53 protein-coding genes and 1 pseudogene (2 of these 54 only partly in view) are annotated in these 56,473 nt (G+C 72.2%); 39 read left to right on the top strand and 15 right to left on the bottom strand.

What is annotated here, in order from left to right:
• Both ABZ321_RS39265 and ABZ321_RS39270 read left to right on the top strand, forming a co-directional pair.
• Positions 1-476: the final stretch of an STM4012 family radical SAM protein gene (locus ABZ321_RS39265; RefSeq protein WP_354900630.1), read on the top strand. Its footprint begins 835 nt before the window's first position; only the last 476 of its 1,311 coding nucleotides appear in the window; its start codon lies beyond the left edge, outside the window; it ends in the stop codon at positions 474-476.
• Entirely contained in the window at positions 473-1,348 is an 876-nt protein-coding gene (locus ABZ321_RS39270; protein ID WP_354900631.1) for an STM4011 family radical SAM protein, read from the top strand. Before ABZ321_RS39265 ends, ABZ321_RS39270 begins: the two co-directional genes overlap by 4 nt.
• Before the next feature lie 154 nt (positions 1,349-1,502).
• On the opposite strand, the gene typA is transcribed toward ABZ321_RS39270, so the two are convergent.
• A complete protein-coding gene (typA, locus tag ABZ321_RS39275) occupies positions 1,503-3,368 on the bottom strand; it encodes a translational GTPase TypA (protein WP_344503483.1) in 1,866 nt (621 codons plus the stop codon).
• A 156-nt stretch (positions 3,369-3,524) separates the two neighbouring features.
• Here typA and ABZ321_RS39280 point away from each other — a divergent pair, with 156 nt between their 5' ends.
• Positions 3,525-4,427 carry a lytic transglycosylase domain-containing protein gene (locus tag ABZ321_RS39280; protein ID WP_354900633.1) on the top strand — a complete coding sequence of 301 codons (903 nt, stop codon included), beginning with the start codon at positions 3,525-3,527 and terminating at the stop codon, positions 4,425-4,427.
• An 11-nt stretch (positions 4,428-4,438) separates the two neighbouring features.
• Positions 4,439-6,088: a CocE/NonD family hydrolase gene (locus tag ABZ321_RS39285; protein ID WP_354900635.1), complete on the top strand. Its 1,650-nt coding sequence runs from the start codon at positions 4,439-4,441 to the stop codon at positions 6,086-6,088.
• On the opposite strand, the gene ABZ321_RS39290 is transcribed toward ABZ321_RS39285, so the two are convergent.
• Positions 6,079-6,408 (bottom strand): hypothetical protein, encoded by a 330-nt coding sequence (locus tag ABZ321_RS39290; protein WP_344503486.1) that lies wholly within the window; start codon positions 6,406-6,408, stop codon positions 6,079-6,081. The two genes, ABZ321_RS39285 and ABZ321_RS39290, sit on opposite strands and share 10 nt — an antisense overlap.
• A gap of 4 nt (positions 6,409-6,412) precedes the next feature.
• Complete coding sequence (locus tag ABZ321_RS39295; protein WP_354900637.1) at positions 6,413-7,510, bottom strand: winged helix DNA-binding domain-containing protein; 1,098 nt, start codon at positions 7,508-7,510, stop codon at positions 6,413-6,415.
• 110 nt (positions 7,511-7,620) lie between these two features.
• Here ABZ321_RS39295 and ABZ321_RS39300 point away from each other — a divergent pair, with 110 nt between their 5' ends.
• Positions 7,621-7,830, top strand: coding sequence for a hypothetical protein (locus tag ABZ321_RS39300; protein WP_344503488.1), 210 nt, complete (start codon positions 7,621-7,623; stop codon positions 7,828-7,830).
• Positions 7,831-7,848: 18 nt separating this feature from the next.
• Here the strand turns inward: ABZ321_RS39300 and ABZ321_RS39305 are convergent, their stop codons facing one another.
• Positions 7,849-9,594 carry a DUF6745 domain-containing protein gene (locus ABZ321_RS39305; protein ID WP_354900639.1) on the bottom strand — a complete coding sequence of 582 codons (1,746 nt, stop codon included), beginning with the start codon at positions 9,592-9,594 and terminating at the stop codon, positions 7,849-7,851.
• Positions 9,594-9,914, bottom strand: a complete 321-nt coding sequence (locus tag ABZ321_RS39310) for a hypothetical protein (RefSeq protein ID WP_344503490.1) — start codon at positions 9,912-9,914, stop codon at positions 9,594-9,596. The genes ABZ321_RS39305 and ABZ321_RS39310 overlap by 1 nt, the downstream gene beginning before the upstream one ends.
• Before the next feature lie 251 nt (positions 9,915-10,165).
• Here ABZ321_RS39310 and ABZ321_RS39315 point away from each other — a divergent pair, with 251 nt between their 5' ends.
• Both ABZ321_RS39315 and ABZ321_RS39320 read left to right on the top strand, forming a co-directional pair.
• Complete coding sequence (locus ABZ321_RS39315) at positions 10,166-11,143, top strand: hypothetical protein (RefSeq protein ID WP_344503491.1); 978 nt, start codon at positions 10,166-10,168, stop codon at positions 11,141-11,143.
• A 189-nt stretch (positions 11,144-11,332) separates the two neighbouring features.
• Positions 11,333-12,079 carry a methyltransferase domain-containing protein gene (locus ABZ321_RS39320; RefSeq protein WP_354900642.1) on the top strand — a complete coding sequence of 249 codons (747 nt, stop codon included), beginning with the start codon at positions 11,333-11,335 and terminating at the stop codon, positions 12,077-12,079.
• 216 nt (positions 12,080-12,295) lie between these two features.
• Here ABZ321_RS39320 and ABZ321_RS39325 read toward each other — a convergent pair.
• Positions 12,296-12,739 (bottom strand): annotated as a pseudogene (locus ABZ321_RS39325) (SRPBCC family protein); the annotation flags it as partial.
• Positions 12,740-12,850: 111 nt separating this feature from the next.
• Between ABZ321_RS39325 and ABZ321_RS39330 the strand changes: the two are divergent.
• A complete protein-coding gene (locus ABZ321_RS39330) occupies positions 12,851-13,693 on the top strand; it encodes an MHYT domain-containing protein (protein ID WP_344503493.1) in 843 nt (280 codons plus the stop codon).
• A 9-nt stretch (positions 13,694-13,702) separates the two neighbouring features.
• Here the strand turns inward: ABZ321_RS39330 and ABZ321_RS39335 are convergent, their stop codons facing one another.
• On the bottom strand, positions 13,703-14,827 hold the full coding sequence (locus ABZ321_RS39335) for a sigma-E factor regulatory protein RseB domain-containing protein (protein WP_344503494.1): 1,125 nt from the start codon (positions 14,825-14,827) through the stop codon (positions 13,703-13,705).
• A gap of 98 nt (positions 14,828-14,925) precedes the next feature.
• On the opposite strand from ABZ321_RS39335, the gene ABZ321_RS39340 reads away from it, so the two are divergent.
• The 7 genes from ABZ321_RS39340 to ABZ321_RS39370 all read left to right on the top strand — a co-directional run bounded on the left by ABZ321_RS39340 (position 14,926) and on the right by ABZ321_RS39370 (position 24,532).
• Positions 14,926-15,585 carry a response regulator transcription factor gene (locus ABZ321_RS39340; protein WP_203849905.1) on the top strand — a complete coding sequence of 220 codons (660 nt, stop codon included), beginning with the start codon at positions 14,926-14,928 and terminating at the stop codon, positions 15,583-15,585.
• A gap of 35 nt (positions 15,586-15,620) precedes the next feature.
• Positions 15,621-16,925: an ATP-binding protein gene (locus ABZ321_RS39345; RefSeq protein WP_354900644.1), complete on the top strand. Its 1,305-nt coding sequence runs from the start codon at positions 15,621-15,623 to the stop codon at positions 16,923-16,925.
• A gap of 18 nt (positions 16,926-16,943) precedes the next feature.
• On the top strand, positions 16,944-17,516 hold the full coding sequence (locus tag ABZ321_RS39350) for a MerR family transcriptional regulator (protein WP_344503496.1): 573 nt from the start codon (positions 16,944-16,946) through the stop codon (positions 17,514-17,516).
• An 11-nt stretch (positions 17,517-17,527) separates the two neighbouring features.
• Positions 17,528-19,999, top strand: coding sequence for a VIT domain-containing protein (locus ABZ321_RS39355; protein WP_354900646.1), 2,472 nt, complete (start codon positions 17,528-17,530; stop codon positions 19,997-19,999).
• Between the two features lie 1,384 nt (positions 20,000-21,383).
• Positions 21,384-21,965, top strand: coding sequence for a phosphoesterase PA-phosphatase (locus tag ABZ321_RS39360; RefSeq protein WP_354900648.1), 582 nt, complete (start codon positions 21,384-21,386; stop codon positions 21,963-21,965).
• Positions 21,966-22,028: 63 nt separating this feature from the next.
• Entirely contained in the window at positions 22,029-24,020 is a 1,992-nt protein-coding gene (thrS, locus tag ABZ321_RS39365; RefSeq protein ID WP_344503499.1) for a threonine--tRNA ligase, read from the top strand.
• On the top strand, positions 24,017-24,532 hold the full coding sequence (locus ABZ321_RS39370; RefSeq protein ID WP_344503500.1) for an HIT domain-containing protein: 516 nt from the start codon (positions 24,017-24,019) through the stop codon (positions 24,530-24,532). Before thrS ends, ABZ321_RS39370 begins: the two co-directional genes overlap by 4 nt.
• A 3-nt stretch (positions 24,533-24,535) precedes the next feature.
• Here ABZ321_RS39370 and ABZ321_RS39375 read toward each other — a convergent pair whose 3' ends face one another.
• Entirely contained in the window at positions 24,536-25,549 is a 1,014-nt protein-coding gene (locus ABZ321_RS39375) for a hypothetical protein (RefSeq protein WP_344503501.1), read from the bottom strand.
• 38 nt (positions 25,550-25,587) lie between these two features.
• On the opposite strand from ABZ321_RS39375, the gene ABZ321_RS39380 reads away from it, so the two are divergent.
• Positions 25,588-26,043 (top strand): GNAT family N-acetyltransferase, encoded by a 456-nt coding sequence (locus ABZ321_RS39380; RefSeq protein WP_354900651.1) that lies wholly within the window; start codon positions 25,588-25,590, stop codon positions 26,041-26,043.
• 6 nt (positions 26,044-26,049) lie between these two features.
• On the opposite strand, the gene ABZ321_RS39385 is transcribed toward ABZ321_RS39380, so the two are convergent.
• Positions 26,050-28,212 carry an elongation factor G-like protein EF-G2 gene (locus tag ABZ321_RS39385; RefSeq protein ID WP_354900653.1) on the bottom strand — a complete coding sequence of 721 codons (2,163 nt, stop codon included), beginning with the start codon at positions 28,210-28,212 and terminating at the stop codon, positions 26,050-26,052.
• A gap of 189 nt (positions 28,213-28,401) precedes the next feature.
• On the opposite strand from ABZ321_RS39385, the gene pgsA reads away from it, so the two are divergent.
• The 9 genes from pgsA to ABZ321_RS39430 all read left to right on the top strand — a co-directional run bounded on the left by pgsA (position 28,402) and on the right by ABZ321_RS39430 (position 35,040).
• On the top strand, positions 28,402-29,049 hold the full coding sequence (gene pgsA, locus ABZ321_RS39390) for a phosphatidylinositol phosphate synthase (RefSeq protein ID WP_344503504.1): 648 nt from the start codon (positions 28,402-28,404) through the stop codon (positions 29,047-29,049).
• Positions 29,046-29,960, top strand: coding sequence for a phosphatidylinositol mannoside acyltransferase (locus ABZ321_RS39395; protein ID WP_354900655.1), 915 nt, complete (start codon positions 29,046-29,048; stop codon positions 29,958-29,960). Before pgsA ends, ABZ321_RS39395 begins: the two co-directional genes overlap by 4 nt.
• A gap of 17 nt (positions 29,961-29,977) precedes the next feature.
• Positions 29,978-31,117, top strand: coding sequence for a glycosyltransferase family 4 protein (locus tag ABZ321_RS39400; RefSeq protein ID WP_354900693.1), 1,140 nt, complete (start codon positions 29,978-29,980; stop codon positions 31,115-31,117).
• 29 nt (positions 31,118-31,146) lie between these two features.
• A complete protein-coding gene (locus ABZ321_RS39405) occupies positions 31,147-31,614 on the top strand; it encodes a hypothetical protein (protein ID WP_344503507.1) in 468 nt (155 codons plus the stop codon).
• A gap of 221 nt (positions 31,615-31,835) precedes the next feature.
• The gene (gene pdxS / locus ABZ321_RS39410) at positions 31,836-32,744 is read left to right on the top strand and encodes a pyridoxal 5'-phosphate synthase lyase subunit PdxS (RefSeq protein ID WP_344503508.1); all 909 of its coding nucleotides are present in this window, start codon (positions 31,836-31,838) and stop codon (positions 32,742-32,744) included.
• 8 nt (positions 32,745-32,752) lie between these two features.
• Positions 32,753-33,409: a pyridoxal 5'-phosphate synthase glutaminase subunit PdxT gene (pdxT, locus tag ABZ321_RS39415; protein ID WP_354900658.1), complete on the top strand. Its 657-nt coding sequence runs from the start codon at positions 32,753-32,755 to the stop codon at positions 33,407-33,409.
• A gap of 3 nt (positions 33,410-33,412) precedes the next feature.
• Complete coding sequence (locus ABZ321_RS39420) at positions 33,413-34,168, top strand: YebC/PmpR family DNA-binding transcriptional regulator (protein WP_344503509.1); 756 nt, start codon at positions 33,413-33,415, stop codon at positions 34,166-34,168.
• A gap of 219 nt (positions 34,169-34,387) precedes the next feature.
• Positions 34,388-34,636: a type II toxin-antitoxin system VapB family antitoxin gene (locus ABZ321_RS39425; protein WP_344503510.1), complete on the top strand. Its 249-nt coding sequence runs from the start codon at positions 34,388-34,390 to the stop codon at positions 34,634-34,636.
• Positions 34,633-35,040 (top strand): PIN domain-containing protein, encoded by a 408-nt coding sequence (locus ABZ321_RS39430; protein ID WP_354900660.1) that lies wholly within the window; start codon positions 34,633-34,635, stop codon positions 35,038-35,040. The genes ABZ321_RS39425 and ABZ321_RS39430 overlap by 4 nt, the downstream gene beginning before the upstream one ends.
• Before the next feature lie 6 nt (positions 35,041-35,046).
• On the opposite strand, the gene ABZ321_RS39435 is transcribed toward ABZ321_RS39430, so the two are convergent.
• Positions 35,047-35,724, bottom strand: a complete 678-nt coding sequence (locus ABZ321_RS39435; RefSeq protein ID WP_344503512.1) for a response regulator transcription factor — start codon at positions 35,722-35,724, stop codon at positions 35,047-35,049.
• Entirely contained in the window at positions 35,721-36,851 is a 1,131-nt protein-coding gene (locus ABZ321_RS39440) for a sensor histidine kinase (protein ID WP_344503650.1), read from the bottom strand. The genes ABZ321_RS39435 and ABZ321_RS39440 overlap by 4 nt, the downstream gene beginning before the upstream one ends.
• A gap of 166 nt (positions 36,852-37,017) precedes the next feature.
• Between ABZ321_RS39440 and ABZ321_RS39445 the strand changes: the two genes are divergently transcribed.
• Entirely contained in the window at positions 37,018-38,295 is a 1,278-nt protein-coding gene (locus ABZ321_RS39445; RefSeq protein ID WP_354900663.1) for a hypothetical protein, read from the top strand.
• A gap of 157 nt (positions 38,296-38,452) precedes the next feature.
• Here the strand turns inward: ABZ321_RS39445 and ABZ321_RS39450 are convergent, their stop codons facing one another.
• Genes ABZ321_RS39450 through ABZ321_RS39465 form a run of 4 tightly spaced genes read right to left on the bottom strand, consistent with a single transcriptional unit; the run spans position 38,453 to position 42,944 of the window.
• A complete protein-coding gene (locus ABZ321_RS39450) occupies positions 38,453-39,604 on the bottom strand; it encodes a cytochrome P450 (RefSeq protein ID WP_354900664.1) in 1,152 nt (383 codons plus the stop codon).
• Entirely contained in the window at positions 39,601-41,250 is a 1,650-nt protein-coding gene (locus ABZ321_RS39455) for an FAD-dependent oxidoreductase (RefSeq protein WP_344503515.1), read from the bottom strand. The genes ABZ321_RS39450 and ABZ321_RS39455 overlap by 4 nt, the downstream gene beginning before the upstream one ends.
• 34 nt (positions 41,251-41,284) lie before the next feature.
• The gene (locus ABZ321_RS39460) at positions 41,285-42,289 is read right to left on the bottom strand and encodes a sensor histidine kinase (protein ID WP_354900666.1); all 1,005 of its coding nucleotides are present in this window, start codon (positions 42,287-42,289) and stop codon (positions 41,285-41,287) included.
• Positions 42,290-42,296: 7 nt separating this feature from the next.
• Entirely contained in the window at positions 42,297-42,944 is a 648-nt protein-coding gene (locus ABZ321_RS39465; RefSeq protein ID WP_344503517.1) for a response regulator transcription factor, read from the bottom strand.
• A 146-nt stretch (positions 42,945-43,090) separates the two neighbouring features.
• Between ABZ321_RS39465 and ABZ321_RS39470 the strand changes: the two genes are divergently transcribed.
• From ABZ321_RS39470 to ABZ321_RS39530, 13 genes are all read left to right on the top strand, one after another.
• Positions 43,091-43,702, top strand: a complete 612-nt coding sequence (locus ABZ321_RS39470; RefSeq protein WP_344503518.1) for a GtrA family protein — start codon at positions 43,091-43,093, stop codon at positions 43,700-43,702.
• A complete protein-coding gene (locus ABZ321_RS39475; protein ID WP_344503519.1) occupies positions 43,596-44,768 on the top strand; it encodes a glycosyltransferase in 1,173 nt (390 codons plus the stop codon). The genes ABZ321_RS39470 and ABZ321_RS39475 overlap by 107 nt, the downstream gene beginning before the upstream one ends.
• Positions 44,758-46,362, top strand: coding sequence for a glycosyltransferase family 39 protein (locus tag ABZ321_RS39480; RefSeq protein WP_354900668.1), 1,605 nt, complete (start codon positions 44,758-44,760; stop codon positions 46,360-46,362). The genes ABZ321_RS39475 and ABZ321_RS39480 overlap by 11 nt, the downstream gene beginning before the upstream one ends.
• 16 nt (positions 46,363-46,378) lie before the next feature.
• Positions 46,379-47,866 (top strand): hypothetical protein, encoded by a 1,488-nt coding sequence (locus tag ABZ321_RS39485; protein WP_344503521.1) that lies wholly within the window; start codon positions 46,379-46,381, stop codon positions 47,864-47,866.
• A 5-nt stretch (positions 47,867-47,871) separates the two neighbouring features.
• Entirely contained in the window at positions 47,872-48,921 is a 1,050-nt protein-coding gene (locus ABZ321_RS39490) for an ATP-binding protein (protein WP_344503522.1), read from the top strand.
• A complete protein-coding gene (locus ABZ321_RS39495) occupies positions 48,921-49,580 on the top strand; it encodes a response regulator transcription factor (protein ID WP_344503523.1) in 660 nt (219 codons plus the stop codon). The genes ABZ321_RS39490 and ABZ321_RS39495 overlap by 1 nt, the downstream gene beginning before the upstream one ends.
• A gap of 112 nt (positions 49,581-49,692) precedes the next feature.
• A complete protein-coding gene (locus ABZ321_RS39500) occupies positions 49,693-50,901 on the top strand; it encodes a glycoside hydrolase family 5 protein (RefSeq protein ID WP_344503524.1) in 1,209 nt (402 codons plus the stop codon).
• Positions 50,902-50,954: 53 nt separating this feature from the next.
• Positions 50,955-51,827: an alpha/beta hydrolase gene (locus tag ABZ321_RS39505; protein WP_344503525.1), complete on the top strand. Its 873-nt coding sequence runs from the start codon at positions 50,955-50,957 to the stop codon at positions 51,825-51,827.
• A 130-nt stretch (positions 51,828-51,957) separates the two neighbouring features.
• Positions 51,958-53,169: a substrate-binding domain-containing protein gene (locus ABZ321_RS39510; RefSeq protein WP_344503526.1), complete on the top strand. Its 1,212-nt coding sequence runs from the start codon at positions 51,958-51,960 to the stop codon at positions 53,167-53,169.
• A gap of 60 nt (positions 53,170-53,229) precedes the next feature.
• The gene (locus tag ABZ321_RS39515) at positions 53,230-53,973 is read left to right on the top strand and encodes an ABC transporter ATP-binding protein (RefSeq protein WP_344503651.1); all 744 of its coding nucleotides are present in this window, start codon (positions 53,230-53,232) and stop codon (positions 53,971-53,973) included.
• 148 nt (positions 53,974-54,121) lie between these two features.
• A complete protein-coding gene (locus tag ABZ321_RS39520; protein WP_344503527.1) occupies positions 54,122-54,844 on the top strand; it encodes an ATP-binding cassette domain-containing protein in 723 nt (240 codons plus the stop codon).
• The gene (locus ABZ321_RS39525) at positions 54,841-55,728 is read left to right on the top strand and encodes a branched-chain amino acid ABC transporter permease (RefSeq protein WP_344503528.1); all 888 of its coding nucleotides are present in this window, start codon (positions 54,841-54,843) and stop codon (positions 55,726-55,728) included. Before ABZ321_RS39520 ends, ABZ321_RS39525 begins: the two co-directional genes overlap by 4 nt.
• A protein-coding gene (locus ABZ321_RS39530; protein WP_344503529.1) for a branched-chain amino acid ABC transporter permease crosses the window boundary here: on the top strand, positions 55,725-56,473 show its 5' portion. Its footprint extends 346 nt past the window's final position; only the first 749 of its 1,095 coding nucleotides appear in the window; the start codon lies at positions 55,725-55,727; its stop codon lies off the right edge, out of view. The genes ABZ321_RS39525 and ABZ321_RS39530 overlap by 4 nt, the downstream gene beginning before the upstream one ends.

Consider the following 56,473-nt stretch of genomic DNA (forward strand, 5'->3'; position numbering starts at 1 on the left):
GGCGGCGTGACGCCGCGCCGATCGGCGATTCCGCCGGTCCCGGGTACTGCTGCCAGGACGACGGCATGGTCGGACTGGGGTGCGGGGCCAGGTCGTACACGACGGGACTGCACTATTCGTTCGACTATGCGGTGAGTGTCCGGCAGGTCCGGGGCATTCTGGACGACTACCTGGCGCGGCCGGCGGAGGACTTCGACGTGGCCGAGGTCGGGTTCGTGCTCGACGGCACCGAGCAGCGCCGCCGCTGGCTGCTCAAGTCGCTGCTGCGGGCGTCGGGGGTGGAGCCGGCGGCGTACTGGGCGCGGTTCGGCACCGGCGTCGACGACGACTTCCCGGCGCTGAGCCTGCTCCGCGGCAGCGGCCACCTCGACGGGCACCGTCTCACGGCCGAGGGGCTCGCGCACTCCGACGCGATCGGGCCCTGGCTCATCTCCGCAGGCGTCCGCGCCGCCATGGCCGGGCACGTGCCGCGATGAAGATCCTGTACCGCGGCCCGCTCGCGAGCTGCAACTACGACTGCCCGTACTGCCCGTTCGCGAAGCGGCGCGACCCACCCGAACTGCTGCGCGAGGACCGGGCCGCGCTCGACCGGTTCGTCGGCTGGGTCGAGTCGCACCCCGCCGAGCCGACCGAGGTGCTGTTCACGCCGTGGGGCGAGGGGCTGACGCGGTCCTGGTACCGGGCCGCGCTCGTCCGGCTGTCGCACCTGCCGCACGTCGGGCGGGCCGCGATCCAGACCAACCTCGCGGGGCGGCTCGGCTGGGTCGCCGACGCCGACCGGGACACGCTCGCGCTGTGGTGCACGTACCACCCCGGGCAGACGAGCCTGGAGCGCTTCCTGCTGCAGGTGGCGACGCTGCGCCGGCACGGCATCCGGCACTCCGTCGGCGTCGTCGGCCTGCCCGCGCACCTTCCCGACGCGAAGGCGCTGCGTGCGTCGCTGCCTCCCGAGGTGTACCTGTGGGTCAACGCCGCCGACGGCCACACGTACACGCCGGCGGAGGAGGCCGCGTGGACCGCGATCGACCCGCTGTTCGGCTACAGCGTCAGGCCGCACCGGTCCCGCGGGCGCGCGTGCCGCACCGGCGACGAGGTGATCTCCGTGCTCGGCGACGGCACGGTCCGCCGGTGCCACTTCGTGCCCGAGCCGCTCGGCAACCTGTACGACGACACCTGGCGCCGCACCGCAGCGCCCTGCCCGAAGGAGGAGTGCGACTGCCATATCGGCTACGTGCACCTGCGGAGCCTGCCCCTGTACACCGTGTTCGCCGGCGGGGTGCTGGAGCGCATCCCCCACGAGCAGCCACTCTGGTCCGTCCCGCACGCCGCCGCCACGGGCAGCGCCTGAGACGCCGGGTGATGGCTGAGGGACGTCGAAGCAGCGGCCAGTCGGTGGTCGATGTCTGCGGACGAGAAGGTGCTGGTCGCCGAGAGGCGGCCTAGGGTCGCCCAAGCGCCGGAGACGCTGAAGGGCCGCCGGAGCGGCCCCTCGAGCGGACAGATCAGGCGTGGGAGCGCTTGCGGGCGACGCGCTCGCGGTCCTTCTGGTCGAGCATGACCTTGCGGATGCGGACGGCGGTCGGGGTGACCTCGACGCACTCGTCCTCGCGGCAGAACTCGAGGGCCTGCTCCAGGGTGAGCTTGCGCGGCGGGATGAGCTTCTCCGTCTCGTCCGAGGCGGACGAGCGCATGTTGGTGAGCTTCTTCTCCTTGGTGATGTTGACGTCCATGTCGTCGGCGCGGGAGTTCTCGCCGACGATCATGCCCTCGTACACCTCGGTGGTGGGCTCGATGAACATGGAGCCGCGCTCCTGGAGGTTCATCATCGCGAAGGGGGTGGCGACGCCGGCCCGGTCGGCGACGAGGGAGCCGGTGGCGCGCATGCGCAGCTCGCCGAACCACGGCTCGTACTTCTCGAAGACGTGGTGCAGGATGCCGGTGCCGCGGGTGTCGGTGAGGAACTCGGTCCGGAAGCCGATGAGGCCGCGGGCCGGGACCAGCCACTCCATGCGGATCCAGCCGGTGCCGTGGTTGACCATCTGCTCCATGCGGCCCTTGCGGGTGGCGAGGAGCTGGGTGATGGCGCCCAGGTATTCGTCGGGGGCGTCGATCGTGAGGCGCTCGACCGGCTCGTGCACCTTGCCGTCGACCTCGCGGGTGACGACCTGCGGCTTGCCGACGGTCAGCTCATAGCCCTCGCGGCGCATCTGTTCGACGAGGATGGCGAGGGCGAGCTCGCCGCGGCCCTGGACCTCCCACGTGTCGGGGCGCTCGGTCGGGAGGATGCGCAGCGACACGTTGCCGACCATCTCGCGGTCGAGGCGGTCCTTGACCAGGCGGGCGGTGACCTTGGTGCCCTTGACCTTGCCGGCGAGGGGTGACTGGTTGGTGCCGATGGTCATCGAGATCGCCGGCTCGTCGACGGTGATGAGGGGCAGCGCGACCGGGTTCTCCGCGTCGGCGAGGGTCTCGCCGATCATGATGTCGGGGATGCCGGCGAGCGCGATGATGTCACCCTGCCCGGCCTCCTCGGCGGGCTTGCGCTCCAGGCCCTGGGTCATCAGCAGCTCGGAGATGCGGACGTTCTGCACGGTGCCGTCGGTGCGGATCCAGGCCACGGTCTGACCCTTGCGGATCTTGCCCTCGCGGACCCGGCAGAGCGCGAGGCGGCCGAGGAACGGCGACGCGTCGAGGTTGGTGACGTGCGCCTGCAGCGGCGCGCCCTCCGTGTAGGACGGGGCCGGGATGGTGTTGAGCAGGGTCTGGAAGAGCGGCTGCAGGTCGTCGCTGTCGGCGGGCACCGTGCCGTCCTCGGGCTGGCTCAGCGAGGCGATGCCGTCGCGGGCGCAGGCATAGACGATCGGGAACTCGATCTGGTGCTCGTCGGCGTCGAGGTCGAGGAAGAGCTCATACGTCTCGTCGATGACCTCCTTGATCCGGGCGTCGGGGCGGTCCACCTTGTTGATCACCAGGATGATCGGCAGGCGGGCCTTCAGCGCCTTGCGCAGCACGAACCGGGTCTGCGGCAGCGGGCCCTCGGAGGCGTCGACGAGCAGGACCACGCCGTCGACCATCGTCAGGCCGCGCTCGACCTCACCGCCGAAGTCGGCGTGGCCGGGGGTGTCGATGATGTTGATCGTGGTCGGGGCTCCGCCGTCGGCAGGGACGTAGCGCACGGCGGTGTTCTTCGCGAGAATGGTGATGCCCTTCTCGCGCTCCAGGTCCATCGAGTCCATCACCCGGTCGACCTGCTCCGCGCGCGCGTGGAACGCGCCGCTCTGCCGCAGCATCGCGTCGACAAGGGTGGTCTTGCCGTGGTCGACGTGAGCGACGATGGCGACGTTGCGGAGGTCTGCGCGGGTCTGCATGGCATCCATTGTTCCAGGCGGCCCGAGGGTGCCGTCACGCACAGTGCGCGATGTGATGTACCGCGCCCGGACTCATCGAAACCGGCCTCCTCCGACGTCATAGGGGACAGCGGGCCGGCGCGGTCCGCGATAGCGTGCCAGGACGGGGAGGCATCGATGAGCTACGGCAGCTTCTATGGGGACGACGACACCGCTGAGCAGCGCTGGGGGATCGAGGAGGACGCGCCGCGCCGGCGGCGTCCGGGGATGATCTTCCTGTTGGGCGCGCTCGTCGTGGTCGTCCTGGTCGCGCTCGGCGGGCTCACGGTCCTCGTCAAGGGCAAGGATCCGAAGCCCACGTCCGCCGGCTCGCGGCCGTCACAGGTGGAGGCCGAGCCGAGCGCCGAGGCGAGCGAGGTGGTCGTGGCGGCGACGTCGGCGCCGCCGCCGCCGAGCCCCACCCCGTCCGCGACGCCCTCGAAGGTCCCGACGAAGAAGTCGATCGCGCCGCCGAAGCAGACCGCGCTGCCGCCCCCGCCGCCGAAGGTCAGCGCGAAGCCCGGCTGTCAGCCCACCTACAAGGGCACCCAGCTGCCGAAGTCGAGCGTCCGCGAGTATCTGGACGCGGCGTCCACGAAGCAGTTCTGGGGCAGCAACACCCCCGCCGAGGTGCAGGCCATCAGGGTCCCGAAGCGGCTGATGTACGGGGTGGCCGACCAGGAGAGCGGCTGGCAGTCCAACATCTACGCCTGCGACGGGGGCGTCGGGGTCATGCAGGTCATGCCCAACACCGAGACCTGGATGAACCAGCGCTTCGGCACCAGCTGGAAGATCGACACCCCGAAGGACAACGTGATGCTCGGCGGGCAGTACCTGGCCTGGGCGATCCGCTACTTCGGCGAGCAGCTCGGCACGTTCGACATCATGGGCGCCGACCCGACGCTGCTCAATGCGGTCGTGTCCGCCTACAACAACGGCGCCGGCGCGGTCGACCTCACCAAGGGTGACGCCGGGATCACCAACTGGAACTACGTCAACAACGTCAAGGCGCTCATGGGCCGCTGCTGCAACGACTACTAACGTAGGGCGGCATGAGGCTCGACCCCGTAGGCCGACTGCTGAAGCTCCCGCCCGCGCTGACCGGACGCGTCCGCGTCACCAAGGGCATCCCCGTCCGGATGCGCGACGGCGCGATCCTGCGCGCCGACCACTACGGCCCGGCCCTCGACGCCGCGCTGCCCACGGTGCTGGTGCGCACGCCCTACGGCCGCGGCGCGCCCACCAGCGTGCTGTGCCGGGCCGTCGCCCAGCGCGGCTTCAACGTGCTGATCCAGTCGTGCCGGGGCACGTCGGACTCCGGCGGCACGTTCGAGCCGCTGCTGCAGGAGCGCGAGGACGGCCTCGACACCCTCGACTGGTTGCGGTTGCAGCGTTGGTACGACGGCCGCCTCCTCACCTACGGCCCCAGCTACGTCGGTTTCGTGCAGTGGGCGCTCGCGGCCGAGGCGGGCGACGAGCTCAAGGCGATGGCCACGATCGTCACCGCCTCCGACTTCGGCCCGCCGACCTACGCCGGCGGCGCCTTCTCCCTCGACACCGTGCTCACCTGGTCGGCGATCCTCGACGCGCAGCGCGGCACCCGGCTGGACAACGCCGTCGACCTGCTGCGCGGCCAGCCGAGACTGCAGCGCGGCCTCGCCCGCGTGCCGCTCGCCGAGGCGGACCGCATCACGACCGGAGCCGAGGTCGAGTTCTTCCAGCGGTGGCTCGCCGAGGCCGACCCCACCTCCCCCTACTGGACTCAGCGCGGACACACCCACACCCTGCCGAAGGTCACCGCGCCGGTCCTGATGATAGGCGGCTGGTACGACATCTTCCTGCCATGGCAACTGGCCGACTACACCGCGTTACAGGCGGCGGGCCTCCGGCCGCACCTCACCGTCGGCCCGTGGCACCACGGCAGCGCCGGGCTCTTCCAGCACTCCGCGGCCGAGGCCGTCGCCTGGTTCCGCGCGCACACCGGCGGCCCCGAAAGCATCCGCGAACAGCCCGTCCGGGTCCACGTCGGCGGCACCGACACGTGGCGCGAGCTGCCGGAATGGCCTCCCGCGGCCGGTGGGACGCGCCGGTTGCACCTGGGCCGCGACGGCGGCCTGAGCGCCACCGCCGCGCCGGACGGCGAGCGGCTGGAAGGGTTCACGTACGACCCGAAGGACCCGACGCCGGCGCTCGGCGGCCCGCGGCTCATCGGCAAGATCTCCGGCCGGCGCGACAACCATCCGCTCGAGGCGCGACCGGACGTGCTGACGTTCACGTCCGAACCCCTCGAGGAGCCCCTGGAGGTGGTCGGCCCGATCGCCGCGGAGATCACCGTCCGGGCTGCCTGCGTCCGGCCGGACGGCACGCCGTTCACCGACCGCGACCTCGTGCCGCATTTCGACGTGTTCGTCCGGCTGTGCGAGGTGGACGAGCAGGACCGCTCGTGGAACATCTGCGACGGGCTCGCCCGCGCCACAGGTGGCGGCGGGGTCGAGGTGCGGGTGGAGCTGTGGCCGACCGCGTACCGGTTCGCGGCGGGGCGCCGCATCCGGGTCCAGGTCAGCGGCGGGGCGCACCCGCGCTTCTCGCGCAACCCGGGCACGGGCGCGCCGCTCGGTCATGAGCTGGAGCTGCGCGCCGTCCGGCAGGAGATCCTGGCCCCGTCGTCGATCATCCTGCCGGTGCCGGGGCCTCAGTCCTGAAACGTGGAGGGGCCGACGTCGGTGTAGGTGCCGGAGTCGGCGTCCCACTCGAACTGCCGCCCCTCGGAACCCGCGCTGACGACCTTGCCGAACGCCGGGTAGCGCTCGACGAGCCACTCCAGGTCGGGCATGAGCAGCTCACCCGCGTCGGCGAGCTGCTCGTCGGTCTCGTCACCGACCAGCAGGTTCCACCCGCTGGCCTTCCGCCCGTCGGGCGCGGCCGGCAGGGTCGCGTCCTCGGGGTCGTGGTACACGTACCCAGGGAGGAGCGACTCGTCCTCCACCAACCGTCGCGACGCGAACGCGATCAAGTAACTCATGCGCTCAAGTATCCCCACGCTCCACGGTGACCTCGGCGGTGGGGATGCCCCGCGAGGCCGCCGCCCGCTGCGCCTCCTCGTCGATCGCGGCCCGCACCGGCGCCCGCAGCGGCCCCCACGCCGACACCGTCACCGCCAGCCGCTTCCCCGCGACCTTCGCCCGCCACGACCCCGCGAGGTCCCCGTCGACCAGCAGCGCCCCGGGGTTGCCGAGCACCCGCCAGACCTCCCTCTCCCGTTCCTTCTGCGGCGTCAGTACGCCGCGGTCCCGCGCCTGCAGGAACGGATCGGACGCCGGCAGCAGCCGCACCCCGTGCACCGGCCCGGCGTCCAGCAGGTCCGCCAGGCACTCCTCGGGGATCCACGTCTTGCGCCCGTCGACGCTCACCTCCGCCAGGCCATCCGGCCACGCCGGCTTGATCGCCGTGACGGTCGTGCCGAGGTACTTCGCGACGTCGCTGGGCGTCGCGGGTCCGAGCAGCCGCAGGTACGCGCGGATCAGCCCCGACGGGTCGCCCGGCCCCTCCGGCACGGGCGGCGGGTCGTCGAGCGGCAGCAGCACGCTGGTCGCCGCCGCCTCGTCGAGCTGCACCCCACCCGCGAGCCCCGCCTGCTGGAACACCGATCCGGCGATGTGCGTCGCCTTGCACGGCCCGCAGTAGTACGTCAAGGCCTCCGGGACGAGGTCGCTGACGCCCCGGCTCGCGTCACCCTTCGACGTCGGCCCCTTGACCACCGCCGCGAACGCCCCGGCCGTCGCCCGGAACGCCCCGATCCCCAGCTTGCCGCCGTCGGGGATCTGCCTGCTGCCGAACCTGGCCTCCGCGTCGGCGTCGCTCACCGGCCACAGCGCCGCGACCAGCCCCGGCAGGTCCGCCCGCCGGTGCAGGTGGCGTGCGCCCCGGGTCGACCACACCATCGCGAGGTCCCCGTCGAACCTGCTCGTCCGGGCGGCGAGGGCCTGCCGCGCCGTCCCGGCCGGCACGTTGGGCACCCCGAGGTCGAGCACCGCGAGGTCACCCGGGTCGGCGTCGACCCGCTCGTGCAACTGGTTGGCGACGGTCCGGTACGCGAGCACCTTCGCCCGCCCCACGCTCGGCATCGCCCCATTCTCGTGTCCCACAGCTCACCCCGCATCCCAACCCCGAAGGTGCCCGTGCCGGCGGCCGGCGGCCTTGCGTACCGGCCCGGGCCCGGCGGACGATTGTCGGTATGACGAGCGACACGGCGGACGACGGCTCGGCCAGGATCACGTTCAGCGATCCGGACCTGGCCTTCCTGCGGCATGCCAGGTTCGGCGAGCTGCCCGCCCGCATCCGCCCCAGCGACACGGTCGAGCTCGTCGAGACCGACCCGAAGCGCGACTGGCCGGACCTCGGCCCGAGCCGCGCGCAGGTCGAGGCGCAACGCGGCGGCGGCTGACCCGCCGGCCCGCGCCGATCAGGTCTCGACCAGCGGCTGGTACTCCTGCTCGGTGAGCCCGAACGTCCAGGCCACCCCCTCCCGAGGGGTGCGGGTGGTCGGTGGGACGCGCAGCCAGTAGATGCGGCTGGTGCCGTCGGGCTCCGGGGTGCTGTTGATGACCTCCACCATGGTGAGCGGCTCGTCGTCGGCGAAGCGCAGCTGCCACAGGACGCCGCACGCGTCGGAGCCGAGCCGCCGCGCGCCCGCTTCCCGCAGGTAGCGCTCATAGCCGAAGTGCTCGAGCATGACGCGCCGCAGCTCGGCGTTGCGCTCCGCGGCGATCTCGGCGTGGGTCAGGCGGGCGAGCCGGTGCACGAGCTCCGAGGGGATCGGCATGCCGCGCCACGCGTGCAGCGCGAACCCGTCGCCGTAGCGCAGCGCGGGGGTGTCGGCGGCGTGCAGCCGGCCCACGTTGTCGCGGTGCAGCTCGACGGGCCGGTCGGTCAGGATGGCGACGTTGGCATACGGCCACCACCACCCGGCGGACCGCGCCACACCCGCCAGCCCCGCGAGCCGCTGCGCGGCACGCAGCACCGCCGTGTCGGCCCTGCCCCCGTCGGCCCGCGCGCCGTCGCCCCGCTGGGCGTCGACCCCGAGGCCCCCGGACGAGTGTGCGACTCCCGCGCCGCCGGCCGGGTGGCCGTCGGCCTGAGCGCCTCCGGCCCATTCGCCGCCCCGGAGGCCGTCACCCTGAGCGTCTTCGGCCCATCCGTCGCCCTGGACTTCTCCGGACCGGCCGCCGCCGCGCGGGCTGCCGGCCCGGAGCCCATCGCCCCGCGAACTGCCGGCCCACCCGCCGGGAGCGCCGCCGCGCACGGAACCACCCGGCCTGGAGCCACCACCGCGCGAACTGCCGCCCCACCCTCCGCCCCGGGAGCCATCACCCAAGGAAGCACCGGACGCGAGGCCCTGGGCGCTGTCACCCGGGGAAGCGGCGGACGCGGCATCCCGGCCGTCGGAGCCGGCGTGCACGGAGCCGCCCGAGCCCGAACCGCCGTCGCGCGGCAGAGGCAGGGACAGCGCGCCGGGCGTGTCGGCGCGAGAAGCGGCCGCGTCGAATGCGGCAAGCCAGCCCGCGTCGTGCTGGCCGGAGACGGCGTCGAGGAGGACGGTGCGGGCGTGAGCGGGCAGCTCGTTGCGCAGGTGGGTGCGCAGCGGGGCGGCGACGCGGTCGTTGACCATGCGCCACACGTCGGCGCCGCAGGCGGCCCACAAGCGGGCCCAGCCGTCGGGGCCGAGCGACTCGTGGACCTCGGCGCGCGCGGCGGCCCACGGGGTGGTGCGGACGGCGGCGCGGACCGAGACGCCGGCCGTGCCCGGGACGGGTGGGCAGCCCTGGGCGCGCAGCTCCTCGGCCACGAGCACGTCGTCGTCGCTGAAGGCGGCCGCGGTCCCCACGCCCAGGCGGGTGGTGGGCAGGGCGAGACCGGCCCGGGCGGCGCGGCGGGCGGCGGTGGTCATGGGTCGCGGGGCGGCGGCCGGGCCCGGCAGGTCGCGGCGGCCGGTGAGCAGGGCGGCCGCCCTGGCGCCCGCGGCCGGTGAGGCGAACCACACGATGTGCGCGGGCTCGGGCAGGCCGGCCGAGCGGTAGGCCAGGCGGACCGCCTCGGCGGCGGCCTCGCGGTCGGCGGGCGCGGTCGACAGGCCCGCGGCGAGCCACTTCGCCGCGTTGGCGCCGAGCGCCGCGGCGCTGGTCTCGGAGGTGAGCGGGGTCGTGGTCATCAGTCCGCCACCGGACGCCACGAGCCGGGCACGTATTCGCGCTGGCGGATGATCCGGTACGCCCCGGCTGGGATCGCGATCGAGCCGTGCTCCTCGTGGACGACCCTCGCCTTGGACACGACCTTGACGAAGAGCCGGTCGATGTCGTCACGGTCGGCGAGCAGCAGCGTGTCGGGCCCGACGATCACGTGGGCGTGGCCGGTCGCCTCGCCACGGGCGAGGATCATGCGGCCGGAGCGGTCGCGCGGGGCGGGCACCGCGGTCGCGGGCACCTCACCCGCGGCGATGGGCACCAGCAGGACGTCGCCTTGTCGATACACGGCCGTACCTCCAAGAAGGAAGCCAAACAAAAGAAGCGCCGAACAAGCGCACGATAGCGCCGGGGTACGACACTTTTTCACGCCCGCCGAAGGCCGGGGACCCATGGACCTCGGTCAAGCTCAATACGGCACCTGTGCGGCCCGCGCGTAACTCGACAAAAAGGAATATCAACTCGAAACCCTCGAACAGGGTCGCGTAATCCCTGAAAAGCAGCGACCATGAAGACCTCCTGGGGCAAGAGGGGTGCATCATGCAGTCGACGCTGGCGGTCCTGTGCCCGTTCGCACCGCGCCTCTCGCCGCACGCCGACCTCGTCCAGCGCTGGTCGCTGCACTGGGCCACCAGGCACGGCCTGCTCGACCGCGCGGGCGCCCGGGCCGCGTTCGCCAGGGCGAGGTTCGCCAACCTGATGGCCCGCACCTACCCCGACGCCGCACCCGCCGACCTGCAGCTCGCCACCGCCTGGCTGATCAGCGTCTTCGCCCTCGACGACCGCCTCGAGCGGGCCGGCGACCCGGCGGCGACCAGGCGCCTCGTCGACGAGGTCATGCAACTGCTCGACGACGACGGCGAGGACCCGAAGGGCCACCTCAGGGCCGTCGCCGAGGTGTGGCGGCGCACCAGGCAGCGCGTCGGGCCGGCCTGGCGGGAGCGGTTCGTCGCCCACGTCGGCGACTATCTGGAGGCCACCGTCTGGGAGGCCGGCAACCGCGCCGCCAACCGTCCGCCGCCCGTCGCCGAGTACCGCACCATGCGCTTCCGCACCGCGGCCATCGACATGTTCTTCGACCTCATCGAGCCCATGCACGGCGTCGAGCTGTCCCCGGGGGTGTTCGAGGACGCGGACTTCGCCGTGATGCGCCGCTCCGCCGGGATGATCACCGCGATCTTCAACGACCTCGTGTCGTGGCCGAAGGAGGAGGCCGCCGGCGACCACCACAACATCGTGCTCGCCCTGCGGCACGAGCGCCGGCTGCCGGTGGAGGCGGCGGTCCGCGTGGCGGTCGCCGAGCACGACGCCCTGGTGGAGGAGTTCATCGCGGCCCGTGAGCGGTTCCAGGCCGGGCCGCTCGCGGGCGACTTCGCGGTCGCGGCCGTCGCCGGCGACTTCGCGCACTGGATCCGCGGCAACGTCGACTGGTCGATGGAGTCGGGCCGTTACACGCCCTCGGAGAGCACGACCCCGGCGGAGACGAGGGTCCCCGCACAGCGCCGACCCGTCGAATAAGGCGCTTCCGGCTGTCGATGCGTCGCTGGTACCGTCGGCGCAACAGCTTCTTGGAGGATGCCATGCCTGCCCGGGACACGGTCCCGGGTCGCCGGTGAACCACGGACCCGACGCGGTCCGATGGTCTGCCGAGGTGTGCCCGGGCGACGCGGAGACCCCGATCGTGCACATCCAAGAGGAGATCCTCAGTTGTCCCAGCACGTCCAGTCCGCGTGGTACGCGGACTTCTTCACCGAGCTCCCGAACGAGTTCTGGCGCCGCGTCGCCGGACCCGAGATGACCGCCGCCGACGTCGACTTCATCGAGACGAGGATCAGACCCGGGGCACGGGTGCTCGACGTGCCCTGCGGCAGCGGCCGGCACAGCCTCGCCCTCGCCGCCCGCGGCCACCGTGTCACCGGCGTGGACATCTCCGAAGAGGCCATCGCACACGCCGTACAGGCGAAGAACGGCCTGGAGGTCGAGTTCAGGGTCGCCGAGATGCGGGACATCCCGCGGACCGGCGAGTTCGACGCCGTGCTGTGCCTCGGCAACAGCTTCGGCTACCTGGAGCCGGCCGAGCTGCCCGAGTTCGTGGCGGCGGCGGCCGCGGCGCTGCGCCCCGGCGGCTGGTTCGTCGTCGACTTCAGCGCGGCGGCGGAGTCGGTCCTGCCCGGCTTCACCAAGGCGGACCGGGTGATGCGCACCGGCGACATCACCGTCGAGACGAGCACCGACTACGACGCGGTCGCGAGCCGGATGCTCAGCACGTACACGTTCACGCGCGGCGAGGAGCGGCTCACCGCGACCGCCGTGCACCACGTCTACACCAGCGGGCACCTCGGCGAGCTGCTGCGCGCCGGCGGGTTCGCGGACGTGGAGCTGTTCGGCGGGCCGGACGGCGCACCGTACACCCTGGGCAGCGGCAGGCTGCTCAGCACGGCGCGACGGCGGTAGCCCGGCACACAGCACGCCGGCCGGTCAGCGCGAACGCTGGCCGGCCGGCTTTTCCGGTGCGGTGGAGAGTGGAGCTCAGATGGCGTGCCGGGAGTCGTCCGCGTCCGGCATGCGTGTGACGTCGGTGCTCTGCGTGAGGTCGGGCGCGGCCTGGACCGCGTCGCCGTGCAGCCACGAACCGGGTTTCGGTGCGGCGGGAGCCGTCGAGGGGGAGGCCACGTCGCCGCGCCAGGCCCCGGTCTCCGCGCCCCGGTGCTCGATGAACTCGCGGAAGTTCGCCATGTCGGACTTGATCACCCGGTCCACGATGCCGACCTTGTCCGCGACGTTCTCGACGAAGCCCTCCGGGTCGATGTCGAGCTGCGCGGTCACCCTGCTGTGCGTGTCGTCGAGCCGGTGGAACGTCACCACACCGGCGTGCCTGGGGCCTTCCGTCGACGTCCAGGCGACCCGTTCGTCCGGGTGCTGCTCGGTGATGCGCGCGTCGAACTCACGCCGTACACCGCCGAACTCCACCACCCAGTGCAGCCTTGTGTCGTCGAGCTGGCGGATCTCCCGCACGCTGTGCATGAACGCCGGGAACTCCTCGAACTGGGTCCACTGGTTGTAAGCGGTCCGGACGGGCACGGCCACGTCCACGCTCTCCACAACCTGACTCATGTGTGCTCCCCTTACTCTCGGTGCTCACTCTCAGCTACCCCCGCAGGGTGAGGGCAAACGCGCACAGGTTGTCCGACCGGCCCACCCATCGCGCTGGCTGAATGGGCGATCGTGGAGCACTTCGCCTACGGCGCCATCACGCCGGCGCTCGCCCTCGTCCTGTCATTCCTCGGATGCCTGCTCGGCGTGTTCATCGCCGCCCGGTCCAGGGCGTCCAGCGGCGGCAGCAGAGCCCGGTGGCTGACCCTGTCGGCCGTCGGCATCGGGGGAGCGGGCAGCTGGGTGCCGCACTTCATGGCGCTGCTCGGCACCGACGTGCCCGACGGGGTGGTCCGCTACGACGTGCCGATCACGGCGCTCGGTTTCGGCATCGCGGTGGTGGTGTACTGCCTGGGCCTGTACATCGTCGGCTTCGGCCGGCCGTCGCTGTGGAAGGTGCTGCCGGCTGGGATCGTCACCGGCGCCGGCATGGCCGCGGCGTACAGCACCGCGCCGCTCGCGATGCGCGTCGCCGGCACCGTCGGCTACGACCCGGCGACCGCCCTGGCCGCCCTCGTCGCGGCGGTCGTCGGGGCGACGGTGTCCCTGTGGTGCGTGTCGACGGTCCGCGGCAACAGGGCGCTCGGCGTCGCCGCGGCGATCATGGCCTTGGCGGCCTGCAGCACGCATTACGCGGTGATGACCGCGGTGCGGGTCGCCGCCGTGCCGTCGAGCGGGCCCGTCAGCGGTGCGAGCCCGCTGGCCCTGCTCACGCCGGTCTGCGTGGCCGCCTGCGTGCTGCTGAGCGTCCTGGCGTACGCGACGGTCGGCTTCTCCGTGCGGCAGAACACCGAGTCCGAGGAGGAGCTGCTGCGGCGGGCCCGCGACATGTACTCCATCGCGACGCTGCACCGCGCGGCGGCGGCCCGGCACGAGGAAAGGGACCGGGGCAAGGCCGCCCCGGTCCCTCAGTGATCTCGTTGCCTACTTGAGCGCGGCCGCCGGGTCCGCGGCCACCTGCGAGAGCCGCTCCGGGGTCACCGCGCCGGCCAGGACCCGGCCGTCGTCGGTGATCAGCACGCTGAACAGCTTGCTGTTGAACGTCCGGCCGCCGTTGCCCAGCGGGAGCTGGTTGATGGCGTCCTGCACCTTCTTCTCCTCGGCGGGGTCCGTCGAGGCCTGCCCCGGCTGCCCGGTCCGCACGACGAAGACCGAGGTCCAGCCGGTGCCGATGACGGTGCTCTTGGGCTGCTCACCGTTCTGCTGGCCGTTGTGCTCCGGCTGCTTGCCGGCGCCCTCGGCCTTGCCCGGGTCCGCCTCCTCGACCTTGGTGCCGGCCGGCGGGTTGAACACGAACTGCGAGTCGTCGGGCCGGGCGAAGCTCACCTGCGTGAACGCCACCTCGAACGCCGGGTTGGAGTCGCCCTTGGCGAGCACCTGCACCCGCAGCGGCAGCTTCTCCTGCGCGTCGATGGCCAGGCGGATCTGACCGATCGTCGACGCCGTGTCACGCGGGCGCAGGATCAGCTCGTACGCGTCCCGGCCGGCGATCTTCGCGGAGTTGCCGATGGAGACCTGCGTGGTCGGGTCGATCGCCTTGAGGGCGAGGTCGGCCGCTTCCTGAGGACTCTTCGGCAGCTCGCTGGGGACCGGACCCTTCTGCGTCGGGTCCGTCTCGGCGCCGTTCTTCTTGTAGTGCTGCGCCGTCGCGGACTTGCTGTTCCAGGTCCAGGTGTCGGAGCCGTTGTGGATGATGTCGCTCTGCCCCTGCGTGCCGAGCAGCGACAACCGGGCCTTGTCAGGTCCCGAGTACCACACCCGCAGGGTGTGCTTGCCCGACACGAGCGACGTGAGCTCCGAACTCTGGTCGCCCAGCAGCGACGGCAGGGCCGGCAGGCCCAGGTCGGCGCGCTCGACGACGGTGCCGGACAGGCCGTCCAGCTGCGCGGTCTGCAGATCGACCAGCAGCTGTGCGGCGGTGCGCGGCGGCAGGTTCGGCTCGGCGGCGACGGCGAGGGTCTTTGCGGCCACGCCGGCACCCACCACGGCGACCGCGGCGACCGCGGGCACCGCCCACCGTAGGACAGGTCGTGACGTGAACTTCGACATTGGGTACACCTCCTGCCGACCATGGTGCGCGGGGTCGGCTGTGACATCGCTGAGACCGCCTGTGCGTTCCCACAGCACAGCGTGCCACGCTGGTGCACGTGAGGCTGCTGGTGGTCGAGGATGAGATCCGCATGGCGGGGGCGCTGCAGCGCGGCCTGCAGGCGGAAGGGTTCGCCGTGGACGTCGCCGGGGACGGGCCGACCGGCCTTGAGCTGGCCAGACACGGCGGCTACGACGCGGTGATCCTGGACATCATGCTGCCCGGCCTGTCCGGGTACCGGGTGGTGTCCGCGCTGCGCGCGGAGAAGAACTGGGTGCCGGTGCTCATGCTGTCCGCGAAGGACGGCGAGTACGACCAGGCCGACGGCCTCGACTGCGGCGCCGACGACTACCTGACCAAGCCGTTCTCGTATGTGGTGCTGGTCGCCCGCCTCCGCGCGCTGCTGCGCCGCGGCGCGCCGGAGCGGCCGAGCGTCCTGACGGTCGGGGAGCTGACCCTGGATCCGGCGCGTCGGCGGGTCACCAGCGGCGGCGAGGAGATCGTGCTGACGGCGCGGGAATACGCGCTGCTGGAGTACCTGATGCGCCGCCCCGGGCAGGTGGTGTCGAAGACCGAGCTGCTCGATCACGTGTGGGACGCCAGCATCGACACCGCGCCCAACGCCGTCGAGGTCTACGTCGGCTACCTGCGGCGCAAGCTGGGTCGCGACGCCCTCGAGACGGTCCGCGGCGCCGGATATCGGCTCAGGTCAGCATGATCTGGTGGTCGCGTCTTTCGCTTCGAGGCCGGCTGGTGCTCCTCGGTACGAGCGGGCTGATCGTCGGGCTCGCGATCGCCGGCGTGGCGATGGCGACCGCGATGACGTACAGCTTCCGGGGCACGCTGGACCGCTCGGCCGACACGACCGTCGGCGAGATCGCCGCGATGCTGGAGGAGGGGTCGACGCTCCCGTCGCCGCTGCCGGCGCCGGCGGGGCAGGTCGTGCAGGTGCTCGACGCCCAGCACCGGGTCGTCGCCGGCGACCGGAACGCTGACCTGCTCGTACCATTGCTGCATCGCGACGAGATCGACAAGGCGCTGCACGAGCGGATCACCGTGTCCGGCGACCGGGCGCTGCAGCGCGACCCGTTGCGGGTCACCGTGCGGCAGGTCGAGGACGGCCGGATCGTCGTGGTCGCGGTGCCGCTGGGCGACTACAACCGCAGCCTCGAACTGCTCAAGACGTCGTTGTGGGTGACGTACCCGGCGCTGGTCACCATCCTGGTCGCGATCGCCTGGAAGGTCGTCGGGCAGGCGCTGGCGCCCGTCGACCGGCTCAGCGCGTCCGCCGAGCGGATCACCGGCGCGGCGACCGACGAGCGGCTGCCGGTGCCGCCGTCCAGCGACGAGATCCAACGGCTCGCGGTGACGCTCAACCACATGCTGGACCGGCTCGCGACGACCCGGGCCAGGCAGCGGTCCTTCATCGCGGACGCGGCGCACGAGCTGCGCAGCCCGCTGGCGAGCATGCGCATCCAGGTCGAGGTGGCGCAGCAGCTCGGTGACTGGCAGACCGTCGGCGACGACCTGCTGACCGACCTGGACCGCCTGTCCCGGCTGGTCGACGACCTGCTCCTGCTGGCCAGGGCGGACGAGCGCGACGGGCGGCGGGTGGCGCGGGAGCCGGTCGAGATGCAGAGCCTGCTGAGGACCTTGGCGAAGCGGTACACCGGCGTCGACGTCGAACCGTCGGGCGAGTCGCTGTGGGTGGAGGGCGAGCAGGACGCGCTCATCAGGGTGGTGCTCAACCTCGCCGACAACGCGGTCCGGCACGCCCGCAACAAGGTGGTGCTGCAGGCGGAGTCCGACGGCCAGGAGGTCGTTGTCACTGTCACCGACGACGGGGAGGGCATCCCCGGGCCGCTGCGCGAGCGGGTCTTCGACCGTTTCACCCGCCTCGACGACGGCCGCGCCCGCGACGCCGGCGGCACCGGCCTCGGCCTGGCGATCGTGCGTGAGCTGGTCCGGCGGCACGGCGGCACGGTGCGGCTGCTGGACGCGCGGCCGGGGGTGCGGGCCGAGGTCCGGCTGCCCCGGTTTGTTGACAGTGTCATGTGACAGTGTCATGATTGGCGGGTGACCGCGACAGGATGGACGCTTGACGAGCTGACGGCACGTGTTGCCGCCGCGCTCGAGGGCACCGCCTATGCGGGCGCACCCAACGGTCGGGTGCGCGACGTTCCCGACGCCCGTGCCATCAGGTGGTATGCGACGATCGGCCTCGTCGACCGCCCGACCATGCGGGGCCGCACCGCGCTCTACGGTCCGCGACACCTTGCGCAGCTGGTGGCGATCAAACGCCGCCAGTCGGAAGGCAGGCGGATCGCCGACATCCAGATCGAGCTTGCCGAGGCGCCCGACGCTGTCCTGTGGGAGATCGCCGACCTGCCGAAGCACGAGCAACCCAGGACACGGTTCTGGGCCGAGCCGCCCGCACCGCACACACCGCCACCGGCGCCACCGCCCGCACTGCTCAGCGGGGTGCCGCTGGGCGGTGACGTGACGCTGCTGCTGCCCGGCACACCTGGGCCCGACGACGTGGCCGCCATCCAGACGGCCGCCAAGCCGCTGCTGGAGCTGCTGGCGGCGCTGGGTCTGGCCAACGGACTGACGCGTGATACGAGTGCCGAGCTAGGGAGTGGGCAATGAGAGTCGCCACGATGACCGAGGCAGAGGCCCAGCGGGTCGCCGCCCCGAAGGATGACGCCGGTCTCGGCGCGCTGCGCACCGAGCGGGGCAACCTGCCGCTCGACCGGATCGACGTGCGCACGGCCATCACCGGCCTGGTCGCGCGCATCGACCTCACCCAGGAGTTCGTCAACGTCCACGACGTGCCCCTCGAGGCCACCTATGTCTTCCCGCTGCCCGACCGGGCGGCCGTGACCCGCATGGCGATGACCGCCGACGGGCGGGTCGTCGAGGCGGAGCTGCAGGAGCGCGGCGCCGCCCGCGAGACCTACGACCGCGCCGTCGCCGCCGGCCAGCGCGCCTCGATCGCCGAGGAGGAGCGGCCCGACGTGTTCACCATGCGCGTCGGCAACATCCTGCCCGGCGAGCGGGTCAGCGTGTCACTGTCACTGGCGGGCCCGCTGGCGTTCGAGGACGGCGAGGCCACGTTCCGGTTCCCGCTGGTCGTCGCCCCGCGCTACATCCCCGGCGGCGCCCTCGACGGTGACAGTGTCGGCGCCGGGCACGCCCTGGACACCGACGCCGTGCCCGACGCGTCCCGCATCACGCCGCCGGTCCTGCTGCCCGGCTTCCCCAACCCGCTGCGCCTGAGCATCGACGTCGACGTCGACCCGGCCGGGCTGCCGCTCGGCGAGGTCCGCTCCAGCCTGCACGCCGTGCAGCAGACCGAGCGCACCGTGTCGGTGCGCCCCGGCGAGCGGGCCGACCGCGACTTCGTGCTCCGGCTGGCCTATGGCGCCGGCGAGGCCGGGCTCGCGGTGGTGCCCGACGCCGAGGGCGGCGAAGGCACCTATCGGTTGACGGTGCTGCCGCCGGAGTCCCAGGCGCCGCCGAAGGCCAAGGACGTGGTGCTGCTGCTGGACCGCTCCGGCAGCATGGGCGGCTGGAAGATGGTCGCCGCGCGCCGCGCCGCCGCCCGCATCGTCGACACCCTCACCGCCACCGACCGCTTCGCCGTGCTGTCCTTCGACGACCGGGTGGAGACACCCGACTCGCTGCCGTCCGGCCTGTCCGACGGCACCGACCGGCACCGCTTCCGGGCCGTCGAGCACCTGTCCCGGGTCGACGCCCGCGGCGGCACCGAGCTGCTCCAGCCGCTCATCGACGGGCTGAAGCTGCTCGACGCCGCGACAGGCGACCGCGACCGGGTGCTCGTCCTGGTCACCGACGGCCAGGTCGGCAACGAGGACCAGATCCTGCGGACCGTCACGGGCGCGCTGCGCGGGGTGCGGGTGCACACCGTCGGCATCGACCAGGCCGTCAACGCCGGGTTCCTCGGCCGCCTCGCGATCGCCGGCGGTGGCCGCTGCGAGCTCGTCGAGAGCGAGGACCGGCTCGACGAGGCCATGGACCGCATCCACCGGCGGATCGGCGCGCCCGTCGTCAGCGGCGTCACCGTCACCGCCGAAGGGCTCGACCTCATCGACGGCACCCAGGCACCGGCCCGGCTGCCCGACGTGTTCCCCGGCGTGCCGTTCGTCGTCACCGGGCGGTATCGCGGCCCGGCCGGCGGCACGCTCACCGTCGCCGGCACCATGCGCGACGGCACCCCCTGGTCGACCACCGTCACCGCCACCGAGCACGACAACCCGGCGCTCACCGCGATCTGGGCCCGCGCGCTGCTGCGCGACCTGGAGGACGCCTATGTCGCCGGGCCCGGCGCCCGCTGGGCCGCCACCAGCGACGACAACCAGCTCGAGCAGCGGATCACCGCGGTGTCGCTGCGCTTCGGGGTGCTGTGCCGGTTCACCGCGTATGTCGCGGTCGACAAGCGGGTCGTCACCGACGGCGCCGAGCCGCGCCAGGTGGTGCAGCCCGTCGAGTCGCCGGCCGGCTGGGAGCTGCCGACGGCGGTGCCCCCGCCGCCGCTGCACCCGACGGCGATGTCGTATGCCGCGGCCGCGCCGGACCTGGCCCGGGCCGTCGCGATGCCCGCACCCGCACCGGGCGGCCCGCCGCCGATGCCGCCGATGGCGCCGCCACCGGCCTCGGGTGGCGCCGTGCACCGCAAGTCGGCGGGTGGTGGCGGCAGCGTGTTCGCCCGTCCCGCCGGTGGTGTCGCGCGGGCGCTGCGCGGCCGGGGCTCGGTCCGCCCGCAGGCACCGGCCTCGGCGCAGCCCGCGGCCCAGCCGTCGGTCGAGGCGGAGCGCCAGCGCGCCGACTCGGCGGAGCTGCGCCAGCTCGCCGCCGAGGAGGCCCGCCGCCTGCGCGCCGCCGCCGACCGCCCCGACTTCGAGCGCCGCGAGCTGCTCGAAGACCTGGGCTCGCGCCTGGCGGTGCTGGGCATCGGCGTCCTGCGCCTCCTGGCCGACCGCCTCACCCCGGCGGCCATCGCCTCCCAGCCCCTCGACGAGCTGTGGCAGCAGGTCCTCGAGGAGCTCGACAAGGTCTCGGGCGACCACCCCGACCAGCCCAAGTCCAGGGGCGCCTTCTGGAAGCGCTGACCAACCCCGGCGCCGCGGCCGTGCAACACCCGCCGCGGCGCTAGGGGCCTTCAGCGTCGATCCCGGCGCCATCCGGTCCTGGCTGCGGTGCCGCCGGGTCTCGGCTACGGCGCTGACGGGCGTCGGGTGCGGCTCAGGCGGGTCTCGGCTACGGCGCTGACGGGCATCCGGTGTGGCTCAGGCGGGCTTCGGCGTGTGTCGCGGCGCCGTCGGGCTCCAGTGTCGGTTGCTGCGCCGTCGGGAGCCGTTGCCGCCGCGGCCGGGTGTCGGGTGCGGCACTGCGAGGCTGGCTGTAGCAGTCGTCGCGGCGCCTTCGGGTTCGGTGCCACCGCTCGGGCACGTCACCGAGCTTCGGCGCCGTCGGGGTCGGCGTTGGCTGTGGCGTCGTCGGGCTCCGTTGTCGGTTGCGGCGTCGTTTGGGATTCGGCGTGGATGGCGGTGCCACCGCTCAGGCACGCCACCGCTCGGGTGCGCCACCGGGCTTCAGCGTCGTCGGGGTCGCGAGCCGGTGCGCGCGGCGGGCCAGGCGGTCGGCGTTGGCTGTGGCGTCGTCGGGCTCCGGTGTCGGTTGTGACGTCGTTGGGATTCGGCGTGGATGGCGGTGCTGGCGGGCTCCGGCATCCGTCGCCGCCGCGCCGGACCGCGGGTCTCAGCTCCGCCCCCTGGTGCTGGGCCGCCGCGGTCGGGGCGGGTGACCTGGGGACCTCGGCGGTGCGTGAACCGAGGACGTCGCGCCGCGCCCAGAGCCTGACCTGGGGGAGTCCGGCCTGCGTGACCTCGGGGCAGGGCGGGGCAGAGCAGGGCGCATTGATCGCTGGCACTTCGAGATCCGGCCGGTTGAACGACAGCTGGTTGGGCAGTGGCTCGGGGTTCGCCGGGCCGGTCGAGCGCAGACCGGTCGGGCAGTGGCTCAGAGCCGCCAGGCGGGTCGGGCGCGGGCCGGCTGGGTAGCGGCTCGGAGGTTCGGCAGGCCGGGTGGGCGCGCGGCCGGTTGGGCAGGCGCGGGTTCGGCAGGCTCGTCCGGCGCGGGCTGGTCGGGAAAGTGGCTCGGCGATCGGCAGGCTGGTCCGCAGTGGGCCGGCTGGGTCGTGGCTCGGGCTTGGCGGGCTGAGCTGGGCAGAGGCTCGGGTTCGGCGGTCTGCAGCGAGGCCAGTTGGGTTGTGGCTCGGGTTCGGCGGGCTGGGTCGGGCGCGGGACGGAACGAGTGTTCGGGCGATCGAAGGTTGGCCGGGCATGTGGCGCTGGACGGATCGGGGCGTCGGCGCTGGTCGGGGTGTGCCGGTCGATGTGCTTCAAAACGGGGGAGCGCATCGGCCGGCATGGCTCGGGGGTGGGGGTGTGTGCGCGGATCGTGGGGTGCTGCGGGGTTCTGTACGGTACGGCGGTGATCGTGCAGCGGATCGCTCGTGGGGTGACCGAGGTGCTGGCGCCGGCGGTGCTGGTGTCGGTGCTGCTGGTGCTGCTGGCGGTGCACGGGGCGCCGAGCGTCGGGCGCGGGCTGCTGCTGGGGGTTGTCGCGGCGCTGTTCGAGAGTGTGCTGCCGTTCCTGTACATCCTGCGCGGCGTGCGGCGCGGGGAGCTCACGGACCGGCATGTGGGGGATCACCGGCAGCGGCGGGGGCCGTTGCTGGTCGGGCTGGTGTCGGTGGCGGTCGGGTTCGTGGTGCTGGTCGGGCTGGACGCGCAGCAGGAGCTGCTCGCGGCGGTCGTCGCCGGTGGGGTGGGGCTGATCGTCGCGGCGGTCGTCAACCACTGGTGGAAGATGTCGATCCACACGGCCGTGGCCGCGGGGGCGCTGGTGATCCTGATGCTGGTCTACGGCTGGCTGCTGATCGTGACGGCGCCGCTGGCGGGGCTGGTCGGATGGTCGCGGGTGGCGCTGAAGGACCACACGGTGGCGCAGGTCGTCGTCGGGGCCGTGGTGGGCGCGGTCGTGGCGGGCGGGGTGTTCTCGGCCCTGCGGTGACGCGGCGGATAGAGTTTGCGGGGAATCAGACCTCTTCACGCTTGGGAGCAGACCGTGTCCACAGTGCGCTCGAATACCATCGTGGTCACGGCCGGCACGACCGCCGCCGCCGCGGTCGCGGAGGCCGGGCTGCCGACCAGCGGGCCCAAGGCGATCGTCGTCGTCCGCGAGGCCGACGGCCGGCTCCGCGACCTCGACTGGACGCCGGAGCAGGACACGGAGGTCGAGGCCGTCGACCTGTCGTCGCCGGACGGGCTCAACGTGCTGCGCCACTCGACCGCGCACGTGCTGGCGCAGGCCGTGCAGGACCTGTTCCCGGAGGCGAAGCTCGGCATCGGGCCGCCGATCGAGCACGGCTTCTACTACGACTTCCAGGTCGCCAAGCCGTTCCACCCCGATGACCTGGACAAGCTCGAGAAGCGCATGCAGGAGATCATCAAGTCGGGGCAGAAGTTCCGCCGGCGGCGGTTCGAGTCGGTCGAGCAGGCCAAGGCCGAGCTGAAGGACGAGCCGTTCAAGCTGGAGCTCGTCGACGTGAAGAGCGACAGCGGCCAGACGGTGGACGACAAGGAGGTCATGGAGGTCGGCGGCGGCGAGCTGACGATCTACGACAACCTCGACGCGCAGTCGGACAAGGTCTGCTGGTCGGACCTGTGCCGGGGGCCGCACCTGCCGAGCACCCGCATGATCCAGGCGTTCAAGCTGACCCGCGTCGCCGCGGCGTACTGGCGCGGGTCGGAGAAGAACCCGCAGCTGCAGCGCGTCTACGGCACCGCGTGGCCGACCCGCGACGCGCTCAAGGAGTATCAGAAGCTCCTGGAGGAGGCGGCGCGGCGCGACCACCGGAAGCTCGGCGCGGACCTGGACCTGTTCAGCTTCCCCGACGAGATCGGCTCCGGGCTCGCGGTCTTCCACCCGAAGGGCGGCATCATCCGCCGGGAGATGGAGAGCTACTCGCGGCAGCGGCACGAGGAGTCGGGCTACGAGTTCGTCAACACGCCGCACATCAGCAAGTCGAACCTGTTCCAGACGTCGGGCCACCTGCCGTACTACGCCGACACGATGTTCCCGCCCATGGAGATGGAGGGCGCGGAGTATTACCTGAAGGCGATGAACTGCCCGATGCACAACCTCATCTTCCGGGCCCGCGGCCGGTCCTACCGTGAGCTGCCGCTGCGCATGTTCGAGTTCGGCACGGTGTACCGCTACGAGAAGTCGGGCGTCGTGCACGGCCTGACCCGGGTGCGGGGCCTGACCCAGGACGACTCGCACATCTACTGCACCAAGGAGCAGATGGTCGGCGAGCTGCGCGGCCTGCTGCAGTTCGTGCTCGACCTGCTGCGCGACTACGGCCTGGACGACTTCTACCTGGAGCTGTCCACCCGCGACGACTCGCCGAAGTTCATCGGTGAGGCCGCGGAGTGGGAAGAGGCGACCGAGGCGCTGCGCAACGCGGCGCTCGAGTCGGGGCTGGAGCTCGTGCCGGACCCGGGCGGCGCCGCGTTCTACGGGCCGAAGATCTCCGTGCAGGCGCGCGACGCGATCGGCCGGACCTGGCAGATGTCGACGATCCAGGTCGACTTCAACCAGCCGAAGCGCTTCGAGCTGGAGTACCAGGCGTCCGACGGCAGCCGGCAGCAGCCGGTGATGATCCACCGAGCGCTGTTCGGCTCGATCGAGCGGTTCTTCGGCGTGCTGACCGAGCACTACGCGGGCGCGTTCCCGGCGTGGCTCTCGCCGGTGCAGGTGGTCGGCATCCCGGTGCGCGCCGACCACGGCGACTACCTGGCCGAGTTCGCGGCGCGGCTGCGCAAGGAAGGCATCCGGGTCGAGGTCGACCACTCCGACGAGCGGATGCAGAAGAAGATCCGCACCGCGCAGCAGCAGAAGATCCCCTTCATGGTGATCGCCGGCGACGACGACGTCACCGGTGGCACCGTGTCGTTCCGCTACCGTGACGGCTCCCAGCGCAACGGTGTCGCCCTCGACGAGGCCGTCGCGCACGTGGTGGAGGTCGTCAGGTCCCGCACGAATGTGGGACCCTCGGCGGCATGACGACGGGTACGCCGGACGACATCGAGCGGTTGTGGACCCCGCACCGGATGGCCTACATCAAGGAGGACCGGGCGGGGGACCACGACGAGCCGACGGGGTGCCCGTTCTGCCGGGCGCCCGGCCTGCCCGATGAGGACAGCCTCGTCGTCGCCAGGGGCGGGCTCGTGTTCGCGGTGCTCAACCTGTACCCGTACAACCCCGGCCATCTGATGGTCTGCCCGTACCGGCACGTCGCCGACTACACGGACCTGACCGCGGACGAGACGGTGGAGCTGGCGACCTTCACGCAGGCCGCGATGCGCGCCGTGCGCCGGGCCAGCGGCGCGCACGGCTTCAACCTGGGCATGAACCAGGGCTCGGTCGCCGGCGCCGGCATCGCCGCCCACCTGCACCAGCACATCGTGCCCAGGTGGGGCGGCGACACCAACTTCATGCCCGTCGTCGGCCGGACGAAGGTCCTGCCGCAGCTGCTCACCGACACCCGGAAGCTGCTGGCGTCGGTCTGGGAGTAGCAGTCAGGACAGGTGCGCCACGGCCTCGAACGCGGGGTCGTGGCGCAGCTTCACCTTCGCCTTGCCGCCCGGCCAGCCGGCCGCGGCGGCCTTGACCTTCTCGCCGGCGCCGGACGTGCCGTCGAGGTAGCAGTGCAGGATGCGCCGGCCCGCGGTGGTCTCCTGCGCGACCACCTCGCCGGCGCCGCCCAGCGCCGCTTCGAGCGGCCCGTCCTCGAACGCCCGCAGCTCCTCCAGGGCGTCTTCGGTGGGCAGGCCGGCCTCCTCGGCCCGGTAGGGCAGGATCACCGCGGCGTGCGTGTCGAACCGCGGCCAGCGCGCCGACCGCAGCGGCCGCTGCACCATCCCGGTCAGCGGGGCGCCGTCGACCACGGCGGAGAAGACGGCCCAGGTCGGCTCCCGGTGCCGCTCGCGCAGGTCGTCGACGGCGGCGGCGAGCTCGAGCGGGTCCCGCGCGCCGTCGGGCTCGTCGGCGCTGAAGCCGACCGACCCGACCCACAGCTCGACGCCCTCCTCGCCGAGCAGCCAGTCGAGGGCGAGGAACGTGATCTGGCCGCGGACCGGCTCCGGCAGCTTGCGGAACAGCGGGTGGAAGCCGACGACGTCGATCGCGGCGGAGTCCTCGTCGGGGGTGAACGCGAACCGCAGCAGCGCGAGGTCCAGCCGGGCGCCGGCGATCTCGATCGTGGCCGTCAGCGTGTCGTGGTCGGGCTGGCGCGCGGTGTGGAACTCCCACTCCGGGTCGGCGGCCGGGGCGAGCGCGCCCCAGCGGGCGACGACCGCGCGCAGCTCAGGGTTGCCGCCGGGGGAGACGACCAGCGCGTGCGTGGCGGTCGTGCCCTTGCTGAACTCCCAGGTCAGGTCCTTGTGGATGGCCGCGACCCGCTTGCTGATCTGCGGGGTGAGCGGCTCGAACTCGCCGGTGGAGATGGCGTCGATCACGGCCTGGCGGATCGTGGGCCACCAGGCCCAGAACTCGACGACCGGGTCCTGCTTCCTGCCCCGCGAGAAAATCATGCCGCGCAGTGTAGGCGGACCTGGCATCGTCTGGTGTCGTGCGAGTGGAGCTGTACGACGGTGACCGGGTCGGCCTGCGGTGGTCGTTCGAGCTGGCCGAGGACTCCGCGGAGCTGCTGGACGGTTACCTGTACCAGGGCCGCGTGCTCGTCGCGGTGGATGGCGGGCGGACCGTGGGCCACCTCCAGCTGGTCGGTCTGGAGGTCAAGAACATGGCGGTGGTGCCGGAGCGGCGGGGGACCGGTGTCGGTGCGGCCCTCGTCGAGGCCGCCGCCGCGTTGGTACGGGAGGAGGGCGGCGGGACGATGCTGGTGGCCACCGGCGCCGCCGACGTCGGCAACCTGCGCTTCTACCAGCGGCAGGGCTTCCGCTTCCGGTCGGTGGAGCGGGACTTCTTCACGCCCGCGAACGGGTACCCGGCCGGGATCATGGTCGACGGCATCGAGCTGCTCGACCAGGTCTGGCTGGACCGGGTGATCCAGCCAGACCGTTGACAGGCCTCAGCGGGCCGCGGCGTGCTCCTTCTTCACCGCGTCCGCCAGGTGCGTCGGCATCGGGTCGTGCCGGGCGAACGCGCGGGTGAACGTGCCCGAGCCGGACGTCATCGCGCGCAGCTCGACCGCGTACCGGACGAGCTCGGTGGCGGGCACCTCGGCGTGCACGAGGGTCCGCTCGTGCCCGGCCGGGTCCGGCTCGTTGCCCAGCACCCGGCCGCGGCGGCCGGACAGGTCGCTCATGACCGCGCCGACGAACTCGTCGGGGACCCGGATCCAGACCTCGTCGATCGGCTCGAGCAGCGTCGTCTGGCCCTGCTCGGCGGCCTCGCGCAGGGCGAGCGCGCCGGCGGTCTGGAACGCCGCGTCGGACGAGTCGACGGAGTGCGCCTTGCCGTCGAACAGGGTGACCCGCACGTCGACGACGGGGTAGCCGGCGACCATGCCGCGCTCCATCTGGTGGCGGACGCCCTTCTCCACCGACGGGATGTAGTTGTGCGGCACGACCCCGCCGACGATCTTGTCGACGAACTCGAAGCCGGACCCGCGCGGCAGCGGCTCGACCTTGATGTCGCAGACCGCGTACTGTCCGTGCCCGCCCGACTGCTTGACGTGCCGCCCGTGGCCCTGGCTGGGCGCGGCGAACGTCTCGCGCAGCGCGACCCGCACCGGCTCGGTGTCCAGCTCCACGCCGCCGGAGCGCAGCCGGTCGAGCACGACGTCGGCGTGCGCCTCACCCATGCACCACAGCACCAGCTGGTGGGTCTCGGAGTTGCGCTCCAGGCGCAGCGTCGGGTCGCCGGCGACGAGCCGGCCGAGGTTCTTGGCGAGGGCGTCCTCGTCGGAGCGGGTCTTCGCGACGATCGCGATCGGCAGCAGCGGCTCCGGCATCACCCACGGCGCCATGAGCATCGGGTCGTCCTTGCCGGAGATCGTGTCGCCGGTCTCCGCCGTCGTCGACTTGGTGATCGCGACGATGTCCCCGGCGACCGCGTACGGCACCTCCCGCAGCGCCGAGCCGAGCGGCGAGAACAGGTGCGCGAACCGCTCGTCGGCGTCGTGGTCGGGGTGGCCGCGCTCGGCCATGCCGTGCCCGGAGATGTGCACCGGGCTGTCGGGGCGCAGCGTGCCGGAGAAGACCCGCACGAGGGAGACGCGGCCGACGTACGGGTCGATCGTCGTCTTCACCACCTCGGCGATGAGCGGGCCGTCCGGGTCGCAGCGCAGCGGCGCGTGCGGGTCGCCCGCGATGTCGGTGACCGGCGGCACGACGTGCTCCAGCGGCGACGGGAACCCGCTGGTCAGCACCTCCAGGAGGGCGTCGAGGCCGAGGCCGGTCTGCGCGCAGACGGGCACGACGGGGTAGAAGGTGCCGCGGGCGACCGCCTTCTCCAGGTCCTCGATGATCACCGACGTCTCGATGACCTCGCCGCTGACGTAGCGCTCCATGAGCGTCTCGTCCTCGCTCTCGGCGATGATGCCTTCGAGCAGGCTGTTGTGCGACTCCTCGATCGCCGGCAGGTGCTGCGGCTCCGGGTCGCGGACCGACGGCGGGTAGCCCGCGGAGTAGTCGAAGACCCGGTGGGTGACCAGCGCGATGAGGCCCTCGACCGCGGCGCCGTCGTCGCCGAGCATCGGCAGGTACAGCGGCAGCACGTTGTCGCCGAACGCGTCCTGGCAGAGCTCCAGGGTGTCCTGGAAGTCGGCGCGCGGGTGGTCGAGGCGGGTGACGGCGACCGCGCGGGGCATGCCGACGGCGGCGCACTCCTCCCACAGCGCGGCGGTGGCGGCGTCGACGCCGTCGACGGACGACACGACGAACAGCGCCGCGTCGGCGGCCCGCAGGCCGGCGCGCAGCTCCCCGACGAAGTCGGCGTACCCCGGGGTGTCGAGCAGGTTGATCTTCGTGCCGCCGTGGAGGACGGGGGCGCAGGACAGGGTCACCGACCGCTGCTGCCGCACCGCCGCCGGGTCGTGGTCGGTCACCGTGGTGCCCTCGGACACCGCGCCGGCCCGGCCGATCGTGCCGGTCGCCGCGAGCAGCGCCTCCACGAGGGTCGTCTTCCCGGCGCCGGAGTGCCCGACGACCACCACGTTGCGTACCCTGCCGGGGTCATCAACCGTCGGCACCGGGCCGGCGACACCCTTCTCCTGGACCTTCTGCGCCATCATGCGCCTCCCGTCCTGCCTGCTGTGAGCAGTCTCACAGTCACGACCTGTTCACCGATCCCACACCCGAACCATCACCGACACAAGAGCCCTTCGACCCCACCGGCGGCCTACGGTTTACTCAAGCACCGTGAGCAGGCCCACGCGCAGGTATCCGGCAAGCTCCGCCGCCGTTATCGTGGGAGCGCCATGGCGAAGATCCTCAGCGTAGTCAGCAAGGCCGGACTGGCCCGCATCGTCAACCCCGTCGCGGCCGCGCTGTTGCGCGCCAAGGTGACCCCGAACGCGGTGACCGTCGCCGGCACCGTCGGCGTGCTCGTCGGCAGTCTCGGGTTCGCCACCCGCGGCCATATGGTCATCGCGCTCGTCATCGTCACCGTGAGCTGCCTGACCGACATGCTCGACGGGTCCATGGCCCGGCAGCTCGGCGTCAGCAACAAGTTCGGCGCCCTGCTCGACTCGACCATGGACCGCGTCTCCGACGGCGCCATCTTCGGCTCCGTCGCCTTCTGGTTCGCCTCCCAGGGTCAGCTGCGCGAGTGCGCCGCGGCGCTGCTGTGCCTGCTCACCGGGCAGGTGGTGTCCTACGTGAAGGCCCGCGCCGAGGGTCTCGGGATGACCGCCAACGTCGGGCTGGCCGAGCGGACCGAGCGGCTCATCCTGGTCGGGATCGGTGGCCTGCTGTTCGGTTTCGGCGTGCCGTACGGCATGGAGGCGGCCCTGTGGCTGTTGGTGCTGCTGTCGGTGATCACCATCGGGCAGCGGATGTCGCACGTGTACCGGCAGGCCCGCGAGCTCGCGGCGGCCGCTGACGCCGGCGATCGGGCGGCCCTGTGAACCTCGCGGAACTCGGCTACGGCGCCGCCTTCACGCTCATCCCGAAGCTCCCCCGCGCGGTGACCTGGCCGCTGTTCTCGGCCGCCGCGGCGCACGGCTCCCGCCGGTACCGCAGCGGCAAAGGCGGCAAGGGCACGCTGAGGCTCGCGTCCAACCTGCGCCGGGTCGTCGGCCCCGGGCCGTCGGAGGCCGAGCTCGCCGACCTGGTCGAGCGGGGGCTGCGCTCCTACTCACGCTACTACCTGGAGGCGTTCCGGCTGCCGGGGCGCTCCCGGGCGCAGCACCTCAGCGGGTTCCGGCTGGACCGCGGCGAGCTGCTCGCCAAGAACGTCGCCGACAAGGCCGGTGCCGTCATCGCCCTGCCGCACGCGGGCAACTGGGACGCGGCCGGCGCCTGGGTCGCCGCCAACGGCTGGCCGATCGTGACCGTCGCGGAGCGGCTGAAGCCGGAGAGCGTGTACCTGCGGTACCTGCATTTCCGGCGCGCGCTGGGTATGGAGATCCTGCCGACGACCGGCGGCGAGCGGCCCCCGTTCGACGTGCTGGAGGAGCGGCTGCGGGCCGGGTACGTGGTGCCGCTGCTCGCCGACCGGGACCTGACCGCCCGCGGCGTCGAGGTCGACTTCTTCGGCGGCCGGACGAAGATGCCGGCCGGCCCGGCGCTGCTGGCCCTGCGCACCGGCGCACCGCTCTACGCGGTGTCGATGTGGTTCGACCCGGACGCGGCCGCCGGCCGGCTCGAGGGGCCGATCCCGCTGCCGGACGCCTCGGAGGGGGCGCTCGACGTGCGGGTCCGGCTGCTCACCCAGCGGATCGCGGACGTCCTCGCCGCCGGCATCGCCCGCAACCCACAGGACTGGCACATGCTGCAACGACTCTGGATCGACACCCCCGCCATCGTGAAGGCTTAGGAGGCGTGGGAGGCGTGTTGCGCATCGGGATCGTCTGCCCGTACTCCTTCGACGTGCCCGGCGGCGTGCAGAACCACGTCCGCGACCTCGCCGAGACGCTGATCAGCCTCGGCCACGACGTCAGCGTCCTGGCGCCCGGCGACGACGAGAGTGCCGAGCAGCCGTACGTCGTGCCCGCGGGCCGGGCGGTGCCGGTGCCGTACAACGGCTCCGTCGCGCGCGTCTCCTTCGGTCTCATCTCCGCGACCCGGGTCCGGCGCTGGATGGCCGCCGGCCGCTTCGACGTGCTGCACGTGCACGAGCCGCTCACGCCGAGCCTGTCGATGCTGGCGGTGCTGTCGGCGCGCGGGCCGGTCGTCGCCACGTTCCACACCGCGATGACCCGCTCGCGGGCGCTCGCCGCCGCGCAGGGGCTGCTCCAGCTGGTGCTCGAGAAGATCACGGGGCGGATCGCGGTGAGCGAGCTGGCGCGCAAGGTCCAGGTCGAGCACCTGGGCGGCAGCGCGTGGGAGATCCCCAACGGGGTGCAGGTGTCGCGGTACCGCGCCGCCTCGCCGCTGCCCGGTTTCCCCGGCGACGGGGGCACGCTGGGCTTCCTGGGGCGGTTCACGGAGCCCCGGAAGGGCTTCCCGCTGCTGCTGACCGCGTTCGCGACGCTCGCCGCCCGCCGTCCGGGCCTGCGGCTGCTGGTGGCGGGCCCCGGCGACGTCGACGAGATCTTCACCGACTTTCCGGACATCGCGGCCTTCAAGGACCGGATCGTCTTCCTGGGGAAGGTGTCGGAGGAGGACAAGGCGCGGATGCTGCGCAGCGTCGACCTGTACATCGCCCCCAACACCGGCGGCGAGTCCTTCGGCATGATCCTGACCGAGGCGATGTCCGCGGGCGCGACCGTCGTCGCCAGCGACCTGGACGCGTTCCGGCGGGTCCTGGACGGCGGGCGGGCCGGTGCCCTCTTCCCCGTCGGCGACGCCGCCGCGCTGACCACCACCGTCGCCGGCCTGCTCGACGACCCCGCGCGCCGGGCCGCGCTCGCCGACCGGGCCGCCTCCGTCGTCGCCGCGTACGACTGGCCCGTCGTCGCCGAACGGGTCCTGGAGGTCTACTCGACGGTGATCGAGGTCGCCGGGGCCGTGGTCGAGGAGCCCGTCCCGTAGGCAGCCGGCCTTACCGTAGGCTTCCCGCCGTGTGGTGGGTGATCGCGGTGGTGGCGGTGGTGGTCCTGGTGGCGACCTACCTCACCTGGCTCGCGGCCCGCGTCGACCGGCTCCACGCTCGGGCGGTCGCGGCCTACGCCACGCTCGACGCCCACCTGGTCCGGCGCGCGGTGGCCGCGGTGGCCCTCGCCGAGGCGGCGCAGCTGCCCACCCTCATGTACGCGGCCCGGATCGCCGTCGACGCCCAGCCCGAGGACCGCGAGGTCGCCGAGAACGACCTCACCCGCCACCTGCGCGAGGCGGCCGCCGGCCCGGAGGACGTCGTCGGGCCGCTCGTGCAGGTCAGCAGGCGGGTCGCCCTCGCCAGGCAGGTGCACAACGACGTCGTGCGCGACGCCCTCGCCGTGCGCCGCCGGGCGCTGGTCCGCGTGTTCCGCCTGGCCCGCAAGCACCCCCGCCCCGCGTACTTCGACGTCGACGACCCGTCCCTGCCGTGAACCGGTACATGAGCGGCGAAACGCACGCTGTTTCCCCCTTCCTTCCGGTTTATCAGGCGCTCCGCGCCCGCTAAACCGGAAAAATCACCTTTTTCCGGGGGTTTGGCCGGCTGGTGGGATGCAACGTGGGCCGCGGGGTTCCCATTGGACGTCGGAACCTGTCACCCGGTCGGCGTAAACTCAAGGTGAATCCCGTTCAGCCCTGTGAGGAGTGCTTCGTCGTGTCCGAGTCGCCCACCACCAGCTCGTCAGTCACCGGCACCGCGCGGGTCAAGCGGGGCATGGCAGAGATGCTCAAGGGTGGCGTCATCATGGACGTCGTCACCCCCGAGCAGGCGAAGATCGCCGAGGACGCCGGCGCCGTCGCCGTCATGGCCCTGGAGCGCGTTCCCGCCGACATCCGGGCGCAGGGCGGGGTCTCCCGCATGAGCGACCCCGACATGATCGACGGCATCATCGCCGCCGTCTCGATCCCCGTCATGGCCAAGGCCCGCATCGGCCACTTCGTCGAGGCTCAGGTCCTGCAGGCGCTCGGCGTCGACTATGTCGACGAGTCCGAGGTGCTCACCCCGGCCGACTACAGCAACCACATCGACAAGTGGGCCTTCACCGTGCCGTTCGTCTGCGGCGCCACCAACCTCGGCGAGGCCCTGCGCCGCATCACCGAGGGCGCGGCCATGATCCGCTCCAAGGGTGAGGCCGGCACCGGCGACGTGTCCAACGCCACCACCCACATGCGCAAGATCCGTGGGGAGATCCGCAAGCTGACGTCGCTGCCCGAAGACGAGCTGTTCGTCGCCGCGAAGGAGCTGCAGGCGCCGTTCGAGCTGGTCAAGGAGGTCGCCGAGACCGGCAAGCTCCCGGTCGTGCTGTTCACCGCCGGCGGCATCGCCACCCCCGCCGACGCCGCCATGATGATGCAGCTCGGCGCCGAGGGCGTCTTCGTCGGCTCCGGCATCTTCAAGTCCGGCAACCCCGAGCAGCGCGCCGCCGCCATCGTCAAGGCCGTCACGTTCCACGACGACCCCGACGTCATCGCCAAGGTCTCCCGCGGCCTGGGTGAGGCCATGGTCGGCATCAACGTCGAGGAGATCCCGCAGCCGCACCGCCTCGCCGAGCGCGGCTGGTGACCGCCGGCATGATCATCGGTGTGCTCGCCCTCCAGGGCGATACGCGCGAACACCTGCACGCCCTGGCCGAGCTCGATGTCATCGCCCGTCCGGTGCGCCGCCCCGACGAGCTGGACTCGGTCGACGCGCTGGTCATCCCGGGCGGCGAGTCCACGGCGATGAGCAAGCTGGCGATCGAGTTCGGCATGACCGAGCCACTGCGCAAGCGGCTGGCCGGCGGCATGCCCGCCTATGGCTCGTGCGCCGGCATGATCATGCTCGCCGGCACGATCCTGGACGGCCGCCCCGACCAGGTGCCCTTCGGCGGCATCGACATGACCGTCCGGCGCAATGCCTTCGGCAGGCAGGTCGACTCGTTCGAAGGTACGGTCGACATTTCGGACATTGAAGGAGGGCCGTTCTCGGCGGTCTTCATCCGCGCCCCGTGGGTCGAGGAGGTCGGACCGGGCGTGCGGGTGCTGGGTCGTGTAAACGGGCGGTCCGGGCCTTCGGGCGAAGCCGCAAGGCCCGGACTGCCCGCACGTTCGGCCGCCGGTAGGATTGTCGCGGTTCGGCAGCAGCACCTGCTTGCCACCGCCTTCCACCCCGAGCTCACCGGCGACCTCCGAGTTCATCGGTACTTCGTGGAGATGGCGCGTGAGGCGGGCCAGACGACGGAGGGTTAGGCCATGTCCGGGCACTCAAAATGGGCGACGACCAAGCACAAGAAGGCGGTCATCGACGCCAAGCGAGGCAAGCTCTTCGCCCGCCTGATCAAGAACGTCGAGGTCGCCGCCCGCACCGGTGGTGGCGACCCGTCCGGTAACCCGACGCTCTTCGACGCCATCCAGAAGGCGAAGAAGAACTCGGTGCCCAACGACAACATCAACAACGCCGTCAAGCGGGGCTCCGGCCTCATCGGCGGCGGCGCCGACTGGCAGACCGCCATGTACGAGGGCTACGGCCCCAACGGCGTCGCCATCCTCATCGAGTGCCTCACGGACAACCGCAACCGCGCGGCGACCGAGGTCCGGGTCGCGCTCACCCGCAACGGCGGCAACCTCGCCGACGCCGGCAGCGTCTCGTACATGTTCACCCGGAAGGGTGTCATCATCGTGCCCAAGGCCGGCGAGCTGACCGAGGACGACCTGCTCCTCGCCGTCCTCGACGCGGGCGCCGAGGAGGTCAACGACCTCGGCGAGGCCTTCGAGATCATCAGCGAGGCGACCGACCTGGTGGCCGTCCGCACCGCCCTCCAGGACGCCGGCATCGACTACGAGTCGGCGGACTCCTCGTTCGTGCCGAGCGTGACCGTCCCCCTGGAGGAGGAGGGCGCCCGCAAGGTCTTCAAGCTGATCGACGCCCTCGACGACTGCGACGACGTCCAGAACGTCTACGCCAACTTCGACGTCTCCGACGAGGTCATGGCCCTGGTCGAGGCCTGATCTCCGCCGCTGCCGGAACGGCCCCTCCCCGCACCCGGGGCAGGGGCCGTTCGGCGTTGACCGGGGCTGCTGCTCATGTCGTCCGTCGACACCGTTTCCGGTGGCACCGTCGCCGGCGCGTTTGCTGGCGCCGGCCGTTCGTATGCTGGTGTCCGGGGCTCGGATCAGGCGGATTGCCGTGGGGCCATATGGCCACTAGGGTGGGGAAGGAGGTGGAACATGACCGAAACCGTCATCAAGGCGGCGACTGAGGCGGCCGCCGAGGAAGACGTGGCGATCGACGAGGAGCTGCTCGAGGAGGCTCAGCGACACTTGGGAACGTCATCACGCAACGAAGCGATCAACGCGGCGCTCCGTGAGTTCGTCGACCAGCAACGCGCCCGGCGGCGCGCGGCCCTGCAGGACCTGCGGCGCCTGTCGGACGAGGGTGCGTTCAAGTACGACGCCCTTGACGAGGTGGACGAATGAGATTCCTCGTCGACACAAGTGCGCTGGTCCGGCTTCAGCGCAATCAGGCCGCGGCCGCGTGGGACGACGTCGTCGAGCGTGGGTTGATCGTGGTTTGTGAGCCGGTGCTCGCCGAGGCGATGTCCATCACCGACGCGAAGGGCTACGAGGCCATCGAGGAGCGGATCCTTGCGCTCTATCCGTGGGCGGCAATCCCCGACGACATCTGGTCGCTGGTCAGCGCCATCCGTCATGAGCTGATCCTGCCGAGCGTGTATCAGGGTGTCTCCGTGGCGGACCTGGTGGTCGCGGCGACCGCGATCCGGCTCAAGCTCGTGGTCCTGCACGAGGACGGCGACTTCGAGACGATCGCGCGGCACGTTCCCGAGCTCCGGCAGCAGCGCGTCAGTGTCGAGCCGGGCTGACCGGGGTCATTGGCCGGGGCGGACGAGGCCTGACTCGTAGGCGTAGACGACGGCCTGGACGCGGTCGCGGAGGGCGAGCTTCATCAGGACGCGGGCCACGTGGGTCTTCACCGTGGCCTCGCCGACCGTGAGGGCGGCGGCGATCTCGCCGTTGGACAGGCCGCGGGCCATGAGGCGCAGGACATCGGTCTCGCGCGGGGTGAGGTCGGCGAGCTCGGGTGGGGGCTGCGGGCCGGGGGTGCCGGCGTACGAGGCGATCACCCGCGTCGTGACCGCCGGGTCGAGGAGGGCCTCGCCGGCGGCGACCACGCGGATCGCGGTGATGAGGTGCTCGGGGGAGGAGACCTTCAGCAGGAAGCCGCTCGCGCCGGCGCGGAGGGCCTCGTACAGGTTGTCGTCGGTGTCGAACGTGGTGAGCACGATGATGCGGGGCGGGTTCGGGGCGGCGAGCAGGGCGCGGGTGGCGGCGAGGCCGTCCTGGCGGGGCATCGCGATGTCCATGAGGACCACGTCGGGGCGTAGCCGGCGGGTGAGGGTGACCGCCTCGACGCCGTCGCCGGCCTCGCCGACGACGTGCATGTCGGACTCGGTCTCGATGACCATGCGCAGGCCGGCGCGGACCATCCGCTGGTCGTCGGCGATGACCACGCTGATCTTCGAGGCGGGTGCGGGACCGGAGCTCATGACGCCACCAGCCGCGGCAGCCGGGCGTGGACGGCGAAGCCGCCGGAGGGGAGCGGGCCGGCGTCGAGGTCGCCGCCGAACAGGGTGACGCGCTCGCGCATGCCGATGAGACCCTGGCCGGAGCCGGGGGCCGCGACGGTGACGGGGCCGCCCTCGTCGACGACGGAGAGGTGGACGCCGTCGTCGGCGTAGCGCAGGGACACGGTGACCGCGGCGGGTCCGGCGTGTTTGAGCACGTTGGTCAGGGCCTCCTGCACGATGCGGTACGCCGAGAGGTCCGCGGCCGGCAGCAGCGTCACCGGCGTGCCCGAGCGGTGCAGGGTGACCGTCAGGCCGGCCTCGCGGACCTGGGTGAGCAGCTCGTCGAGGCGGTCGAGCCCGACCGGTGCCGCGGTGGTGCCGCCGGTGCCGGCCGTGTCGCCCCGGAGCAGGCCGAGCGTACGGCGCAGCTCGCCGACGGCGTCGCGGCCCGAGGACTCGATGTTGCGCAGCAGTTCGGCGTCGACGGTGAGGCCCGCGTCGAGGCGGCGGCGGACCACGCCCGCCTGGATGACCATGACGGTGACGCTGTGCGCGACCATGTCGTGCAGCTCGCGGGCGATCCGGACGCGCTCCTCCATGACCGCCTCGCGGACCCGCTGCTCGCGGATCGCGGCGCGGGCGGTGGCGGCGTCGGCGCTCTGGCGGTGCTGGACGCCGAAGACCGTGCCGAGGATCCACGGCGCGACGGGGAAGAAGAACGCGCCCATCGGGTCGCCCGGGTCGACCTGCCAGAAGGCGGCGCCGGTCGCGACGGCGAGCAGCAGGCCGGCGACCCCGCGGGCGCGGGCGAGCCGGCCGGTGGTGCCGAGCAGCGGCACGTGCCGCCCGACCGTGTACGCCGCGATGATCATCGCGGCGAGCTGCCACAGCCGGTAGTTGACGATCTGGTCCGGATACCAGTACTTGAGGCCGCCGACGCAGCTGGCGAGCAGGCCCGTGAGCGGGACGGCCCGGCGCAGGGCCACGAGCGGCGCGAACCCGGCCAGCACGAACGGCCACCAGCCGCCCGGCTGGTGCGCGACCGCCTCCTCGGTCAGGGCGAACGCCACGAACGCGCCCGTCAGCGCGAGATCTGCCCGCCTCATCTCCACGAGATGACCGTAAGCGGTCCCCGGCCGGGGATTCGCCCGTCCAAGGAATGACGGCCGGTCCCCCGAGCGGGGGAGGACGGCTCCCTCGCCATGGTGGCGACGTGCGAGCCGGCTCATACGTACCTTGCTGGTCCAACGTGAATTCGACAGGGGTACAGATATGCGGCTTCTCCTCTTCAGGCTCGTGCTCTTCCTCGCGCCCGCCTTCCTCGCCGTCGCCACGGCGGTCGATCCCGCCCTCGGCGAGGACCAGGGCTTCGGGATCTACCGGGAGCACCCCGACGCCATCCAGTGGCACTCGGTGCTGCTGCACTGGGCGTGGGTGCTGTTCGTGCCGGTGTTCCTCGGGCTCCTCGCACCGATCCGGCGCAAGGGCGCCGTGCTCGCGCGGATCGCGTGGTGCGCCGCGGTGTTCGGGCTCGTCACGTTCTCCGCGATGATGGCGTACGACCTGGCGATCCTCGCCATGGAGCAGACGCTGACCGACGCCGACGTCAAACGCGCCGACGAGGCGTTCCAGTCGATGCAGTGGGCGGCGTTTGGCTGGCAGGGGCCGGGCCTGGCCGGCTGGGCGCTGGCGCTGCTGCTGACCCCGGTCGCGGCCGCCTACGCGAAGGTCATCTCCTGGTGGACGGCGGCCGCCGCGCTGCTGGGTTCGGTGCTGTACCTGCAGTTCGCGATCTCGCCGCTGCCGGTGAACCTCGCCGGGCCGGTCGTGATGCTGGTGGCGTACTGCTATGCCGGGTGGGAGATGGGCCGGCGGACCGACCCGTCCCGGGCGGACGAGCCGGCGACGTTCGGCGTGTTCAAGGACCGGGTGGGCCGTTTCGGGCTCGTCGCCGCGCCGGTCGTGTTCGGGGCGGGGCTGCTGACCGTGCCGGGGCTTTCGCCGGACATCGAGGAGTCGGTGCGGCAGCCGGACCTGGCGCAGGTGAGCGCGCTGTTCCTGCACTGGGCGTGGGTGCTGTTCGTGCCGGGGATGCTGCTGCTGATGCGCCGCGGCCGGCGGTTCACCAGCGTGGCGGCCGCCGTCACCGCGTTCGCGCTGATGCACTTCAGCGGGCTGATGGTCGGCGACTTCAGCGACCTGGCGGTCCGGCAGACGGTGCCGGCCGAGCTCGCGGCGAAGGTGACGGAGGCCTTCGGCGGGTATGCGCTGTTCGCGATCGGCTGGGCCGTGCCGGCCATGCTGGTGAGCCTGCTCGGCCTGATCGCGGTCCCGATCGGCGCCGCCGTCGACGGCCTGGTCCGCTGGTGGGTGCCGGTGCTCACGGGTCTGGGCGTGGTGGCGTTCCTCGCGGTGGGCGTCGGCCCGCTGTCGGTGCTCAGCCCGCTGCTCCTGCTCGCCGGCTACGGCCTGCTGGCCAAGGCTCTCCCGCCCCGCCCGCTGCAGGCGGCGACCCCCGCCCCCACGGCGGAGCCCCAACCCGCCGCGTGAGCGGACGGCCCGCGGCGCCGGCGACAGGTGGCGCCGGCGCCACGGCGCCCGATCACCGCAGTGCGCCGCGGTGCCCGGCCACTGCAGAGCGGCCGCGGTGCCGGGTCACTGCAGAGCGGCCGCGGCGCCCGGTCACTGCAGGCGCCGCGGCGCCGGCTCACTGCAGGGCGACGCGGAGGTGGCGGGGGCCGCGCAGCACGGGGCTCGGCCGGTACTCCGGCGGGTCCTCCAGCAGGCGGGCCCGCGCCAGGACCGGAGCCAGCGCGCGCAGGGCCACCTGCGCCTCCAGGCGGGCCATCGGGGCGCCGAAGCAGTAGTGGATGCCGTCACCGAAGCCGAGGTGCGGGACGGGCCGGCGGTCCGGGTCGAAGCGGTCCGGGTCGCTGATGTGGGTGGCGTCCCGGTTGCCGGCGGCGAGCAGCAGCGTGACGGTGGCGCCCCGCGGGATGGTGGTGCCGCCGATGGGGATGTCGTCGAGGGCGGTGCGCCACGGCAGGAACTGCACGGGCGGGTCCCAGCGCAGCACCTCCTCCACGAGGGGGATCGCGAAGGACGGGTCGTCGAGGAGGCGCTCGATCCAGCGGGGCTCGCGGAGCAGGACCAGCGAGGCGTTGGCGATGAGGTTGACCGTCGTCTCGTGGCCGGCGATGAGCAGCAGGAGCGCCGTGCCGACCAGCTCGTCGCGGGTCATCCGGCCGTCGGGGCCGTCGTCGTGGGCGAGGGAGCGCAGCAGGCCCGGCTCGGGGTCGGCGTCGACGAGGTCGCCGAGGTAGTCCCCGAGCTCCCGGAAGGCCGGCGTGTCCCGCGGGTTCTCGGCGGCCAGTGCCTGGTCGATCCACGCCTTGAAGCGCGGCTCGTCGGCGAGGGGCACGCCGAGCAGCTCGCAGATGACGAGGACCGGCAGCGGGTAGGCGAACTGGTCGACGAGGTCCGCGGTGGAGGCGGGCAGGTCGGCGATGAGCCGGTCGACGATGCCCTCGAAGGACTGCTGCAGGTCCGCGACGAAGGTCGGGCGGTGCGGCGGGCCGAACTGCCGGGTGGCGAGGCGGCGCAGGCGGTCGTGCTGGGGCGGGTCGGTCCGCAGGAAGCTCGGCGCCAGCCCGACCGGCTCGCGGTCGGGGTCGACGGCGGAGCTGATCCGCGGGTCGTGCAGCAGGGCGGAGATCTCCCGGAACGTGGTGACCAGCCACGTGCCGTCGGGTTCGCGGCCGACGGGGGTGCGGCGCAGCGACGTGTAGAGCGGGTAGGGGTTGTGGCGGTTCACCGGATCCAGGACCGCGCCGAACACGGAGCCGACGGAAGTGGTCATCGGGAACTCCTCAGGGAAGCGGACCGGGAGCTGGGATCGTGGCCGGTGACCACCACGGTCGCGTCGCGGGCCAGGAACTTGGGGTCGGGGACGTCGGCGGGGACGGGCACCATCGAGTCGGGCTGGTCGACGGTGGTGAAGTGCGGCGGGAACGGTGCCGCCTGCTCGATGAGCCGCGCGTAGAACGGCAGCCACTTGCCGTGGTTGAAGGTGACGGCTCCGGTGAGGCGTCCCTTGTACCCGTAGGCCGCGGCGAAGCGGCGGTCCGCCACGGAGCCCTGGGTGACGACGACCTCGTCCGAGAAGGTGGGCACGCCGACGGCCTTGATGTTGATGCCGAACTGCAGCGACCAGAAGGACGGCATGTGCAGGTGCGGCCAGCGGTCGGACTCGTCGCTGACCATGTTGTGGGCGGCGACCTCGGCCTGGGAGACGGCGTTCGCCCAGTGCTCCAGGGCCAGGAACTGGTAGCCGAACATCGCGTTCGGGGCGCGGGCGACGTCGCCGGCGACGAAGATGTCGTCGAGCACGAGGCCGTTGGCGTCGAAGGCGCGGCAGCCCGCGTCGCACGCGACGCCCCACTCGCCGACGGCGAGGCCGGAGTCGCGGAGCCACTCGACGTTGCGGACCCCGCCGAGCGCGGCGACGACGACCGCGACGTCGGCGACCGTGCCGTCGGAGAAGCGGGCCCGGCGCACGCGGCCGTCGGCGTCGCCCTCGATCGACTCGACGGTGATGCCGCAGCGCAGGTCGACGCCGTGCTCGCGCTGCACCTCGGCGGCGACGGCACCGATGACCCCGCCGAGCGCGCCGGCCAGGGGCGTCGCGGCGGCCTCGGCGACGATGACGTCCAGCCCCATCGACCGGCAGGTGGAGGCGATCTCCGAGCCGGTGAAGCCCGCGCCGATGACGAGGACGCGTGGTGTGCGGCCGGCGTCGCGCGGCTCGAGCGGACCCGGGGCCGCCTCGCTGAGGTGGGCGGCGGCGCCGTACGGCGCGAGGAAGGCGAGCCGCTCGTGCAGGCGCACCGCGTCGTCGCGGGTACGGAGCACGAACATGCCGTCCAGGGCGGCCTCGACCGGGTCGTGCCACGACCGGGCGCGGACGCCGGTGGTGATCAGCAGCCGGTCGAACGGCACCGACGAGCCGTCGTCGAGCTGGACCCGGCGGCCGGCGAGGTCGAGGCCGATCGCGTTGACCCCGAGCCGCCAGTTGGCGTCGAGGTCGGGGCGTGGCAGGGCGGTCGCGTCCGGCGCGACCTGGCCGCTGAGGGCCTGCTTCGACAGTGGCGGCCGGTCGTACGGCTCGCAGGACTCGCCGTCGATGAGCGTGAGGGACCCGGTGAACCCCTCCTCGCGCAGCGCCTCGGCGGCCCGCAGCCCGGCGAGGGACGCGCCGACGACGACGATGCGGGACGGGCGGTCCACGACGTGCACGGGTGGCATGTCCTGCACGGAGAGCCGGTCGATCTGGATCGCCTGGACGGGGCACGCGGCCGCTGCCCGCTGGACGCGTTCGCGCTGGTCCTCGGCGGGGGCGGGGTCGTACATGAGGGCCTCGTCGCCCTGCATCCGAAACGAGGAGGGCGCCAGGAAGGCGCACTGGGCGTACCCCTGACACTTGGTGAGATCAACTACCACGCGCATGTCCCAACGGTCAGCCGGACCCGGCAGCGGTGCCTCACCCCGAGAGGACGGCGGGGGAACTGGGCAGGATCGCGCGGACGACGGTGCCGGCACCCGGCGCGCTCATCACGTCGAGGGTGCCGCCGACCAGCTCGGCCCGCTCCCGCATGGACCGCAGCCCGAGCCGGCCCGGCGCCCCCGCGGCGAGGGGCAGGAACCCGACGCCGTCGTCGACGACCTCCAGGACCACGCGGGTGTCGTCGCCGGCGAGCCGGACGGTGACCTGCGAGGCGCCGGCGTGCCGGGCGGCGTTGCCGAGGGCCTCGAGGGCGATGCGGTACAGGGTCTCCTCCACCTGCGGGCTGACCGCCGGCTCGGCGTCCAGCTGCAGCCCCCACCCGGGCGGGACGGCGCCGGTGCCGGGCGCGAAGTGCAGCGCGTCGACGATGCGCCGCAGCGCCGCGGCGAGCCCCGCGCCGACGAGGGTCTCCGGGCGCAGCCGCACGATGATGCCGCGCAGGTCGCTGAGGCCGGCGCTGGCCGTCTCCTGGATCCAGGCGAGGGAGGCGCGGGCGTTGACCGGGTCGCCGTGGACGAGCTCGGCGGCGGTGCCGGCCCCGAGGCTGATGCCGTAGAGGGTCTGCACCACCGAGTCGTGCAGGTCCCTCGCGAGGCGTTCGCGCTCCCGGGTCGCCTGTGTCTCGCCGGTACCGATGGCGAGCGCGGCGACCGCGGCGAAGGCCTCGAGGCGGCGCGGTGGCGGAGGGCGGCGCCGGCCGGCGGCGACGAGCACGCCGGGGACCCCGCCGTGCCCGGGCATCGGCACGCAGCTGACGGCGCCCCGCAGCACCACCCGCCCGCCCCGCATCGCGACGGCGGCGAGCGCGGCGAGGTCCGGCAGCGGCGGGCCGGAGCTCACCCGAACGGCACCCGCGGCGTCGACGACGAGGACCGCCGCCGCCGGAAGGGCGCGCCGGGCGCGGTCGCACACCGAGTGGAGCACCTCGTCGACCGGGGCGCCGGCGCGCAGCAGCGCGTGCAGCGCCGCTATGTGTCTCAACGGTGCCTCAGCTCGGGGCCGCCGCGTGGACCGGCACGAGCCCGACCCGCATGGCGTAGAGGGCGGCCTGGGTGCGGCTCTCGGCGTTGAGCTTCTGCAGGATGTTGCTCACGTGCGTCTTCACCGTCTGCGGCGCGATGTGCAGCTCCCGGGCGATCTGCCCGTTGGCCCGGCCGCGGGCCAGCAGCACCAGGACCTCCTCCTCCCGGCGGGTGAGCTGCGGCGGGGCCGTCGGCACGTGGACGTCCCGGACGAGCCGGGCCGCGACTGCCGGCGACAGCTGCACCTGGCCCGCGGCGGCGGCGCGGACCGCGCGGTGCAGCTCCTCGGAGGAGGTGTCCTTCAGCAGGTATCCGACCGCGCCGGCGTGCAGGGCGTCGGCGATGAGCTGCGGCTCCAGGTAGCCGCTGAGGGCGACGACCTCGACCCCGGGCAGCTCACGGCGGATCACGGTGGTCGCGGAGATACCGTCGAGGACCGGCATGAGCAGATCCATGAGGACGAGGTCGGGGCGCAGCTCGTGAGCCAGGCGCACCGCCTCGCGGCCGTCTGCGGCGAACCCGACGGTCTCCAGGTCGCCGCTGAGGGACAGGAAGCCGCGCAGGCCCTCACGGACCATCGCGTGGTCGTCGGCGATCAAGATCTTGATACTCATCGCCGCGCGCTATACCCCGGTGCGGCGTCGAATCACCACGTCCCCGGTCCCGTTCGGCCTACGCCAAATGGGGGAGGACGAAGGTCGCCGCCGCCCACCGACCGTGGCCCGATGTAAGGCGCGCCCGGGGCGGGCATCGTTGCACCGTGACGCCCAACTTGCGCCGGCTGGGCCGGTTTTCGCTGGTGGGAGCCGGCGGTGTGGTGGTCAACAACGGCGCGTTGCTCGTGCTGCACGGGGTGCTCGGACTGGCGCTGCTGCCCGCCACCGTCGCCTCGGTCGAGCTCGCGCTGGTCACCAACTACGTGCTGCACGAGCTCTGGACGTTCCGCCGCCGCCGGTTGTCGCTGCAGCGGTTCGCCTACTTCAGCCTGGCCGGCCTCGCTGCACTGCCGGTCAACGTCGTCGCGGTCCAGCTGCTGGTCGCGCTCGGGATGCACTACCTGCCCGCGAACCTCATCGGCATCGTGGCCGGGTTCGCAGTCAACTTCGCCGTCAGCTCGAAGTGGATTTGGAGTGAACGCACCGATGGAACAGCTGGTGTTGACCATCCTCACCCTGATCTCGCTGGTGCTGACAGTGCAGGCGGCGCACGCGTTGTACCTCATGATCTACACGTGGGACCAGCCCGAGGCGGGCGACCGGGCGCGGGTGCCAGATCAACGTGCTACGCCGGCACTCTCCTTCACCGCCATCCTCCCGGCACGCCACGAGGAGGAGGTCATCCAGCACACCATCGCCCGCGCCGCGTCCGCTGACTACCCGCCGCACCTGGTGCAGATCCTCGTGGTCTGCTCCGCCGACGACGTCGGCACGATCGAGCAGGCACAGGCGCAGGTGAACCGGCTGCGCGCGATGGGCCGCACCAACGTCGAGGTGGTCGTGTTCGACGACGGTCCGATCAACAAGCCGCACGGGCTCAACACCGCGCTGCGGTATGCCACCAACGACGTCGTGGCGATCTTCGACGCCGAGGACGAGGTCCAGCCGCAGCTGTTCGACATCGTCAACACCATCATGTTGGGCGAGGACGTCGGCTGCGTGCAGGCCGGCGTGCAGCTGATGAACTTCGACTCCAACTGGTATTCGACGTTCAACGTGCTGGAGTACTTCTTCTGGTTCCGCAGCCGGCTGCACTACCACGCGAAGAACGGCGCGATCCCGCTCGGCGGCAACACCGTGTTCTTCAAGCGGGACCTGATCGAGCGCCTCGGCGGCTGGGACGAGTCGAACCTGACCGAGGACGCCGACATCGGCCTGCGCCTCTCCAGCATGGGGGAGAAGGTCCGGGTCGTCTACGACGACCGTTACGTCACGAAGGAGGAGACGCCACCGACGCTGCAGAGCTTCATCAAGCAGCGGACCCGGTGGTGTCAAGGCTTCATGCAGACCCTCGGCAAGGGCACCTGGAAGCTCATGCCGACCCGCCGGCAGCGGTTCCTCGCCTGGTACACCCTGGCGTTCCCGCACGTGCAGGCGATGCTCGGGGTGTACCTGCCGGTGGCGCTGCTCAGCGCGTTCGTGCTGAGCGTGCCGGTGCCGGTGGCCATGATGTCGTGGCTGCCGGTGCTCCTGCTCGGCGCGCACTTCGTGATGAGCGTCGTCGGCCTGTACGAGTTCACCGGCGCGCACGGGCTGAAGGCCACCCCCGGCACGGTCGTGAAGATGGCGATCACCTGGTTCCCGTACCAGATGGTGCTGTCCTACGCGGCGGCCCGCGCCCTGTGGCGGCAGGTCAAGGGCGAACGCAACTGGGAGAAGACGGCCCACGTCGGTGCGCACCGCACCGCGGCGGAGACGGCGGAGCTGACCAATGTCGGCTGACACCCTGCAGCGGCCGGCGAGCCCGGCCGCGCCGACACCGAAGAAGCCGCAGACCCGCGGCTGGCCGCTCATCATCCTGAGCCTGGTGATCGGGCTGGTGACGCACGGCTGGAACATGTTCCGCTACCCGCTGTACCTCACCGACGAGGGCATCTACATGGAGCAGGCGTGGTCCGTGCTCCACATGGGCAAGCTGTCGCCCTACACGTACTTCTACGACCACGCGCCGATGGGCTGGCTCACGATCGCGGGCTGGGTCGCGATCCTGCCCGGCGGCTTCAGCGCCTTCGGCAACGCGATCAACACCGGGCGCGTCCTGATGCTGATCGTGCACCTGGTGTCGGTGTTCCTGCTGTACGAGACGATCCGGCGTTACACCGGCAGCAAGGCCGGCGGGTTCCTCGCGGCGTTCGTGTTCAACGTGTCGCCGCTCGGCGTGTACTACCAGCGCCAGGTGCTGCTGGACAACCTGATGGTGTTCTGGATCCTGCTGGGCCTGTACCTGCTGGCCCGCAAGGACGGGCGGATCGTCACCGTGATGGCCGCCGGGACGTGCTTCGGCCTGGCGCTCGTCACGAAGGAGAACGCGCTGTTCATCCTGCCGGGCTGCGCGTACCTGCTGCACCGCACGGTGAAGGAGCAGTCGAACCGGCGCTTCGGCCTGTCGTTCTGGTGGTTCGCCGCGCTCGCCCCGGTCGTCGGTTACCTGCTCTACGCGCAGATCAAGAACGAGCTGTTCCCGGAGGGGTTCAACTTCAACCTCGCCGCCGCCACCCCCGGCGACCACGTGTCGCTGCTCTACACCGTGTGGTGGCAGCTGCACCGCAACTCCAACAGCAGCAACGGCCTGTCGTTCACCAGCCTGCTCCAGGACAGCTGGCTGTTCAAGGACCGCCACCTGCTCATCGCCGGCACCGCGGCGACGCTGCTCGCCCTCTTCGCCGGCCGCAACAACAAACGGCTGCGAGGGCCGATGCTGGCGTGCGCGCTGATGGCCGTCGGCTACGGCTTCTACCTGACCCGCAGCGCCCTGCTCGACTTCTACATCGCGCCGATGGTCCCGCTGTTCGCGCTCAACCTCGGGATGTTCTTCGGCTGGCTCACCCGGCGCACGAAGCCGGCCGGTGCGGCGGTGCTCGTCGCCTGCCTGCTGGTGCCGGTGCTCGTCATGCCGGGCGGGTTCCTCGTCAAGTACAACACCAGGGGCCAGCTGGAGTTCAGCGACGCCTACCGGCTGCCGCTGACCCGCCTGCAGGAGCAGCAGGTCGCGTGGATCAAGACGAACGTGTCACCGAACGCGAAGCTCATCATCGACGACGACATCTGGGTCGCGCTGCACGACAACGACCCGCCGTACAAGTACGCCTACCCGCACTACAAGGCCACGTCCGACCCGGACGTGCGGGACAAGGTCTTCGCCTCCAGCTGGCAGAACGTCGACTACGTCGTGATGTCGAACAAGATGCGCGACGCACTCGAGCGCGGCGGCGAGACCTGGATCCTCGAGGCGATCGACCAACACGGGACACCCGTCTGGCAGGCGACCCGCGGCGACGTCTCACTACAGATCATCAAGATCGGTGCAACCTCGTGAGCGAGCGGGAGTGACGATGCAAACCCTGAAGCGCCGGCTGGCACCGGCGAAACGCCGTTCGGCAGCGGCGAAACGCCGCCGGCGGGTGTCCCGGCCGAAGATCTCCGGCCGCCGGCTGCTGATCGCCGCGGTCGCCGCGTTCCTGCTGATCAGCGTCGGTCGTTCGGTGCTGCCGGCGCTGGGTATCGAAACACCGAAGATGCCGTCGTTCGGCGGCGGCGGCGGCGACACGCCGACGGCGCCGGTGACCAAGGCACCGAAGGCGCCGACCGTCGACCTCAACGGGGTCATGGTGCACGGTGGCGGCGATCCGATGGTCACGCTGAACCCTGGCCTGGTGCGGCTCGGCGGCTCGGTCACGGCCAGCGGGTCCGGCTTCGACCAGGGGTCCATGGTCGACGTGTTCCTCGGGCCGTCCTCGTCCGGGGCGCAGCCGTCCAAGGGCGCCGCCAAGAACGCCAAACCCGTCCAGGTCGGCACCGCGAAGGCCGGCAAGTACGGCATCTTCACGGTGAACTTCTCGTTCCCCACCAAGATGACCACGCCCGTGCTGGAGGTGACCGCACAGGCGCGCGGCAGCGACAAGGTCGCCAAGGCCGAGGCGGCCGTCGCCCAGGGCGCCGGGCAGGCGACGCTGTCCGCCATAGTCGGCAAGCCCGGCGACGTCGTCAACCTGACGGTGAAGGGCTTCTCCCCGGGCGAGCAGCTGCTGGTCTACTGGGGGCGGATCAATGGTGACCCCACCCTCACCCTCAAGGCCGACGAGGATGGCTCGGTGGGTAAGACGCCGATCAAAGTCGGGGTCACGGCGGTAGGGACGACCAGTCTGGTGGTCGTGGGCAAGACGAGTGGGGCGGCGGCGAGCGCGCCGTTCCAGGTGCTGCGGCTGTACCCGTCGATCAAGCTCGCGCCCTACGCGGTGAAGGCGACCCAGTCGATCACCTTCTCCGGCGCCGGGTTCGCGCCGGGCGAGCGGGTCCTGGTGCGGCTGAACTCCGCCGGCGGGCAGCCGGTCATGGCGGTGCCGACCGACGGCGCCGGAGCCTTCAAGGGCGCCGGGCTCACCATGCCGTACCAGCTCAAGGGCGCCCAGTCGCTGGTCTTCATCGGCGAGCAGAGCCGGGCGGCGGCGTCCACGGGGTTCACGATCCTGCCCTACATGCCGCAGGCCCGGACGAACGCCTACGGCGGCCTGCCCGGCACGGTCGTCAACTTCTACGCCACGCAGTTCGCGCCGAACGAGGCCGTGCACGTCTACGCGAAGACGTCCAAGGGCGCGAAGGGTGAGCTCGTGTCCGCGTTCCGGGTGAACAAGGCCGGCACCGCCCGCGCCGTCGGGCAGTACACGATCCCCGGCAACACCGAGAACAGTGTCATCTTCGAGCTGAGGGGGCAGCTCAGCGGCTCGACCGCGACCGTCAACTTCAAGGTCGACGCCTCCGGCGGGCCGGTCGACATCCCGACGCCGAAGCCGTACGTGCTGCCGAAGGACTTGGAGAAGTAGCCCCGGTGTACTGGCAGGCATTCCGGGCCGCCCCGGAGGCGTTGGTCGTGCTCGACGCCGCCGGGGTGGTCCGGCTCGCCAGCAGCGCCGCGGAGGCGCTCTTCCACCGGGCCACCGTCGACCTGGTCGGGCGCCGGGTCGGGGAGCTGTTCGTCGGCGACCCGCGCGGCGCACTCGGCGCGGAGACGGGCGACGAACCCGTCTACACCGGCTCGGCGATCCGCCTGCCGGGCGGCGCCGAGGTGCCGGTCGACGTGCGACTGGGCACCCTGCCGGGCGACCCGAGCGGGCTCGTCGTGCTCGCCGTCGACGACCAGGGCGCCGGCGGCCTGTCCCGGTCCAGCCTCGAGCACCGCGTGACCCGGCTGCAGCAGGAGGGCGCCGCGCAGGAGCAGGCGCTCGGCGACGTCATCCTCAACCAGGAGCGGGAGCGGGCCCGCATCGCCGCCGGGGTGCACGACGACAGCCTGCAGGTGATCACCGCGGCGATGCTGCGGCTGCAGCACCTGCGCCGCCGCCTGCGCGACCCCCGCAACCTGGAGCTGCTCAGTAAGCTGGAAGAGAGCCTGGTGCTCGCCGCCGACCGGCTGCGGCGGCTGATCTTCGACTTCCGGCCGCCGAAGCTGACCAGCGAGGGGCTCGCCGCGGCGACGAGGGACCTGCTGGACGGGCTCGCCGAGGACCATTCGCTGGCCGTACACCTGGACAACCGGCTGCGGGACGAGCCGGCGCTGCCCACCCGGCTCCTGCTCTTCAGGATGCTGCAGGAGGCCGTGGCCAACGTCTACAAGCACGCCGACGCCGACGAGTGCACGGTGATCCTCGACGAGCAGGACGGCGGCTACCTGATCCGGGTCGTCGACGACGGGGTCGGCGCCGAGGAGTTCGAGTCCGAGGCGGGGCACCTCGGCCTGGTGCTGATGCGGGAGCGGGCGGCGTTGGCCGGCGGTTGGTTCCGGATCGGCAGCGTGCCCAGGGGCAGCGCCGGCAGTGGCACGACCGTCACGTTCTGGGTGCCGCGCGGCGCCGACCTGCAATCCAAAGGAGCCGCCTGATGCGCTACCGAGTGCTGATCGTCGAGGACCACCAGGTGGTCGCCGAAGGCCTCGCCGCGCTGCTCAACGAACACGACGAGCTGCGGGTCGTCGCCATCGCCGGCGGCGTCGGGGAGGTCGAGCACCTCGCCGACGTCGAGCGGGTCGACGTGGTGCTGTGCGACTACTGGCTGCCCGACGGCACCGGCCCCGAGGCGGTCGCCGCGCTGCGGCTGCACCAGCCCGACGTCGCGATCGTGTTCCTCAGCGCCGACACCAGCGACGAGGTGATCCTCGCGGCCCTGGAGGCCGGCGCCGCCGGCTACCTGGTGAAGAGCGCGGGCGGGGCCGACGTCGCGGACGCGGTGCGCCGGGCGATCGACGGGGAGATCCTCGTGCCGGCCCGCCAGCTGGCGAAGCTGCTCGCGCGGCGGCGGGAGCGCTCGCACCGCTCCGCGGAGCACGCCCGGCGGCTGGACAGCCTGACCCCGCGGGAGCGGCAGATCCTCACGCTGATGACCTCCGGCATGGACAACCGTGACATCGCCAGGGAATTGAGCATCAGCTACACCACCGTCCGCAGCCACGTGCGGCATCTGCTGTCGAAGATGGGTGCCCGGTCGAAGCTGGAGGCCGTCGTACGAGCGGCGGACTGGGACGCTCCTACAGTTGCGCCATGAGGACGCTCCTACAGTTGCGCCAGGAGCATTTCGGACATTCGTACGCTGACCTGAAATTTCCGAATCCGTAATGTTTTGACCTGCCCGACGTCGTCGTACGTGAGGACAGGTCTTGAAGCGTTCCCGTCTTGTGTGGCTCAGCGCCACCCTGGTGCTCGCCGCCGCCGCTGTCACCACCGGTGGTCTTGTCATGCGCAACTCCGAGGAGAAGCACGGTCCGGCCACGGCGGCCGGCCGGCAGCTCCAACTGCCGCTGCACACCAACGGCAACCGCATCGTCGACGCCGGCGGGCGGACGGTCACCTTCACCGGGGTCAACTGGTTCGGCCTGGAGACCAACACGTTCGCCCCGCACGGGCTGTGGTCCCGCTCCCTGGACGACATGCTCGACCAGATGGCCGCGCAGGGCTTCAACTCGGTGCGCCTGCCCTTCAGCAACGAGCTCTTCGACGCCGCCTCGAAGCCCAACGGCGTCGACTACAAGCTCAACCCGGACCTGCAGGGGCTCACCGGCCCGCAGATCATGGACAAGGTGGTCGAGGGCATCACCAAGCGCGGGATGATGGTCATCCTCGACCGGCACCGGCCGACCTCGCAGGGCCAGAGCAACCTCTGGTACACCGACAAGGTCAGCGAGGAGCGGTGGATCTCCGACTGGAAGATGCTCGCGAAGCATTACCGTGACAACCCGCTCGTCGTCGGCGCCGACCTGCACAACGAGCCGCACGGCGAGGCCACCTGGGGCACCGGCGGCGACAAGACCGACTGGCGGGCCGCCGCGGAGCGGGCCGGCAACGCCATCCTGGCCGAGAACCCCGACTGGCTGATCGTCGTGGAGGGCATCGAGTCCTACGACGGCGACGGGTACTGGTGGGGCGGCAACCTCCAGGGCGCGGCCAAGGACCCGGTCCGGCTCAAGGACCAGTCGAAGCTGGTGTACTCCGCGCACGACTACAGCCCCAAGGTGTGGTCGCAGCGCTGGTTCACCGACCCGGCGTTCCCGGCCAACATGCCGGCGCTGTGGGACAAGCAGTTCGGCCACCTCGTCAAGAACAACGTGGCCCCGGTCCTGATGGGCGAGTTCGGCGGCCGCTCCGTCGCGGAGAAGGACGCCCAGGGCAACAAGGACCTCGAGGGCATCTGGCAGCGGCACCTCATCTCCTACATGAAGGAGAACGGGTTCAGCTACACGTACTGGTCCTGGAACCCCAACTCCGGCGACACCGGCGGGGTCCTGAAGGACGACTGGAAGACGATCGACCAGGCGAAGATGGACCTGCTCAAGTCGTACCAGTCGACGCCGACGGCCAAGAAGCCCTAGGCAGTCGTCGATGGCCCTCCCCGCGCTGTTATGTTCAGCGTGGGGAGGGCCTCATGCCTGAACGGGACCTTACGGTCGGCGACCTGCAAGCGATCCTCACTGTGCCGCCGGACGCGCCCAGGGCCGGTTTGGTGCTGATCGACGGCTCCGGACCCGCCACGCGGCACGACTGGGTCGGCATTCCCGGCTGGCTGGCCGGGCGCGGGGTGGCCACGCTGCGGCACGACAAGCCGGCCGGCTGGTGGGCGCAGAGCTTCGCCGACCGAGCCGCCGAGGCCCTCGCCGCCGTCGCCGCCCTGCGCGCCGAGACCGGTGTGGAGCGGGTCGGCCTCATCGGCTACAGCCAGGGCGGCTGGATCTCCCTCCTCGCCGCCACCGGACGGCCGGAGGCCGTCGACTTCGTGATCACCGTGTCCGGGCCGGCGGTCGGCATCGCCGAGCAGGAACGCGTCCGCATCGAGCGGGCGCTGCGCCGCGCCGGGCACCCGCCCGCCGTCGTCGACGAGGCGATGCGCTGGGTCGACGAGCGCGCCGCCAGGCTCGCCGTGGGCGACCCGCCCGCCCAGGTCCTCGACGCGCAGCGCCGGCTCGCCGGCCGCGAGTGGCACGACGTGGTCGCGGCCGCGCCGTACGACACCGTGGAGACCTTGGCGTTCTTCGCCCGGGCGCTGAGCTTCGACCCCGCCGCGGTCGTCCCGCACCTGCGCTGCCCGATCCTCGCCCTGTTCGGCGCCGCCGACGAGCTCGTGCCCGTCGAGCGCAGCGTCTCGGTCCTCGCCGAGCGCCTGTCCGGGCTGCACCGCGGGCGCAACTGTGTCGCCGTCCTCCCCGGCGCCGACCACATGCTCTTCGTCACCGAGCGTGACCACTCGCCGGTGTTTCTGCCGATGTTGGGGGCGTTCCTCGACCTCGTGGCCGTCTCGTAGGGCATCGAACCGGGCAACCCGCCCGACTTGTGTGGTGCGCCCACATAGCTCGGTGCCCTGCGCCACTCCTAGCGTGTGCGAACACCGCCAGCAGGCGCTGGCCTTAACAAGGCGTTCACACGGAGGAAGCGTGATTCGGCAGACGACTGCGCCGCGGCGGGTACTGTTCGCGGCGCTCGGGTTGGGCATCGCGGCGACGTTCACGGCGGCGTGCAGCAGCCCCCAGGAAGCGGCGCAGGAGCCGGCGAAGGACGGCACCCCCATCAAGGTCGGCCTCGTCTACTCGCAGACCGGCGCCCTCGCCGGCTACGGCAAGCAGTACATCGAGGGCTGGAAGGCGGGCCTCGCCTTCGCGACCAAGGGCACCGGCAAGGTCGGCAACCGCCCGGTCGAGGTCAAGGAGGTCGACGACGCGGGTGACCCGGCGAAGGCCGTCTCCGCCGCCAAGGACCTCATCGGCCAGGGGTACAAGATCATCGCCGGCAGCACCGGCTCGGCCGTCGCCGGCCAGGTCGCGCCGCTCGCCGCGCAGAACAAGGTGCTCTTCATCTCCGGGCCGGCCGCGTCCGACGCGGTCACCGGCGTCAACAAGTACACCTTCCGCTCCGGCCGCCAGTCCTACCAGGACGTCCTCGCGGCGAAGTCCTACCTGCCGTCGCCCACGGGCAAGAAGGTCCTCGTGTTCGCGCAGGAGGGCACCTTCGGCAAGTCCAACGCCGACGCGGTCAAGGCCGTCATCGGCGGCGCCGGCGCGACCGTCGACAACCTGTTCGTCCCGGCCAGCGCGACCGAGTTCACCGGCTTCGCCGCCCAGGCGAAGGGCGCCAAGGCCGACATGATCTTCGTGGCGTGGGCCGGCACCACCGCCCCCGCCATGTGGCAGGCCCTCGACCAGCAGGGCGTGCTCGGCTCGACCATGGTCGTCACCGGCATCGACCAGCGCGCCTCGTGGGCCACGTTCGGCGCGGCCGGCAGCAAGCTGTCGCTGCTCGCGCACTACTTCGACGGCGCCAGCGACAACGAGGCCACCACCGCGCTGCGCAAGGGTGTCGAGGGCGGCAAGGTCGACCTGTTCCACCCGGACGGCTTCACCGCCGCGCAGATGGTCGTGCGGGCGGCCGGCGAGGGCGGCGACGACGCCGACAAGATGGTCACCGCGCTCGAGGGCTGGAGCTTCGACGGCGTCAAGGGCAAGCTGACGGTCCGCAAGGAGGACCACGCCCTGCTGCAGCCGATGTTCCAGGGCAAGTTCTCCGGCTCCGGCGCCGACCTGAAGCCGGAGCTCGTCAAGGCGATCGACCCGGCCGACGCGGCCCCGCCGGTCGTGCAGATGAAGGGCTGAGGTTTGTTCCCCCGAAGCAACGCACCGGCGGCCGGGGTGGTTGACGCCCCGGCCACCGGCCTGCTGTCCACCAGGCGGCTGACCTGGAAGATCGGCGAGGTCGCGATCGTCGACCACGTGTCGATCGACCTGGCCGAGGGCGAGTTCCTCGCCGTCATCGGCCCCAACGGCGCCGGCAAGACGTCGCTGTTCAACCTGATCTCCGGACTGCGCAAGCCGACGGACGGCTCGGTCACGCTCGCCGGGCAGGACGTCACGCGGCTCGCGCCGCACCGCCGGGCCCGCCGGGGGCTCGGCCGCACCTTCCAGTCCTCGTCGGTGTTCGGTTCGCTCACCGTCGAGCAGAACGTGCGGCTCGCCGTCCAGGCCCGCCGCGGCGGGTCGATCCGGCCCTTCCCGCTGCCGGGGTCCGACAAGGACATCGCCGAGCGGGCCGCCCGGGTGCTGTGGCGGGTCGGGCTCGACCACCGCGCCCGCACCATGGCCGGCACCCTCGCCCACGGCGAGAAGCGGAAGCTGGAGATCGCGCTGCTGCTCGCCGGCGAGCCGAAGGTGCTCCTGCTGGACGAGCCGATGGCCGGCGTCAGCGCCGAGGACGTCCCGGGGCTGGTCGCGCTGATCAAGACGCTGACCCGCGACGAGCGGCGCAGCGTCCTCATGGTGGAGCACCACATGGACGTCGTGCTCGACCTGGCGGACCGGGTGGCGGTCATGCACCACGGCGCCCTGCTCATCTGCGACACGCCGGAGGTCGTCATGGCCGACCGCACCGTCCAGGAGGCGTACCTGGGGGAGAAGCTGTGAGACATCCTCTGTCAACCGCGGGCCGGCGCTCGAGCCCGGTTATGTCGGGGAGCGCAGCGAGCCGACATAACCGAAATTTCGGATATGTTCGCGCAGCGGACATGTCCGGGGAAGCCGTTGGGCGCCGGAGCGCAGCGGAGGTGACGCTGTGACCGCGATCCTGGACATCTCAGACCTGTCCGTGAAGGTGGGCGGGTCGCACATCCTGCAGGGCGTCACGTTCAGCGTGCAGCCGCAGGGCGTCACCGCGCTGCTCGGCCGCAACGGCGTCGGCAAGACCACCACGCTCAAGGCCGTGCTCGGGCTCATGCCGCGCGCCGCGGAGATCACCGGCCGGGTCGGCTTCGCCGGCGGCAGCATCCTGCGGCAGCCCACGTTCCGGCTGGTCCGGCAGGGCCTCGGCTACGTGCCCGAGGACCGCGGCGTCTTCGCCGGGCTCACCGTCGCGGAGAACCTGCGGCTCGCCGAGCGCGCCGGCACGGCCCCCGACTACGAGACCGTCCACGGCCTCTTCCCGGAGCTGCGCAAGCGGGCCCGGCAGCGGGCCGGCACCCTGTCCGGCGGCCAGCAGCAGATGCTGGCGATCGGCCGGGTCCTGCTTAACCCCAACCGGCTGCTGCTCATCGACGAGCCGACGAAGGGCCTCGCCCCGAAGGTCGTCACCGAGGTCGCCGCCGCGCTGGAGGCCGTCGCCGCCGTCGTGCCGATGCTGCTCGTCGAGCAGAACCTGGCGGTGGTGCGCCGGATGGCCCGCCACGCCGTCGTCATCGCCAACGGCCGCGTCGCGTACACCGGCGGGGCCGGCGACCTGCTCGACTACACCGAGAAGACCAAGGCGCTGCTCGGCGTCGGCAAGGGGGAGCACGCATGAGCACGTTTGTGCTGTTGACCTTGACCGGGCTGGGTCTCGCCGCCCTGTACTTCCTCGTCGCGTCCGGTCTCGCGCTGGTCTTCGGGCTCGCCGACGTGCTCAACTTCGCGCACGGGCTGTTCCTGTCCGTCGGCGCGTACGGCACCTGGTGGGCCTCCGGCAACCTCCCCGGCGCCGGGGCCTCCGGGTGGGGCTTCGTCCTCGCCGTCGTGTTCGGCGTCGTCTGCGGCACGGTCGTCGCCGCGCTCGTCGAGCTGGTGCTGATCCGGCCGCTGTACTCGCGCACCATCGAGCAGGTCCTCGTCACCGTCGGGCTGTCGCTGGCCGGCGTGGCGCTGCTGCAGGCGTCCTGGGGCGCGGACCCGCGGACCTACCCGCGGCCGCAGTGGACGCAGGAGCTGACCGAGATCGCCGGCGCCCGCGTCCCCAACGACCGCTTCCTGCTCATCGGCGCGGCCGTGGTGGTCCTCGCCGGCCTGCTCGCGTTCCTCAAGTACACCCGCATCGGCCTGGTCATCCGCGCCGGTGTCGAGGACCGGTCCATGGTCACCGCGCTCGGCATCGACGTGCGCCGCGCGTTCACGCTCGTCTTCGCGATCGGGGGCGCCGCCGCCGCGCTCGCCGGGGCGCTCGGCGGGGTCTACGCCGGCTCGATCTCCCCGACCGGCGGCAGCTCGCTGCTCATCTTCGGCTTCATCGTCGTCGTCATCGGCGGGATGGGCTCGGTGGTCGGGGCCGCCTATGCCGCCGTCGCCGTCGGGCTGCTGCAGCAGTTCGTCAACTACACCTCACCGGGGCTCGGCGACATCTGCGTCGTCGCGCTCCTGGCGATCGTGCTGCTCGTCCGCCCGCAGGGCATCACCGGAAAGGTCGCCACCTCATGATGACGGACACCGCGGTGACCCCCGGCGGCACCGTGCCGAAGCCGCGCCGGAAGTGGCACCCCGCCCGGTTCGGGCCGCTCGTCTTCCTGGTCGTCCTCATCGCGCTGCCGTACTGGTCGATCTCCATCCCGGGCGTGTTCGACACGGCGATCAACAAGCCCGGCACCCTGCAGCTGCTCGCGCTGTGCCTGGTGTTCGGTGCCCTCGCGACCGGCTACGACCTGCTCTTCGGGCGCACCGGGCTGCTGTCCTTCGGTCACGCGCTCTACTTCGCCGCCGGCGTCTACGGCACCGACGTCCTCATCACCAAGGCGGGCTTCCCGTTGTGGCAGGCCGTGCTCCTCGCCGTCGTCGGCACCGCCGCGATCGCCGCGGCGCTCGGGGCGATCGCGCTGCGCACCAACGGCATCGCCTTCGCCATGGTCACCCTCGCCTTCGCGCAGGTCGGCGCGATCACCATCGGGCGCGACCCGGGCGGGCAGACCGGCGGCGAGGAGGGGCTGCCGATGGACACGTCGGGCGTGCCCGACGCGCTCGTCGGCGTCACCAACACCGTGAACCTGTACTGGCTCGCGGTGGGCGTCGCCGTCGTCACCGTCCTGGTCGTGCACGCCATCGCCGACGCGCCCGCCGGTCGGGTGCTCGCCGCGATCCGCGACGACGAGCGCCGCGTCGGCGTGCTCGGCCTCGACCCGTACCGGTACAAGCTGTTCGCGTTCACCGTCGCGGGTGGGCTCGCCGGCCT

Origin of the sequence: Dactylosporangium sp. NPDC006015, assembly GCF_040614215.1 — a bacterium.
Taxonomy (GTDB): Bacteria; Actinomycetota; Actinomycetes; order Mycobacteriales; family Micromonosporaceae; genus Dactylosporangium; species Dactylosporangium maewongense.

What these genes read in the sequence shown, in the direction of transcription:
- ABZ321_RS39270 (WP_354900631.1), top strand. Translation starts at nt 473, where the DNA reads ATGAAGATCCTGTACCGCGGCCCGCTCGCGAGCTGCAACTACGACTGC.
- typA (WP_344503483.1), bottom strand. Translation starts at nt 3,368, where the DNA reads ATGCAGACCCGCGCAGACCTCCGCAACGTCGCCATCGTCGCTCACGTC.
- ABZ321_RS39280 (WP_354900633.1), top strand. Translation starts at nt 3,525, where the DNA reads ATGAGCTACGGCAGCTTCTATGGGGACGACGACACCGCTGAGCAGCGC.
- ABZ321_RS39285 (WP_354900635.1), top strand. Translation starts at nt 4,439, where the DNA reads ATGAGGCTCGACCCCGTAGGCCGACTGCTGAAGCTCCCGCCCGCGCTG.
- ABZ321_RS39290 (WP_344503486.1), bottom strand. Translation starts at nt 6,408, where the DNA reads ATGAGTTACTTGATCGCGTTCGCGTCGCGACGGTTGGTGGAGGACGAG.
- ABZ321_RS39295 (WP_354900637.1), bottom strand. Translation starts at nt 7,510, where the DNA reads ATGCCGAGCGTGGGGCGGGCGAAGGTGCTCGCGTACCGGACCGTCGCC.
- ABZ321_RS39300 (WP_344503488.1), top strand. Translation starts at nt 7,621, where the DNA reads ATGACGAGCGACACGGCGGACGACGGCTCGGCCAGGATCACGTTCAGC.
- ABZ321_RS39305 (WP_354900639.1), bottom strand. Translation starts at nt 9,594, where the DNA reads ATGACCACGACCCCGCTCACCTCCGAGACCAGCGCCGCGGCGCTCGGC.
- ABZ321_RS39315 (WP_344503491.1), top strand. Translation starts at nt 10,166, where the DNA reads ATGCAGTCGACGCTGGCGGTCCTGTGCCCGTTCGCACCGCGCCTCTCG.
- ABZ321_RS39335 (WP_344503494.1), bottom strand. Translation starts at nt 14,827, where the DNA reads ATGTCGAAGTTCACGTCACGACCTGTCCTACGGTGGGCGGTGCCCGCG.
- ABZ321_RS39355 (WP_354900646.1), top strand. Translation starts at nt 17,528, where the DNA reads ATGACCGAGGCAGAGGCCCAGCGGGTCGCCGCCCCGAAGGATGACGCC.
- ABZ321_RS39370 (WP_344503500.1), top strand. Translation starts at nt 24,017, where the DNA reads ATGACGACGGGTACGCCGGACGACATCGAGCGGTTGTGGACCCCGCAC.
- ABZ321_RS39375 (WP_344503501.1), bottom strand. Translation starts at nt 25,549, where the DNA reads ATGATTTTCTCGCGGGGCAGGAAGCAGGACCCGGTCGTCGAGTTCTGG.
- ABZ321_RS39385 (WP_354900653.1), bottom strand. Translation starts at nt 28,212, where the DNA reads ATGGCGCAGAAGGTCCAGGAGAAGGGTGTCGCCGGCCCGGTGCCGACG.
- pgsA (WP_344503504.1), top strand. Translation starts at nt 28,402, where the DNA reads ATGGCGAAGATCCTCAGCGTAGTCAGCAAGGCCGGACTGGCCCGCATC.
- pdxT (WP_354900658.1), top strand. Translation starts at nt 32,753, where the DNA reads ATGATCATCGGTGTGCTCGCCCTCCAGGGCGATACGCGCGAACACCTG.
- ABZ321_RS39420 (WP_344503509.1), top strand. Translation starts at nt 33,413, where the DNA reads ATGTCCGGGCACTCAAAATGGGCGACGACCAAGCACAAGAAGGCGGTC.
- ABZ321_RS39425 (WP_344503510.1), top strand. Translation starts at nt 34,388, where the DNA reads ATGACCGAAACCGTCATCAAGGCGGCGACTGAGGCGGCCGCCGAGGAA.
- ABZ321_RS39430 (WP_354900660.1), top strand. Translation starts at nt 34,633, where the DNA reads ATGAGATTCCTCGTCGACACAAGTGCGCTGGTCCGGCTTCAGCGCAAT.
- ABZ321_RS39435 (WP_344503512.1), bottom strand. Translation starts at nt 35,724, where the DNA reads ATGAGCTCCGGTCCCGCACCCGCCTCGAAGATCAGCGTGGTCATCGCC.
- ABZ321_RS39440 (WP_344503650.1), bottom strand. Translation starts at nt 36,851, where the DNA reads ATGAGGCGGGCAGATCTCGCGCTGACGGGCGCGTTCGTGGCGTTCGCC.
- ABZ321_RS39445 (WP_354900663.1), top strand. Translation starts at nt 37,018, where the DNA reads ATGCGGCTTCTCCTCTTCAGGCTCGTGCTCTTCCTCGCGCCCGCCTTC.
- ABZ321_RS39450 (WP_354900664.1), bottom strand. Translation starts at nt 39,604, where the DNA reads ATGACCACTTCCGTCGGCTCCGTGTTCGGCGCGGTCCTGGATCCGGTG.
- ABZ321_RS39455 (WP_344503515.1), bottom strand. Translation starts at nt 41,250, where the DNA reads ATGCGCGTGGTAGTTGATCTCACCAAGTGTCAGGGGTACGCCCAGTGC.
- ABZ321_RS39465 (WP_344503517.1), bottom strand. Translation starts at nt 42,944, where the DNA reads ATGAGTATCAAGATCTTGATCGCCGACGACCACGCGATGGTCCGTGAG.
- ABZ321_RS39480 (WP_354900668.1), top strand. Translation starts at nt 44,758, where the DNA reads ATGTCGGCTGACACCCTGCAGCGGCCGGCGAGCCCGGCCGCGCCGACA.
- ABZ321_RS39485 (WP_344503521.1), top strand. Translation starts at nt 46,379, where the DNA reads ATGCAAACCCTGAAGCGCCGGCTGGCACCGGCGAAACGCCGTTCGGCA.
- ABZ321_RS39495 (WP_344503523.1), top strand. Translation starts at nt 48,921, where the DNA reads ATGCGCTACCGAGTGCTGATCGTCGAGGACCACCAGGTGGTCGCCGAA.
- ABZ321_RS39505 (WP_344503525.1), top strand. Translation starts at nt 50,955, where the DNA reads ATGCCTGAACGGGACCTTACGGTCGGCGACCTGCAAGCGATCCTCACT.
- ABZ321_RS39525 (WP_344503528.1), top strand. Translation starts at nt 54,841, where the DNA reads ATGAGCACGTTTGTGCTGTTGACCTTGACCGGGCTGGGTCTCGCCGCC.